The organism is Pseudomonas sp. NPDC087598 (assembly GCF_044743525.1).
Classification (GTDB): domain Bacteria; phylum Pseudomonadota; class Gammaproteobacteria; order Pseudomonadales; family Pseudomonadaceae; genus Aquipseudomonas.
Genome location: NZ_JBIUWQ010000034.1, coordinates 1 through 56,189 on the forward strand (window position 1 = coordinate 1; position 56,189 = coordinate 56,189).

Genomic DNA, 56,189 nt, shown 5'->3' on the forward strand with positions numbered 1-56,189 from the left:
TTCGACGGCAAGCGTATCGAGAAGCTCGACCGCAAAGGCATGGTTAAAAACAACTTCAACGCCTTCATCATGCAGAAACTCGAAGCGGCCGGCATTCCGACCCAATTCGACAAACTGCTGGCCGACAACGAAGTCCTGGTGAAGAAGCTCGACATGATCCCGGTCGAGTGCGTCGTGCGTAACTATGCCGCCGGCAGCCTGGTAAAACGTCTGGGCGTCGAAGAGGGCATGAAGCTCAACCCGTACACCTTCGAGCTGTTCCTGAAGGACGACGCCAAGGGCGACCCGTTCATCAACGAATCCCACGTTGTGGCATTCGGCTGGGGCACTGCCGAGCAACTGGTTCGCATGAAGGAGCTGTCGCTCAAGGTCAATGAAGTCCTGACCAAGCTGTTCGACGACGCCGGCCTGCTGTTGGTCGACTTCAAGCTTGAATTCGGCGTGTTCAGCGACGGCTCCATCGTCCTGGGCGACGAATTCAGCCCGGACGGCTGCCGTCTGTGGGACAAGGACACCAAGAAGAAGATGGACAAAGACCGCTTCCGCCAGGGCCTCGGTGACGTCATCGAAGCCTACGAAGAAGTCGCCAATCGTCTGGGCGTACCGCTTTAATCGACGCAAGCATCTGATAGCACGAAGAAATTTTCGAAAGAGGGTTTGCTTTCGGTAAAAGTGTTGTTATGATGCGCGCCGTTGGAGAGATGCCAGAGTGGCCGAATGGGACGGATTCGAAATCCGTTGTACCTTCACCGGTACCTAGGGTTCGAATCCCTATCTCTCCGCCATATATAGAGAAAGCCCCGTAGATGAAAATCTACGGGGTTTTTTCGTTTCTGTTGTCTCATCCTGATAAAAATTTGCATCGCTTGGGTTCTCGGTAGCGGAGGAAGTGATGGGTGCGAGTTTAAAGTTCTGTCAGCCCGATCTAGCGCTGACTTTTAGAATCCCTGTCAATGACATTTCGAAAGGTGCGAAGAGGCTTGCAGAGGTTCTGTCGCGCTATGGGCTCTGGCTTGGGTCGTTGTGCCTTCGACATTGGCAAGATGCAAGCCCTTGGCTTCAGGAGAGGCTGCGGAGCCCACGGGCGAATCACTCGCGAGAGAGCCTGGAGGCGGACGGGAGATAGCCGACATGATCAGAGGGCTGCGTTATTGAGGATGTGGCAGCGCATTCCCAGTGCCTGGAGTTGTGAAAGGAGTACAGCGCAATGTCTGTGGTTTAGAGGTGGCAGAGGGTAAAATTACCAGGCATTTCATTAAAAAAATCAGAATTAAAATCTTGTGGTGCGCTGTTCAGTGGTTGTCTGATTTAAATAGCAAATAAATAATAATTGGGCGTGATGTCAGAGAATATGAAAAATTATACGTTAGAATGGTTTAGGTATTTGACCGAGCACAGTAAATATCAAGGCCTGGATCTACTGCGAGCTATAGCAATTGTGATGGTTCTTGTCTGGCATAATATGCCTCAGGAGTTCAGGGTCGGCTGGGTTGGCGTTGATTTGTTTTTTATTCTTTCCGGATTTCTTATTGGCTCGATATTGTTTTCATCGATTCCCTCCGGACGATTCTCGTATTTTGAGTATATGAGAAGTCGCCTTCTCAGAATTTACCCACTCTACATAGTATCGGTCTTGCTGTATCTGATTGATATAAGGTTTAGGGGGTATGCAGGAACGTCTGCCGATATTCTGAAGATATTCACAGCGCACTCTGTGTTTTTTCAAACTGTTGTTTACGATATTTGGCACGTTGATCTGCCATTTTATCAAATAACATGGAGTCTGGTTGTAGAGATGATTTTCTATGCGACTATACCTTTTATTCTGTGGGCGCTCATAAATCTAAGAATGGTCTGGGTGGGTATAGCGGTAATTTTAGTATTCTTTTTAGGGCTGCGGTTCTATCTCTCATCTGCTTACCTGCCGGATGATAATAACTGGCAATTCTTTCTTTTCTTGAAGCCATATTATAGATATGACGAATTGATTTATGGGGTGGCTGTGGCTTATGCAGTCAGACAGCGTTTGGATATTTTAAAGAAATGTTCTCTGGCGCTTGCTCTGGTGATTCTGACGATTTCTTTCATCTACATATGGAAGTTGACGGGTGCGGACAAACACCCGAGTATGGCTTTGCTGACGAGAGATGGGATTTTGATTCCGAGCGTATTGGCACTCGGTTTTGCGTTAATGGTATACGCGTTGTACGACAAAAAAATATCCTCACCTGTTATCAATGTCGTAGCGCGATTGGCATATCCACTGTACTTGATGCATATGTTTGTGTTGCATTACTTTCATTGGTTTTCTGCTTTTCTTGTTCTTAGCTTTGTCGCTGCGTTAATTTGTTCGTATTTTATCGAATATCCATTTATTCGAATGTACAAGAAAAAAACTGAGACTCGATTAGTTGCGGAGCTTGCCGGGCGAAGCCAGGCCAATTGAGTCTTTAATCGTTTGTTACACTTGATGTGAGCTTTTTATGGGGTGCCGTCGTAGTGCAGCAAGCGGTCTCTTTGTGGTCTTCAGGTTGATGTCGAGCATGATAAGAAGGGGCAACGATATTCAGTCGCGTTGCATGCGCACGTAGTCAGAGGCTGCCCCAATGGTCCCGTTTGGCGAATTGGAGTGGCGAAGGGGGGTGAGGCGAGAGTTGCTGTGTGTGTCCCTTCTGTGTTGCGTCTGTTGGCTTGGAGGGCGTCATGAATGATGCTCAAAAGAAATCAGCGTAAACCTTTCTGACACCCAGGTTGATTTCTGTAGGGCGCCAGTCCGCAGGAAGGCTGCTGGCATCGAAGGTGATATCTTCGCTGTTAGTATCTGAAGTGCTGGTGCAGATATAAATTTTTCTGTTGATAACTTGTTCGACAATTATTTTCAATTGCAAAATTGACATCGGACGCCCAGATGCCAGTATTTCAATGCGGCCTTGGCAGGCGTTCGAAACTATCCTTTTGGCGATGTGCTGTCCTATATCACCGCAGAATACATAATCTCTGAGTGTATCCATGTTGCCAAGTATTTTGACTTCTTTGTTCTGTAGTCCATTTTTTATAAGTATCGCAATCAAGCCGAGTCGGCCGCCGTTCATCGGGCCATAAACGGAGCTTGGTCTATAAATAAAGCTGGCGTCTGCACCTATCGAGTTCAGCAGTAACTCTTCGAGATTAAGCTTATGGCTCCCATAAGGCCTGCACGGAGAGGGAGTTGAATTTTTATTAATGAATCGTTGCGATTCAAAAAGTCCGCCGGCCGAGCTCACAAAGTGGAAGTTCAATGTATTGCACAAGCCGGATTTCGAAATAGCTTGGTAAACCTCAAGTACTACGTTGAAAGATATTTTCTCTTCTTCCATTTCCGCGTTCGATGACGCAAAGCCGGCTTTGCCCGCTGCCCATACAAGTGCAACATTAATTTTTTTCGGGCGTGCGGACTCGCGTGTGCCGGCATGTGCAATATTTCGAAACTGCGTAATTAGGTTCTCAGCATCCGCTGCTTGCTGTTTTCGATCATTCCAATGGAAGTCATATGACTGAGATTTGTACTGTTCATGCGATAACAGGCTATGGACTATTTCCTTGCCTATCAAACCCACGCCGAAAATCAGGACGATACTCCTGATTTCCGGGCGGGTGTCTGAGTTCTTATACAATATGATCATATGTTACCTTTTAAAGTATTCCAGCAAGGTGACATCTTGGCTTCTGTCTACTGTATAAAAAGTCGGCTTTCCATTCAGGTGCAGAATGGCGACCATAAGGTATTCCGCTATGATAGTTGCAATAACGCTGATCAGTCCTCCAAAAAACAGTATTCCCGTAAATAGGGATGCCCAGCCATGAGCGTCGATACTCTCGGGAAAAAAGAAGTGTTTTACAATAGTTGAAAGCATCAAGACTAATGATGTCAAGAACGCTAGAATTCCGGCTAGGCCTGCGTAGCGAAGTAATTTCGTATTACTTGAAATCGCCATTCGTCGTGCATGGGAAAGTAATTGTTTGAAAGAGTAACCGCTCTTTTCGCCATTGATAACGCGCTGATCTTTGATGCTCAGCGGAACAGATATCATGCGCTTGGTGAACCAGGTCAGCGAAATATCAAAATAAGTATCATAAGAGCAGACGCTCGCGGCAGCACGGGCGAGGGTGCCTCTCATGACGCGAAAACTATTAAACGATGAGATTTTATCGTTACCGGTAAAGAACTCCATCCCTTTCTTAAATCCAACTGAACCCAAATCTCGAATCAGGCTTTCGTGAACCGCGGCAACGGGCTGGGCATAGGCTACGTCTTTGTTCTGCAGGATTGCTTCAGAAAGCAGCTTAATGATCTCGCTTGGCGGGTGCTGTAGATCCTCGTCGAGTGTGGCAATCCAGTCACTGGATGAGTGAAGAATGCCTGCCATTGTTGCAGGGTGTTGTCCAAAATTGCGAGAAAGATGGATGACTCGCACCCAGTCGTATTCGCGCGCTAACTCGGCCAGCACTGTTGCGGAGTCATCGATACCTTCGTCCAATACAAAAATGGATTCCTGTAATTGAATGGGAGCAGCATCATCCCGCAATTGTTCTTTCACTTTAGCGAGTTCAAGAACCAGCTCGCGAAGGTAAACCTGTCCCGAGTAAACCGGGGTTACTGTTGAAAGAGTTAGCATCACACGCCTTTCCGTCAGTTTTTCATGATTCTTGATATTCATAGGCTTCTTAACAGTCGGTTATTCGGTCTTGAATGCGTAATATTTGCAAAGCACGTAATTCGTAATGGTATACGCTGGCATTCCCAGTGCCTGAGCAAGATATGCATTACAGTTGAATATCGTGATTAGTGTCATGACAGTCAGGAGGTTTGCTATGTACGAAAGTATAAAGCAAATGCAAAATCTTTTGAATGCTGATAGTTGCTTGCCTTTGAATTCAAAGGTCCAGCGAGAATTGAACGTATAGGAAACGATCAGGCCGCAGCTATAGCCAAAGGCATTTGCATATACATCCCCAAATCCAAAAAAATACTTCGTCGCGTAAATGACCGCCAGTCCAACGAATGTATTCATTAGTCCTACTGCTAAAAATTTCAGTAGGGACTTGTCAAGTATTTTTGCGGCCCATATCGGAAAAGTACTCATGTTTTTGGGGCTCTTGTTTTTTTATATAGTTGGGTAAATGCTGCCAGTGCAACAAGCAGATAAAGCAGCTTGGTCATTACGTAGTATCTGTTTTCAGTATGCATGATTGATGCAGTCAGGAGTCCGGATGCCAGTGCCATTAATGAAATAATCAGCATCCATTTGTTTTTGAATAGATAGGTCGCAAGACTTGCGGCGATGCTCAGGACGATGCCAAGCTGAATAAAAAATATCTTTGTGTTGCTAATAATCAGTGCGGCAGGATGTTCATCAAAAGGTGCTGTTGCTAAATACATTGACCAGTAAAATTTTGATACTCCTTCGTAGAATCGAATGGCGACAAATTCCAGTGTGGAGAATTTTTGTTGCAGTGTGGTTATATAGGCGCCGGGCTCCGGTTTGGTAAAGGCGATGAGTTCCACATAGGGCTGTACGTTTCCAGAGGTGTAGGTCTCCATGTATTTAGGTTCGTAAAACCACAGGGTTCCTTCGGTAGAATTATGGAAAACCAATGCAACCTGAATCAGGCATACGGAAGTGCCCAATAAATACCAAAACAGTGTTTTGAATTTATTGTTGATGTGCTCGCGGAAGTCCGCGGCTAACCAAAAAACAACTAGAAAAAATATTGAGGCTACGTAATTTTGCTTCAGTAATACAGAGGTGCCGGCCAGCGCTCCTGCTAGTATAAGTATTGCGGGCCTGTGTCTATATTCTTTGTTTGAAACTATAGCAATGGAGCTGACGAAAAATACAAGACTTTGAATGTCTGAGGATCTGACGGGGATATAAGAGATGCAAAATAGTATCGTTAAAAATACGAGCCCGATCTCAACGGTTTGTTCAAGCCTGCTCCGCGAAGTAACGGGTGAATCATTCAGATTTCTGAAAATCATTAATACCGATGCAATGAGCCCGATAAGACAAATTATATTCAGCATCAGACTGATATAGCTGGACTTTATTGGGTCGCTAGTGAAGAGAAATGGCAGCGCATGATATATCATGATGCCTACAGGGCGAATGCCGTTGTAGCAATTGTAGGGAGAGGTGTCGGAGTTTTCTATATACGCTGCGCAAGTTTCTCCAAATATACGGTAAGCTTCTGCATCGCCAATTGCTGGAAAATCCATTTGCGTTCCCTAGTAAGCGTGTTTCCAAAAGCTTGGGATGTTATCATGCTTTGCTGGGTTTTTAAAGTGGGGTGTGATGCGGTTTTGGAGTTGTTGGTTTAAGTAAAACTAAGTATGGTGCTTTTTAATTGATTTTTAAAATGCTCGATGTTGTTATTGATTTTTTTGTGGGGTGCGTCGTGTGCAGTGTTAATCCCTATTTAGAGTTGGTCGATTTTTAGTGCTATATATAAAGGGAGAAATTTGTTTTTTTGTTTGTTCTGTTTTTCATGCATTAAATAACCTTTTCAAGACAATAAATTTGGCGATTCAATCAGGCATGGAAAAAAGCCTCACAGCATAAAGCTATGAGACTTCCTTTGGGAAAAGATTGAATGCACTTGAGCCTAGCCTGCGCGAAGACAGGCAGTGACTTGGCGTTGAGTACCTGGGCGTAGAGGTTTTTAGCTTCTTTCTTTCTGATTGTGATCCTAGTCTTGAAATTAGATTTCCCTGACCGGAGTCTCCCCTTGCACAGCCTTGATCAATCCGATCACATGCAAACAATCCGCCTTGTTCACGTAAGACTCGCCACTGGCAATCGTTTCGTGATTGCCCGCCCTCAGTCTCCAGCGCCATTGGCCTTTGCCGGTGCTTGGGGTGCCTCTGGATTGCCTGTAAATCTCGAAATACATTCAGTTCGCTCCATGCGATTTGTGCGTGCGACAGCCTGTGTGGCGCATCGACGCAAGCCTAGCGCAGGCGGGTATTTTGGCTATCGGACATTTGTTTCCAATCGTTCGGGGATGTTTCTGAAGAGTGCGGGCTAGAGGGCGCGGACAGGCCTCTGGTTTGGCCGATATGACGCCGTTTGACCCTTGCAACGCCGTCGACGCTACTGCTTAATACGGGTCGGCTCATGGCGTCGAGATTTGTTCGGCGACCGACAAACACTATAAAAAGAGCACTCCTTTGACTGAGCACGGAACGCAACAGGCCGTTCGGGTGACGTTATCGCTGGTTGTCCCCGTTTTTAACGAGGAGGACAGTCTCGACACGTTTCTCCTGCGCATTGATGAGGTCTTTCAGACGCAACCGGCCATTGACCTTGAACTGGTGTTCGTCAATGACGGCAGCACTGACAGCACGTTGCAGCGCTTGCTTGAGCACCAGCAGCGAGACTCGCGGCTGCGCATCGTCGATTTGAGTCGCAACTTCGGCAAAGAAGCGGCGTTGTCTGCCGGTCTGCAAATGGCCACCGGGCAGATCGTGGTGCCCATCGACGCCGATTTGCAGGATCCACCGGAAGTGATCCTGCAGATGATCGAGCGCTGGCGAGAAGGTTACGAAGTGGTGCTGGGTCACCGCATCAGTCGCCGCAGCGATACCTGGGCCAAGCAGACTTCGGCGCACTGGTTCTATCGCCTGCACAATAAAATCGCCGAGCAGCCATTACCCGAGAACGTCGGCGATTTCCGCCTTATGGATCGTTGTGTGGTCGATGCCTTGCTGACCTTGCCCGAGTCCCGGCGCTTCATGAAAGGCTTGTTCGCCTGGGTCGGATTCCGTACCACTCACGTCGATTACGAGCGCCCCGAGCGCGTGGCCGGGCACAGCAAATTCAACGGCTGGCGGCTGTGGAATTTTGCCCTCGAAGGCATCACCAGTTTCAGCACCGAACCGTTGCGGATCTGGACGTACATCGGGGCACTGGTGTCGCTGGTGTCGTTTGCCTTTGCCATTTTTATCGTGGTGCGGACGTTGGTCCACGGTGTCGACATGCCGGGTTACGCCTCGCTGATGGTCGCGGTCACGTTCCTTGGCGGCCTGCAATTGATTGGCATCGGTGTACTCGGCGAGTACCTGGGCCGCACTTATATTGAATCCAAACGCCGGCCGGTTTATCTGGTGCGTCGCGTCTACGACCCCAAGGACTGAATATGGATCTCAAGGAAACCGACATCCTCGGCGACAGCATCGGTGAGCATTGGTATTACTGCTCCAAAGCGGCTGCCACCCGTCGCTTGCTAGGCGATGCGCCGATCAAGCGGATTCTCGATGTGGGCGCCGGTTCCGGGTTTTTCTCCCATCATCTGTTGAGCCACACCGATGCGCGTGAGGCGTGGTGCGTGGATATCAGCTACCCCGCCGATTCCGATGCAACCACCACCGGCAAACCGGTGCATTACCGACGTGGCGTTGAAACCATCGAAGCCGATCTCGTGCTACTGATGGATGTCCTCGAACATGTCGATGACGACCTCGGTCTGCTCAAGGAATACGTCGACAAAGTGCCTTCCGGCGGCCGTTTTCTGATGACGGTGCCGGCATTCCAGTTTCTCTGGAGCGGCCATGACGACTTCCTTGAACACAAGCGCCGCTACACCCTGGCACAGTTCGAGACACTGGCTCGCGATGCTGGCCTGACGGTGCAGCGAGGTGCCTATTATTTCGGCGCGGTGTTCCCGATTGCGGCGGCAATGCGGTTGCTGCCACAGGGCCCGCAAGCGGCGACGCCACGTTCGCAGCTCAAGCGTCATCATCCGCTGGTGAACTCGGTGCTCAAGGCACTTTGCCGCTTGGAGCTGCCATTGATGGGCATGAATCGCCTCGCCGGATTGAGCGTTTTTGTGCTGGCGCAAAAACCGTGACCTCAGCGGAAAAAAACGCGTTGATCCAGCGCGGTCTACGCTTTGCCCTGACCGGGATTTTCGTCACTGGCTTGCATGCGCTGGTGGCGGTGTTGTTCATCAATTTCATCGCCCCTCAACCACCGCTCGCCAACGGCGTGGCTTTTGCCGTCGCGACGGTCGTTTCCTACGTAATCAACACCACCTGGAGTTTCTCGGCCCGACTGCATGGCAGAACCCTGATGCGTTTTCTGCTGGTGTCGCTGGGTGGATTTCTGTTGGCGATGTTGGTTGCATGGGCGGCGCAAGTGGCCGGGCTCCACTACCTGTTGGGCATCGGTGCGGTGGCGGTGACGATTCCGGCATTCACTTTTGTGCTGCATAACTTCTGGACGTACCGATGAAGGTTTCGAACCGCCATCCGGCGCTCGCATTGCTGCCGATTCTGCTGGGCGTGCTGGCGTTTTTCCTGGTAATCGGTCCACGGGCGCTGGATCCGCAGAACATCGCCTGGTTGAAGGACGGTGATCCGGCAACGCATTACCTCGGCTGGGTGAACTTCCGTCATTCGCCCTGGACGTTTCCGCTCGGGCTCAACCCGTCTTATGGGCTGGAGTTGGGCAGTGCGATCATCTTTTCCGACTCCAATCCATTGATGGCGCTGCTGTTCAAGCCGTTCAGCGGCTGGTTACCGGATACATTCCAGTATTTCGGTATTTGGCTGCTGGCCTGTTTCGTTTTGCAGGCCTGGTTTGCCTGGCAGTTGCTCGGGTTGATGACCGATAACCCCGTGCTGCGATTACTGGGCACGGGGTTATTGGTGTTTTCCCCGCCGATGTTTGTCCGCACGGGTGGGCATTTGTCCCTGGCCGGGCATTTCCTGATTCTTGCTGCCTTGTATCTGGCGCTGCATCCGGCGCTCCAGCGGCGTCGTGCAGCATGGGGCACATTGCTGGCCGTCACCGCGCTGGTGCACGCGTATTTGTTGGTGATGGTGGCGCTGATCTGGGTTGCCGATCTGTTTGCCAAATTCATAAACGGCAAACTCAGCCGTCTTCAGGGGGTGGTCGAGTTTGCAATTTTGTTTGCCTTGGTCAGTGTGTGCTGCTGGCAGGCCGGTTATTTCAGCATTGTCGACGGTGCGGGCGGCGGTGGTTTTGGCTGGTATCGCATGAATCTGGTATCGCTGTTCGACGCGGAGGGCTGGTCGTATGTATTGCCCGGCATCCCCAAGGGCGGTGGCGATTATGAGGGCTTCAACTATCTGGGCCTCGGGATTCTTTTGCTGGTGCCAGTGGCGGGGATTGCCTGGTTCAGAAGCGGTATTTCCTTGAAGGCGTTACTCGCTAGCCGGTGGTGGCTGCTGCTGGCGATGGTCGGGCTGACGCTGTTCGCACTGTCGAATCAGATCGGTTGGGGCACGCACACGTTCAGCTATCCGCTACCCAAAATCCTTGAGCGTCTGGCCAGTATTTTTCGTGCCTCGGGTCGCATGTTCTGGCCGGTGTTCTACGCAATCGTCGTGCTGCTGGTGTTCCTCGTCGTACGTGGTTATCGCGTGCGCACCGCCATGGGATTGCTTGCATTGGCGCTGGTGGTGCAAGTGATGGATACCCGAATTGCCTGGATGGGTTTGCGGGCGGGAAAAATGCTGCCGCCGACATCGGCATGGGCCAGTCCAATGCACGATCCTTTCTGGAACAGCGCCGCGGGTCATTACAAGAATATCCGCGCGTTGATTCCAAAAAATCAGCCCGATCAGTGGCAGGCCATCGCCGATTTCGCCGCTACTCATCGAATGCAGACTGATGCCGTGTACATGGGGCGCATGAGTCCTTCAGTGCTCGAACGCACCCAGCTCGATGCGCAGCGCAGGCTGGTGACGGGCGAGTACGAGGCCGACTCGCTGTACATCATCGATGATGAAGCGTTGGACGCTGCCATCCACAGTGTGCACAGCGATACTGACCTGCTGACCCGCGTAGACGATTTTGTTGTGTTGGCACCGGGCTGGAAACACTGCGATCAATGCCTGGCGATGGTTGATGAGGGGCGGGCAATGTCATCGATTCCGCTCAGCCAGTCAGGACTGGTGCAGACATTCAATCGTAAAAGCCGACAGTTGACCAAAGGTTGGTCGGTGCCTGAAACCTGGGGCACCTGGAGCGAAGGGCCGGATGCTGAAATCACGCTGCGGGTGATGCCTGATACCCACGCGATTGTGTTGGAAGCATCGGCATTCGCGATGCCGCCAGCTCTTACCCAGCGGGTTATCGTCAGCATCAATGGCGAACAGGTCTTGTCGACGCGTCTGACGCAGGTGCAAGACAACCGGCTGGAAATTCCGCTCAGTACAGCCATCCGCGAGACGTTGGGCAAGGGTGGTTTGCTGAAACTCCAGTTGCATCTACCTGATGCCGTCAGCCCGCAACAACTGGGCTTGAATGGTGATTCGCGGGTCATGGGGCTGGGATTGAGAACGCTGACCGTCCACTGAGCACTGAAACACTGTGTGCATGCTGATGGACGCCAGGCCCAAGGACTTTCTACACTGCCTCCAGTCTGGGGATCAGGGGGGCAATGGATGAATCGAAATGAACTGCGCAAGGCTGACATCAACCTGATGGTGGTGTTCGAGACCTTGATGCTCGAACGCAATGTGACCCGGGCGGCAGAAAAACTGTTTCTCGGCCAGCCGACCATCAGCTCGGCGCTCAACCGCTTGCGCTCGATGTTCAACGATCCATTGTTTATCCGCGTCGGCCATCGCATGGAACCGACGGCCCGAGCCGAAGAACTCTTTCGTCATCTCTCGCCGGCGCTCGATTCGCTGTCCGTTGCGCTGAGCCTGACGCACAATTTCGATCCTGCTGTCAGCAACATGACCTTCCGCATCGGCTTGTCCGATGACGTCGAGTTCGGCCTGTTGCCACCACTGTTGCGCGCCCTGCGCCAGGAGGCGCCGAAAGTCGTGTTCGTGGTGCAACACGTCGATTACTGGCGGATTCCCGATTTGCTCGCAGCTGGCGACATCACCGTGGGCATCAGCCAGACCCGTGGTCTGCCAGCCAATGCCAAACGCAAACTGCTGCGGCATATCCAGCCGAGTATCCTGCGTGCAGATGCGTCCGATTCACCGTTGACGCTCGATGAATATTGCTCACGGCCGCATGTGTTGGTTTCCCACACGGCGAACATCAGTGGTTTCGCCGACGAGTGGCTGGCCGAGCTTGGCCGCACCCGTCAGGTAGTGTTGTCAGTGCCGCAATACAGTGCGTTACCTGCGTTGTTGGCCGGCACGGATCTGATCGCCAGCCTGCCGGATTACACTGCCGAGGCCATGGCCGCGTCCGGGCTGCTGTTCAAGGAACCGTTTCCCTTCAAGACACCGATGCTGGATCTATCGATGGTCTGGCTCAGTCATGTCGACAGCGACCCAGCCGAACGCTGGCTGCGTTCGCGACTGGAAGCGTTCATGAGCGAGCGACCACTCACCGCCCCCTGAAATCACATCAACAATGCGCGGTATCCCTGTAGGGGCTGCGGCACGCTGCGATCTTTTGGTCTTTGTTTTAAAGATCAAAAGATCGCAGCCTCGTTTCACTCGACAGCGTCTACAAGGGCTTGGGACTCAGGCGGCTTCCAGTTCGCTGCACACCTTGATCACTTGCTCGCGGAGCCAGACGTTGGCGCTGTCATGGTCGGCCTGCTGGCTCCATTGCATATCGAGGGTGAACCCCGGCAGGCCATTTGGCGCTTCACAGTGATTGAAGATGGCTTCTTTGGTCAGTAAACGCTGGATGCGTCGGGGCAGGGTGAGGATGAAATCGGTGCCGGTGATCATTTTCAGCGCGGCGCTGTAGCTGTTGGAGCGCGCCACGATCTGACGTTTCTGCGCCTGCCGTGCGAGCCAGCCATCGACCATGTTGGTGGTGGACGTCCAGGGTGTCGGAAAGACATGCCGACGTTCGGTGAAGGCTTGCAGGCTCAGACGCGGCTCCAGTGGAGTGGCGCGCTTGTCGAAGACGCAGACCAGATCATCTTCGAGTAGCATCCGCGATTTCAAATCATTGTGGCTGCGGTGAAAGTTCGGGCCGAAACTGATCACCAGATCGAGACTGCCGTCGCGAAGTTCATCGGCCGGAACGTCGGTTTCGAACTTGTGCATATTGACCATCACCGGCAAGTCATCGTAGTCGAAACGCTTCAACAGGCGCGGCAGGATCAGTTGCTCGAAGTATTCCGGGGCGCAGATGTTGAACGTGACGGCCTGCCGGCTCGGATCGAATGCCGGGGCACCGGCGTGGCACAAGTTGATACTTTCGAGGATTTTCTGCACATGGCTGTACATGCTGCTGGCCTTGTAGGTCGGGCGCATGCCGGTACGGGTGTTGATGAACAGCTCGTCTTCGAAACTGTTACGCAGTTTTTTCAGGCAATAACTAACGGTAGATTGACTGACGAACAGCGTTTCCGACACATCGGTGACGCTGCTCTGCTCATACACGGCGATAAACACCATGAGGTCCTGCATGTCGAGCTTTCTAAGCAAGTTACTGTTCAGCATCCGTACTGTCTCGCTGTGCTCCTTGCGCTGAATCCGCGCAAACGTGTGCGTACGATCCTAACGGAACGATGGTGCTAGGAGAAACCCCTGTAGGACATTTCACGGACAGTTGTGGGACAGAAAGTTTTAGCAACACGACGTCGTTGAATAATCCTCGAAAAGGTGGCCAGAAGCCTCTAGCTCATGCGCTTCCGCGATCATTGAATATGCCGCGCGTAATGTCGCGGATCAAAGCGCATCACCATCAGCAGCATGACCGCCATCACCGCCGTCAGCGACCACCACGCCCATTCGAAGCTGCCGAGTTGATCACGAACCATCCCCGCCAGCAGTGGGGAGAGACCGGCAATCAGATAACCAATGCCTTGCACGAAAGCGGTGAGGCCGCCGGCACGCTGTGGGTTGTCGAGGTGATCGAGCGAGACGATCAGGCTCATCGGAAACAGTCCGCCAATGCCCAGCCCCAACAAACATGGCCACAGCAGGCTGAGATGCTGTGGGCTGAGGATCAGCCCGCAGAAGCCGGCGATGATCAATCCGAGCAGCGCCATCAACACCACGCGCCGGTCACGACTGCGATTGGCGATGGCCGGAACGATCAGGCCGGAAATCACCTCCATGGCCGTCAGAAAACCCAGCAACAGACCGGCGTTCTGTTCACTCCAGCCTTTTTCGACGTAGTACGGTGCCAGCCAGGCGAGAACACAGGTGTAGGACGCCGTCCCCAGACCGAAGAAAATCGCGAGTAACCAGGCGCGAGAATTGGCGAAAAACGATTCTTTCCTCGCCGCTGCGCTGATGGCGTTTGGCAGATGTGTGCGTTGTGACCACCAGAACAGCAATGCCAACAACGCCAACGCGGTCCAAATGGCCAACCCGAGGCGCCAGCTTCCGGTCTGCACCATCACCAGCGGAGCGAACGAGGCTGCAATGGCCGCGCCGCCCATGATCGAGGTCACGTACAAGCCCATGCACAGCGCCACGTTGTCCGGGAAACGCGTTTTGATCAGCGCTGGCATCAACGCCTGAATCAACGCGATACCGATCCCCGCCAGCACCGCGCTGACAATCAGCTCCACCGCCGAGTCGACAAACAGCCGTGCCAGCGTTGCCAGCCCAATAATAAGCAGCGACAGCAGTACCGTGCGCTGCTCACCCAGACGTTGGCTGATACCAATGCCGAAAAACATCGCCATGCCCATGGCCATCACCGGCAGCATGGTCAGTAACGACGCTAGGCTGAAGCTCAAAGGAATGTCGCCGCGAATCGCCGAGAGCAACGGCCCGATGGCGGCCATCGACGGACGCAGATTAAGCGCAACCAGAATGATGGCGAGCATCAGCCAGAGAGCGGGGCGGGAGGCGGCGCGGACGTTTTCCATCTTCAAACCTATAAGCGAGAGGCTGACAATTAGGCGCCCGGCTGCCGAACCGGACAAACCAGAAAATCCCGAGCAGTATTTAAAAAATCGATAACACCCGGATCCCCGTAGGAGCTGCCGAAGGCTGCGATCCTTTGACCTTGCTTTAAAAAATCAAAATCAAAGGATCGCAGCCTCCGGCAGCTACAGAAAACGCGCATTTTTCACTGAATGAGAACTGAACCATTCTCAAATACTTCACGAGTTTTGGCTCATTACCACCTGCCAACTAATCGTTGGCGTCTTTTTCACAAAAAATTGATGGTTGCCTGCCTAAAGTTTGTGCTGCCTTGTTTAATGAATTTTTCACAATTGAATTTTAATGATTGAGCAAGGCTCTTCTTTTCAGGAATAGCCCCACACCATGTTGAAGTTAAAAGCCGTGCGCCCGGAATGGGTGACGTTGATTGCCAGTGCCTTCCTTTTGCTCGGTTTCAATTTTGTGCTCTGGCAGCACCTGTTCGAGATTACCGCTGCGGATGGCAAGGGCATCGCCATGCGCCTGGCATTCGGGGTAATGATCCTTGCGGCGTTCAACATCGTGCTGACCTTGCTGGCTTTCCGTCCGCTGCTCAAACCGCTTCTGACTGTGATGTTTTTGATCAGCGCCGGCGTGGCTTATTTCATGAGTCAGTATGGCGTGATGATTGATGCGGGGATGTTTCGCAACTTCGCTGAAACCAATGTCACGGAAGTGCGTGATCTGCTCTCGTTGAAGTTGTTTGCTTATATTGTTTTTCTTGGCGTGTTGCCGTCGGTCATATTGTGGAAAGTTCCAGTAAGTTATCGCCGCTGGCATCACGAATTGCTCAGTAAAGTTATCGTCAGTGTGGCGTCGGTTGCGGTAATCGGCGGTGTGGCCTTGGCCAACTATCAGGGCCTGTCCTCATTGTTTCGCAATCACCATGAACTGCGCCTGATGCTGGTGCCGAGCAATTACATTGGCGCGTCGGCCGGTTACCTGCGTGAACAGGTCGTCTCGGCGCAGCAACCGTTCGTGAAAATTGGCGAAGACGCGCAACGCAACCCGGACCTGAAAATCCAGCCACGCAAATCCCTGACCGTACTGGTGGTGGGGGAGAGTGCCCGTGCAGAGAACTTCGGCATCCTCGGTTATGACCGTGACACTACGCCGAAACTGGACAAGGAAGCGGGGCTGATCGCTTTCACCGACGTGCATTCCTGCGGCACTGAAACCGCAGTCTCGGTGCCGTGCATGTTTTCCAACATGGGTCGCAAGGACTACGACGCCAGCAAGGCGAAGAACGAAGAAGGCCTGCTCGATGTGCTCAAGCGTGCCGGTATCGACGTGATCTGGCGCGATAACCAGTCCGGCTGCAAAGGCACTTGCGATCGTGTCACCGTGCAGGATGTCAGCAACCTGAAGGATCCGGCGCTGTGCGCCAACAGTGAGTGCCGCGACGAAATCCTGCTGCAAGGTCTGCAAGGCTTTATCGATCATCTGGACAAGGACACGGTGCTGGTCCTGCACCAGATGGGCAGTCACGGTCCGGAATACTTCAAGCGTTATCCGAAGGAATACGAGCACTTCACGCCGGTCTGTGAAAGTAACGCACTGAACAATTGCAGCCGCGAAAGTATCGTCAACGGTTACGACAACACCCTGGTCTATACCGATCATGTGCTGTCGAGCCTGATCGATGTGCTGCGCAGCAATCAGGACAAAGTCGATACGGCGATGTTGTATCTGTCCGATCACGGTGAGTCGCTGGGCGAGTACAACTTGTTCCTGCACGGCACGCCTTACATGCTGGCGCCCGAACAACAAAAACATGTGGCGATGCTGGCGTGGTTCTCCGACAACTATCAAAAGGCCTATTCGGTCGATACCCATTGCCTGCAAATGAGTCGTGACAAACCGCTGAGTCAGGACAATCTGTTCCACTCGATGCTTGGCCTGCTGGAGGTGCGCAGCAAGGTCTATCAGCCGGGTCTGGACATGTTTGCCGGATGCCGTGGCGCGGTGATTGACGGCGTACTGGCCAAGGACTGAGCCGTTTCGGGGCCGGCGTTCTGACGCGGCGACCCCGTCTGTTTCCTCTGTCAGACTATTCTTGCTCTTTGGCAGGACATTTCGTTACAGCTCTTGCCCTTCGCAGGCGCGTAAATCGCCAGTGGCGATATATACTGCGCGCCATTCTTCAAGGGAGAGCCGTGTGGCCATCGATATTCACTGGATTCGCGACAACGAAAGCCTCGCGCAATTTTGCGCCGAGTGGCAGCAGCTGCCTTTCGTGGCCCTCGACACCGAATTCATGCGGGTCGACACCTTTTACCCGATTGCCGGCCTGTTGCAGGTGGGTGACGGCAAACGCGCCTACCTGATTGATCCGCTGACCATCAATGCCTGGCAACCACTGGCTGCGTTGCTGGAAAACCCGGCGGTGCTCAAAGTCCTGCACGCGTGCAGCGAAGACCTCGAAGTCCTGTTGCGCCTGACCGGCAGCCTGCCGGCGCCGATGTTCGACACGCAACTGGCCGCTGCTTATCTGAACCTCGGGTTCTCGATGGGTTATTCGCGACTGGTGCAGGAAGTGCTCGGCATCGAACTGCCGAAAGGCGAGACTCGTTCCGACTGGTTGCAGCGCCCGTTGTCCGACACGCAAATCAGCTACGCCGCCGAAGACGCGGTGCATCTGGCGGAAGTTTTTGTACAACTGCGGCCGAAACTGTCTGACGACAAGTTCGCCTGGGTGCTGGAGGACGGCGCCGAACTGGTCGCCAACCTGCGCCGCGAAACCGATCCTTACGAGGTCTATCGCGAGGCCAAACTGGCGTGGAAGCTGTCTCGCGCCCAACTGGCTGTACTGCGTGAACTGTGTGCCTGGCGTGAAACAGAAGCCCGTGCCCGCGATCTGCCACGCAACCGCATCGTCCGTGAGCACTCGCTGTGGCCGCTGGCTCGTACACAACCGGACAACCTCGCTGCGTTGGGCAAGATCGAAGACATGCACCCGCGTACCGTGCGTCAGGACGGTCAATTTCTGCTTGATCTGATCAAGCGCTCTGGCAGTGTGGGGCCTGATCAATGGCCGCCAGCGGTGCCTGAGCCATTGCCGATCGAAGCTGCTGCATTGATCAAACAACTGCGCGCATTGGGCCAGGCCGAGGCTGAGCGTCTGGGCATCGCCCCGGAACTGATGCTGCGCAAGAAAACCCTCGAAGCGCTGGTCAAAAGCGGCTTCCCCGAGGGCCCTTACCAATTGCCTGAGTCGCTGCGTGGCTGGCGCCGCGAACTCATGGGTCAGAAGCTGCTCGACAGCCTGGCCACCGCCGGAGAACAGCCTTGAAACGTATTTGCTCTATTTACCAAAGCTCAAAGCGCAAAGGCATGTACCTCTATGTGCTCAAGAGCGATGAATTGGAACGCGTGCCCGAGGCATTGATGGCAGCTTTCGGTAAAGCCATATTTTCCTTCAGTCTGGTGCTGACGCCTGAGCGCAAACTGGCCAGCGAAGACATTGTCGTGGTCCTGGAAAACCTCGAAAAGCAGGGCTATCACCTGCAAATGCCACCGGCCGAGGACGAGTACATCGAGCACTTGCCCGAAGAGTTGCTGCGCCGCAACGACCCGGTCTGATCGGCGAGGCCCTGTTCTGGGCCTCTGTTAACCCTGGAACTGTTTTTACCGCGATGGCCGCCCCGAAAGCGGCGGCTGTCTGCACGGTTTGCGAAAGGTTTGAAGATGCGCGTTCTGATTGCTGAACACGACCACGCGATATACGCCCGGCTGCTGCGTCAGGCAGCGCCGGAGCTGGAAGTATTGACCAGCGGCGACTCCGCCGAACTGGCCCGTCAGGCCGCCGATTGCCCGGTGTGGCTGGGGCAACCGGATCTGCTTGCGACCCTGTTGCGTCAGGGCCATCAACCGCAATGGCTGCAATCGACCTGGGCCGGCATCACGCCGCTGCTCGCCGACGGCTTGCGTCGGGATTATCACTTGAGCCGCGCGGTGGGGATTTTCGGTCAGGTGATGGCCGAATACGTCCTGACTTACATGCTCGGCCACGAACGCGAAGTGCTGGCGCGGCTGGTCAGCCAGGTCGAGCGAAAATGGGACAACCGCACCGGCCAGAGCCTGGTCGGACGCAAGGTGTTGATCGTCGGCACCGGTGACATTGGCCAGAGCGTGGCGCAGTTTCTGTTGCCGTTCGGCGTCGAACTGTACGGTATCGCCAGCAGCGCCCGCGAGCAGGCACCGTTCGTCGAAGTCGGCTCGATGGCGGATCTGCCGCGTCTGGTAGGTGAAGTGGATTACGTGGTCAATCTGCTGCCGAACACGGCGCATACCCACGATATTTACGACGCGCCACTGTTCAAGCAATTCAAGCCGACCGGGTTGTTCATCAACGTTGGTCGCGGTGTGGCGGTGGTTGATGCGGATCTGGTGGAAGCCTTGAAGGAAGGGCATCTGGCGGGCGCGGTGATCGACGTCTGCCGTCAGGAACCGTTGCCGCAACGTCATCCGTTCTGGACAGCCTGGGGTTTGCTGCTGACCGGCCACAGTTCAGCACCGACTTCACCAGCGTTGATGGTGCAGTTGTTTGTCGAGAATCTGCGGGCGTATCAGGCGGGTGAAGCGTTGCGCGGGGAAGTGGATTTCAACCGCGGTTACTGAGTGTTCGTTGGATAAAATGTGGGAGCGAGCCTGCTCGCGAAGAGGGAGTGTCAGCCAACATCATTGCTGTCTGACGCACCTCTTTCGCGAGCAGGCTCGCTCCCACATTTGTTTTTGTGCTGGCTTAGAGGGTGAAGTCGCCTTCAGCCGCCAGTTCGCTCAGCGGGCGACGCGGGCTTGGCTCTTCGCGCGCTTGCAGGTAATCCGCCAGCGTCGATTTGTCGCCCAGTTTGCCGACGGCCACTGCCGCGTGCAGCGCATAACCTTCAGGAATATTCAGCTCCTTGCGCGTCAACTCCTGATCGAAGCCGGCCATGCCATGGGTGTGCCAGCCGCTGATGCTTGCTTGCAGCGCCAGATGGCCCCACGCCGAACCCGTGTCGAAGGTGCTCCACAGCGCCGGCGTTTCTTCAGTGGCGCCTGGCGCGGCGAAGGTGGTTTTCGAGATCACGATTACCAGCGCCGAAGCGTGCTGCGCCCAGCCACGGTTGAATTCGTTAAGCAAACCCAGAAAACGCTCCCAGTTCGGCGTATCGCGACGCGCGTACAGGAAGCGCCACGGCTGCGAGTTGTAGGCCGATGGCGCCCAGCGCGCCGCTTCGAAAAAGCTCAGCAGGGTTTCTTCCGGGATCGCTTCGCCAGTGAAGGCGCGCGGCGACCAACGGTCGGTGAACTGCGGGTGAATGGCGTATTCGGCAACGCGAGGGTTGGCACTCATCAAGAGATTCCTTGCTACGTTTGAGTAAAAGATTCGAACGAAAACCCGGCGGGATCAGTTGCGCTGAACGATGGGGTTTTCCGAGCCTGACAGTTAATCGCAATGCAACGCGGTCGAGCGTTAATGGCTTGCGGGCAAGGCTCCTGCGACTGGCAAAGCTACGCGTCGCCACAAAAACTCACAAGTGCCGCGCAACCGGCAGTCGCCAGCGCTTGGCCCGCAAGGCCTGGGGCACTAGACTGGCGGCCTTTTCACCACCTGATGTTGATGCTTGAGCCATGGCCGCCGAAGTCGAACCGTTCTGGATACGCAAAACCCTCGATCAACTGGATCACGAGGAATGGGAATCGCTGTGCGACGGATGTGGCCTGTGCTGCCTGCAGAAGCTCGAGGATGAAGAAGACAACAGCGTCTATTACACGCGCATCGCCTGCAAACTGCTGGACCTGAAAACCTGCCAGTGCAGCGACTACCCGAACCGCATCAAGTTTGTCCCGGATTGCATCCAGCTCACCCCGGGTCAGGCCGAAGAGTTCAAATGGCTGCCGCCGACCTGTGGTTATCGACTGGTCAGCGAAGGCAAGGACCTGCCGTTGTGGCACCACTTGGTCTGCGGCGATCGCGACGCGGTGCACCACGAACGGATTTCCCAGTCCGGGCGCATGCTCGCCGAAGGCAGCGTGTCGGAAGATGACTGGGAAGATCACCTGATTTTCCGGGCCGGTTAAGCGCCCGGCGATTCAAGCTTTACCAAGGAGTGTGTATGGCGGGGGGATTGCAACGGGCGTTGCTGGTCGGGTTGTTGGCGCTGAGCGCGCCGGTATGGGCGGCAAAAAAAGTCGATCTGGATTACCACGTGCGCCTGTTGCCACAGAGCGATCAGGCTGAGGTACGCCTGACCCTGGCCAAAGGAGAAGCCGTACGCAGTCTAGATTTCGACCTTGGCGACGGCAGTCATTACAGCGACTTCAAGGCTGACGGCCAATGGCTGCTGACGCCCGGCAAGAAGGCCCGCGGCGTCTGGCGCCCGACCAGCGACAAGGCCAGCCTGAGCTATCGCGTGCGCATCAGCCACGGTCGCAAGAGCGGCAGTTTCGACACCCGTATGACGCCGGGCTGGGCGCTTATGCGCGGAGATGAGCTGGTGCCGCCGGCCAGACTCGATCAACAGGACGGCATCGAACTGGTCTCGCGCCTGCAATTCGAACTGCCCGAGGGCTGGAAAAGCGTCGAGACCGCCTGGCCGCGAATTGGCAAAAACAAGTTCCGCATCGACAACCCTTCACGTCTGTTCGACCGCCCGACGGGCTGGATGCTCGCCGGTCATCTCGGCAGCCGGCGCACACGTCTGGGCGAAACCGAGATCACCGTGGCGTCGCCGCAGGGGCAGGGCATGCGGCGAATGGACGTGCTGACGTTGCTGACGTTTGTCTGGCCGCAAGTGCAAGCGCTGTATCCGCGTCATCCGACCAAGTTGCTGATTGTCGGCGCCAATGACCCGATGTGGCGCGGCAGCCTCGGCGCGCACGAGTCGATCTACCTCAACACGCGCTTGCCACTGGTCAGCGAAAGCGGCAGCAGCGCCTTGGTGCGTGAGCTGGCACAGGTGTTCGGGCGGATCAACGACGCGCAGCGCAGCGACTGGATCAGTGAGGGTTTTGCCGAGTATTACGCGATTGAACTGGTGCGCCGTGCCGGCGGCATGAGCGATGAGCGTTATCAGACGTTGCAGGCGAAATTGGCCAAGGAGGGTCAGAAGGTCACGACTTTGCGCGGCGAACAGATCAGTCCGGCGCAGATTTCCAGAGCGGTGATTGTGTTGCAGGAACTGGATGGCGAGATTCGCCTGAAGACGCGCAACAAGCGTTCGCTGGATGACGTGTTGCGTGGGGCGATGCATTTGGGGACAGTGAGTACCAAAGAGTTTGTGCAGCTCACCGAGAGTGTTCTGGGTGAGTCATCCAAAGTCCTCGATACCGGGTTACTGCAGTAATACCGCTATCGCTGGCAAGCCAGCTCCCACAGTGTTTTAGGTCGGACACAAAATATGTGATGACCACAAAACCTGTGGGAGCTGGCTTGCCAGCGATGGGGCCATCAGCCCCAAAGCAAATTCTGGATCAAACCCCGGCTTTCGGCGATTTCACCGAATCATTGCCGGTCACCGTGGCGGTTTTGGTCGCGGCTTCGGCATTGGCCTTCAGCTTGCTCAATTCTTCCCCGGCACGTTCAATTTTGGCCCGTACGTTGTTCATGTCCTGACGGCTTTTCTCCAGCAGGCTTTTTACCGAACTGTGCCCGGTAATCCCGCGGGCCATGGCCACGCCGCCAATCGCCACCTGAATCAAACCGAACACACCGCCACGGCGCAGGCCCTTGCCGACCATGATCACGCCGCCGGCCAGGGATCCGATGCGCTCCCAACCTTCGACGTTCTGCTCGGAACGGCTCTGGAACGGGGTGGATTCGATACGCTCGACGCGTTTGAGCTCGCTCATGATCTTTCTCCAGGCAATGAGTAATGGATAAACAAGCTGACTGCCATAGCGGTCCGCTTGTTCCATTGGATGTGCGACGCTTTAGCGGAATTTCGGCCCGGAACGGGTGTTCAGGCCCTTGGCCATGCGGTCGTAGAGCACAACGTTGACCGTGGCGGCGAGGTTCATGCAGCCAGTGGTCGGGATGTACACGACGTCTTCGCACCAGTCGCGAATCTCTTTGTCCAGCGAGCCGTCTTCCGGGCCGAAGATGTACAGCGCGCGATCCGGATGGGTGTATTCCGGCAACGGGCGGGCGCCCTCGACCAGTTCCACGGCGACCGGCACGCAGTTGAGCGGGAGGATCTTTTTCAGATCATCGATGCCGATCAACGGGATGTCGTAATGCACGCGTTTGGTGTCGGTGACGAAATCGGCGGCGCGTTCATAGCGCTTGCCGGTGTAGAACACCGACGCCACGCCGTAACAGCCTGCGGCGCGCATCACCGAACCGACGTTCTCCGGTGATTTGGGGTTGTACAAACCAATGCAGCTGTAACGTTTGTCTGCCACGAGCGGGGTGCCTTCGGGAAAAAGAGCGCGATTATACGGGGATTGGACGAGGGCGGGCAGATTCAGGACTTGCGGTGTCTGGTCTGGCCTCTTCGCTGGCAAGCCAGCTCCCACAGGTTTTCTGGATTTTCACAAAATTTGTAAGCAATCCAAATCACTGTGGGAGCTGGCTTGCCAGCGAAGGGGCCAGTTCGGCAATGAAGATCAGTCTTCTTTCTTCATCAACCCGGCCAGCGCGGCAAACGGGTTGTGCGTTGCCTTGGCGATTTTCGGCGTGCTCAGCGAGCCTTCGCTGAAATACTGCTGGTCGGTGTACCGCGAGTGTTCGTTGTCGTGGCAGTACAGGCACAACAGTTCCCAGTTCGAGCCGTCCTGCGGGTTGTTGTCGTGGTTGTGGTCACGATGGTGCACGGTCAGTTCGCTCAGACGCTTGCCGGAAAATTCGCGGGTGCAGCGGCCACAGACGTGCGGATACATCTTCAGGGCCTTGTCGCGGTAGCCCATTTCCTTGTCGCGCTGGTTGTCGGCGAGGATGCGATCCAGCTTCGACGTGTTGGTTGGGGTGGACGAACTCATGGGTTCACCTTTGTAAAAGACTAATGACGGTTATGTGCAGAGTTTAGCTCAGCCCTTGAGCTTCTCGGCAATCCAGATCGTGTGGCGAGTGCCCTTGTTGCCGTGGGCGAACACCTGCACTTCCTCAGCCTTGAAACCGGCCTTCTTCAACTTGTCGGAAAACTGCCGGTCGGCGCTCGCCGACCATACCGCGAGTACGCCTTTGGGACGCAGGGCCTTGGCGCAGGCATTCAGACCAGCGGCGGAATACAGCCAGCTGTTGGCCTTCTGGGTCAGACCTTCGGGGCCGTTGTCGACGTCGAGCATGATCGCGTCGAAGCCATTCGGCTCGCTTTGCAGTACGTTGGCCACGTCGTCCTGGCGAATCACCGTGCGCGGGTCAAGCAACGGCCGACCGGATTTCTCGCCGAGGGGGCCACGGTTCCACTCGACCACGCCCGGCACCAGTTCGGCGACCACCACCTCAGCGGTTTTACCCAGATGCTTGAGCGCCGAGGCGAGCGTGAAGCCCATGCCCAGCCCGCCGATCAGCACCCGAGAGTTCGGCCGGCCAGCGACCTTGCGGCAAGGAATCTCGGCCAGCGCATCTTCGGAGCCGTGCATGCGCGTGTTCATCAGTTGCCCGCCGTCGCCGCCCTGGATCTTGATGACGAAATCCTCGCCATACTCGAACAGGCACAGGGCACCGCCGCTTTCAGGGATCGGGGTGGTGTCGAGCAGAACGAAACGTTTCATGGAAATCTCTAAAAGGGGGAAGGCAAGCAGGCGCGTTGGGAGTAGCCTGAGCGCAGACTAAGGCCAACGGAGCCCTTGATGAAGCGCACCATTCTAACGGTCATTGCCCTGGCCGCGCTCTCGATTACTGCCGTGCAGGCACAGCAGGTTGTTCCGGTCAGCCCGGCGCCGCAACCTGGCTCGCCCGGTACTGCAACACCGACACCGTATCCGCAGATCACCCCGATCAACATCCCCAAGTCTGGCGCCGGCAGTGGCAGCCCGCCGCTGGTGCCCATCGAAATGCCCAGCCCACCGAGCAAGGATCAACCGGTGCCGGGCATTGAGCCGACCAGCACCAAGGCGAAATCCCCGGGCGGTTAAATCTGCTGCGCCGCTAGTTGACCGTCGGCCATGCGCAGGCGTTTGGAGAGGGAGACGGCGAGGGCGCGAATGATTTTTGCGGCAATCTTCGGCGCGTCGTTGAGCATTTTTTCCAGCGAGTCCTTGCCCAGATTCAACAGTTGGCAATTGCTCGCGGCCACGCACGTTGCTGAACGCCTTTCGCCGTCCAGCACGGCCATCTCACCGAACGCCCGACCGCTGCGCAGGGTGGCCATGGTGATCACCTGACCGTCGGGGCCGGTTTTCTGCACGGCCACCTGGCCGGTGTGGAGGATACACATGAAACTGCCGGCATCGCCCTCGCGGAAAATCGCCTCGCCTTCAGCCACGGTGCTGATGCTGAAATAGCCCGATGCCGCAGCGAAGTCGGCCAGTTGCAATTGATCGAACAGGCCGCAGTCCATCAGCCAGTCGCGGATTTCGTTGTTGAGTAAGGTCGGTTCTGACATGTCGTGGCAATCTTTTTGTTTTCACATTTTCGAGGCTGTACACGGGTCCCGTGGGAACACTTTTTGTGGTGAGGGGATTTATCCCCGACGGGCTGCGAAGCGGCCCCAAATCCTGCAAACGCGGTAATGCTGACACACCGCGTTGATCGGAATTACGACTGCTGCGCAGCCGATCGGGGATAAATCCCCTCGCCACAAGGGATCGGTTTCACGGGGAGCTGTGGGGTATCGGCCTCTCTGGTCTGCAATTAAGACCCAAGTGACCGACGGAGTTCCTCAGACGATGCCCAAAACCTTGAACACAAATGCGTATTCGAGCGCTACGTCACGTAATCCCTGATAACGCCCGCTCATCCCGCCATGCCCTGCACCGAGTTCGGTCTTGAGCAACAGCAGATTGTCGTCGGTTTTCGTCGCGCGCAACTTCGCCACCCACTTGGCCGCTTCCCAGTACTGCACGCGGCTGTCGTTGTAGCCGGCGATCACCAAGGTTGGCGGATACGCCTGTGCGGTGACGTTTTCGTACGGCGCATAAGCCTTGATCCGATCATAGACGTCCGGTTCTTGCGGGTTACCCCACTCGTCGTATTCAGTGACGGTCAGCGGTAGCTCCGGGTCGAGCATGGTGTTAAGTACGTCGACGAACGGCACTTCGGCAATCGCCACGCCAAACAGATCCGGGCGCTGATTGAGCACCGCGCCGATCAACAGGCCACCGGCGCTGCCACCGCTGATCGCCAGTTTTTCTGCAGTGGTGATGCCGTTGAGGATCAAAAACTCGGCGCAGGCGATGAAGTCGCTGAAGGTATTGTGTTTATGTTCCTGTTTGCCAGCGCGATACCACGCTTCGCCCAGTTCACCGCCACCGCGTACGTGGGCGATGGCGAAGGCCATGCCGCGATCGAGCAGACTCAGGCGTGCGTGAGAGAACCACGGATCGAGGCTCGAGCCGTAGGCGCCATAGCCATAGAGGTACAGCGGCACCGGTTTGCCAACCATTTCGCGTTTCATCACCAGGCTGATCGGCACCAGCGTGCCGTCCGGTGCGGTCGCCCACAGGCGTTGACTGACGTAAGCGTCGGCATCGAACGGGCCGAGTACCGGGGTTTCTTTCAGGACGGTCTGTTCGCCGTTCGCCAGAATCAATTGGCGCACCTGCGCCGGACGATTCAAGGCCTCATAGCGCAGACGGACGCGATCGCTGTCGAATTCCAGACTGTTTTGCACATAAAGGCTGTAGGCCGCGTCCGGCAATTGCACGCGATAAGGCGCCACGCCGTGTGGGTGAACTTCAATGATCGGCAAACCGCCTTCGCGCAGGCTCAAGGTCATGGCTTGCGCGTTGAGGCTTACGCCATCGAGCATCACCGTGTCGCTGTGCGCGATCAGGTTTTGCCAATCGGCCTCCGTGGGCACCACGCCAGTGTCCGGCGCCTGATACAGGGCGTAGTTGATGCCATCGCGGTTGGTACGGATAAACCACGTCCATACGCCATCGAGCAAGCCATGGTCGACGTCGTATTCGTGATCCTCGACCCGTGGCGCCAGGCAGGCGAATGGCAGGTGCGGCTGATTGGCATCCAGCGCCCAGACTTCGCTGGTGGTCTTGCTGCCCAGCGACAGCAGCAATTGCTGTTCGGAGCTGGATCGGTAGCAATGCAGGAAGAAACGCCCGTCCGGCTCGTGGAAAACTTCTTCGGCAGCGGTACCGTCGAGGCGGTAGCGGAACAGTTTGTGCGGGCGATGGGTGTCGTCGAGCACGGCAAAAAACAGCGTCAGGCTGTCGTTGGCCCATGTCATGCTGCCGTCGCAGTCTTCGAACTCCAGTTCGCTGACCTTGTCGTTGGCCAGTTCTTTGACGAACAGCGTGTAAATCTCATCGCCCGAGGCGTCGACGCTGTAGGCCAGGCGCTGGTGGTCCGGGCTGATGCTGAACGCGCCCAGCGAGAAAAAGCCGCCATTGGCCAGTACGTTCGGGTCGAGCAGCAGTTGTTCGCGGCTTTCGTCGAGGGTCAGGCTGTCGTCTGCCGGACGCGGGCAGCGGTAGTGGCGGGCGTACTCGTCACCGGCGGTGGTGCGGGTGTAATACAGATACGGTCCCCATGGCGATGGCAGGGACAGGTCGGTTTCGAGAATCCGGCCTTTGATCTCTTCGAACAGGCTTTCACGCAACTCGGCCTGATCGGCGGTTTGTGCTTCCTGGTAAGCGTTTTCGGCCTTGAGGTAGTCGAGCACCGCGTCGGTGTCACGTTCCTGCAGCCAGGCATACGGGTCGGCGCCGGGCGCCTTGTGGGCAATCGGAGCACTGATGACGTTGGCGGAATCGGGCATGGAAGGCTCTCGGACAAGTTACGGAATAGGGTTTTTCGCAGCTCTGGATATCACCGCAACCTCTGTAGGAGCGAGCCTGCTCGCGATGAGGCCGGCAGCTTCAACATCAATGTCGTCTGGCAGTCCGTCATCGCGAGCAGGCTCACTCCTACAGGTCGTGTGTCTATTGGGACAAGCCTGACGGGCGAAAAGTCGTTACTATAAGCGCCTCTTTGCCTGCCTTGCCATGGACACCATGACCGAGAACGACTATCTGATCGCCTGGGGCCTTTACGCCTTTGCCGCTGTAGGCTGCCTGTTGGTATGGATGCGCCTGACCACCTGGATGTGGCGCTGGCTGCGCGAACCGCTGCGTGTGTTGATGGCGGTGTTGCTGTTCAGCCCGACCATCATTGATCCGGTGAAGGAAAAGGTTGCTCCGGCCATCGCCATTACCGCGCTGGATCTGGCCTTCAAGGTCGGCAACAACGCCTGGCGCGCGATCTCCGATCTGTTCATGTACGGCATGATCGCTTTCGGCATCTACCTGATCTTCGTGTTGATCCGTTTCCCGATCGAGCGTGCTTCCAGAGCGCGTCGCGAGCAGGCTGAAGCCGCCAAGGCTGCGGCCCGCGCCGATGACCGCGCCGATGATCAGCCGTTCGGCGGCGCCGGTGATGACCGTTTCGGTCGCCCGCCAGTGCCGATCAATCCGCAGCGCATGCGGGTCGAGCCGCGTCTGTAATCCGAGAGTCCGCACATGTGTGAATTACTGGGCATGAGTGCCAACGTGCCGACCGATATCGTGTTCAGCTTCACCGGCCTGATGCAGCGCGGCGGCCGCACCGGCCCGCACCGCGACGGTTGGGGCATCGCTTTCTATGAAGGCCGTGGCCTGCGGCTGTTTCAGGATCCGGCGGCGAGTTGCGAATCGGAAGTCGCCAACCTGGTACAGCGTTATCCGATCAAGAGCGAAGTGGTCATCGGCCACATCCGCCAGGCCAACGTCGGCAAAGTCTGCCTGTCCAATACTCACCCGTTCGTCCGTGAACTGTGGGGGCGTAACTGGTGCTTCGCGCACAACGGCCAACTCGCCGATTTCACCCCGATCAAAAGTTTCTACCGTCCGGTCGGCGATACCGACAGCGAGGCGGCGTTTTGCGATTTGCTCAACCGTGTGCGTGCAGCATTCCCGGAACCGGTCGATATAGAAGTGCTGCTGCCGGATCTGGTCGCCGCGTGCGCCGAATACCGCAGCAAAGGCGTGTTCAATTGCCTGCTCAGCGATGGCGACTGGCTGTTCTGCTATTGCTCGACCAAACTGGCGCAGATCACCCGGCGCGCACCGTTCGGCCCGGCGCGGCTCAAGGATGTCGATGTGATCGTCGATTTCCAGGCGGAAACCACGCCCAACGACGTGGTCACGGTGATCGCCACCGAACCGCTGACCGAAAACGAAACCTGGACCCGCTACGAACCGGGCCAATGGAGCCTGTGGCGACGCGGCGAATGCGTCAGCCAGGGCAAGACCGAATAAGGATTGCACCCCATGTTGCTCAGTTATCTACGGCTGGTGTTGTTTGCGGCGGGCCTGTTGATCGGTGTCCAGGTGCCGGGGTTCATCAACGATTACGCGAAACGCGTCGAGGCGCATCTGATCGAGGCGCAGACTGGTCTGCGCGGCTTTCAGGGCACTGCCGAGCAGTTTTTCAAGGGCGACTTGCAGGCGCTGGTCGCGCATTACCGCGTCAGCGAAGATCCGGTGTTTCGCAGCGATGCCGACAGCCTGAGCACCTTGCTCAATCGTCAGCTGGCGCTGGACAAGCAATACCAGGCGATGCAGGGTCCGTGGTACATCCGCTTCCTGCAAGTGGTGCTGGCCGCTGATCCAGACATCCGCAAGGAAACCTGGAACGGCTACAGCTACCAGATTCTGCTGACGCCAGAGGCGATGATCTGGGGCATGAGCGGGGCGCTGCTGCTGTCGTTCGGGATTGAATGCCTGTTCCGTCTGATCGACTGGGTAGTGCTCGGCGGCAAGCGTTTGCGCCAGAGCCGGCCGATCGAAGACCGCGACGTGCGCGGCCTCTGATAAGGCTTGCACATTCCCCTGTGGCGAGGGAGCTTGCTCCCGCTGGGCTGCGAAGCAGACCTGAATCCAGTCACCCTGCTGATCCTGAATAAATGCGTTCAGTGGTTTTACGACTGCTGCGCAGCCGAGCGGGAGCAAGCTCCCTCGCCACGAGGTGTCAGTCAGTGAGAGTGATGTAGTCCTTGCCCACTTTGTGCGCATACCCGGCCAGCACCTGCTGACACAACGTCACAATCTCCTCGACCCACTCAACCCCCACTCGCCACGACACCACCACCTGCAGGTTCGGTGGTCGCTGGTCGACATCGAGCAACGTCAGTTCGCCCCTCGCCAGCTCTTCGGCCACCAGCACTGGCGGTAACACGCCAATGCCAAAACCATCGCGCAGCAACCGCGTAATCGCCGATACCGAATTCACACAATTCAATCGTGGCGCCAGCACGCCGTTAGCCTGCATCAACGCCAGAATATCCTGATGCGGTCGGGAGTTTTTCGAATAGGTAATGATCCGTTCCTGCGCCAGTTCGGCCAGATCGGCGTACTCACGGTTGTAGATCGAATTGCTGGCGACAATCCAGCCCAGCGGATGGCTGGCCAGCTCCAGGCTGCGCACGCTTTCATGACGGACCAGATCGGTTTGCAGGATCAGATCGAGAAAGCCTTTTTGCAGTTGATCGCAAAGATTCAGCGAAGTATCCGCCACCAGCTCGATCTCCACTCGCGGGTAGAGATCGGTCATCTGCGCCACCAACGGGCTCAGCCACGTGTGGATCACCGTGTCCATCACGCCGATGCGCACTCGGCCGACCTTGCTCGAACGGGTTTCGATCGACTGCTTCAGCGCACTCATGGTGTCGAGCATCTGCTCGGCATAGTCCAGCACTTTCAAGCCTTCGGGCGTCAGGCTGACCCCGCGAGAATCACGCAGAAACAGTTTCACGCCCAGCTCACCTTCAAGCACCGCGATGCGGCTGGAAATCGACGCCTGGGTGGTGAACAGCTTGTCGGCGGTCAGGCGAAAACTCTTCAGCCGGGCGACCCAGACAAAGGTCTCAAGAAACTTCAGGTTCATGGCAAAGGCTCGGGTGACAAATTTTTCTTATGCCTAAGGCGGGTTTTTATTCGTTGGACGCAGCAGGGCGGCGCGCCCAAAAATCGGCGCATCCGGTTCCCACGATAGGCGTCGCGGGATCTGCGAACAAGACCAATAAAAACCTGCGGAGATTTGCCATGAGTGCTCCCGACACCATTGATTTACCCAAGGCATCGGCGCGTCCGGGACCGTTCGACTGGTATCGTAATATCAATCAGCAGGAGCGCCGCACCTTCTGGAGCTGCAAGATCGGTTACGGTCTGGACGGCATGGACACGCAGATGCTCAGCTTCGTAGTGCCAACGCTGATTGCGATGTGGGGCATCACCACCGGTGAAGCCGGGCTGATTCACACCAGCACCTTGATCGCCTCGGCCATTGGCGGCTGGGTTGCCGGCATTCTCTCCGACCGCATCGGTCGCGTGCGCACCCTGCAACTGACCGTGTTGTGGTTTGCATTCTTCACCTTCCTCTGCGGCTTCGCCCAGAACTACGAACAACTGTTGATCGCCCGCACCCTGATGGGCTTCGGTTTCGGCGGCGAATGGACCGCCGGCGCGGTGCTGATCGGCGAAGTCATTCGCGCCAAGGATCGCGGCAAGGCGGTGGGCATGGTGCAATCCGGCTGGGCGCTGGGCTGGGGCCTCACGGCGATTCTGTATGCGCTGCTGTTCTCGCTGTTGCCACCGGAAGACGCCTGGCGCGCGCTGTTCATCCTTGGCATCGTTCCGGCGATTTTCGTGATTTTCGTGCGGCGGCTGGTGAAAGACCCGGAGATTTACCGCGAAGCCAAGGCTGCGCAAACACCTGAGAATCCGGCGAAGTTCTACGAGATTTTTGCTCCCGGTATGCTCTTCACCACATTCCGCGCCTCACTGCTGACCACTGGTGCACTTGGCGGTTACTACGCAATCACTTCATGGCTGCCGACCTTCCTGAAGAACGAACGCGGCCTGAGCGTGCTCGGCACCGGTGGCTATCTGGCAATGGTGATTGTCGGTTCTTACGTCGGGTATGTGATCAGCGCCTATCTGACCGATCTGCTGGGGCGCAAAAAGAATTTCATCCTGTTTGCAGTCGGCTCGTTCACCATCGTTCTGCTGTACACGCAAATGCCGGTCAGCAACGCTGTGATGTTGTGGCTGGGCTTTCCATTGGGTTTCTTTGCTTCAGGGATTTTCAGCGGCATGGGCGCGTTCCTCACCGAGCTGTTTCCAACACGGATTCGCGGTTCCGGACAAGGCTTCTGCTACAACATCGGCCGCGCGCTGGCGGCATTGTTCCCGCTGCTGATCGGTCTGCTCAGCCAGAAAGTGCCATTGAGCATGGGCATTGGTGCGTTCGCGGCGGTGTCTTACGGCGTAGTGATTCTCGCGGCCTTGAGCCTGCCGGAGACTCGCGGCAAGCAACTCGATGCACAGTAACTGCTAACCTGCGAGGCACTGCCCGGCGGGCAATGTCCTACGGATAGAAAGACAAAAAGCTACAGGAGTGTTTACCGTGAGCCGCCTGTTATTGAATTGCGACATTGGCGAGAGTTTCGGCAACTGGACCATGGGTCTGGATGCCGAGGTCATGCCCTTCATCGATTGCGCCAACGTTGCCTGCGGTTTCCATGCCGGCGACCCGAGCATCATGCGCAACACTGTCAGCCTGGCCCTGAGTCATGGCGTACAGATCGGTGCGCATCCGGCCTATCAGGATCTGGTTGGCTTCGGCCGCCGTTCGATGGCGTACTCCGCGCAGGAACTGCAAGACATCCTGCATTACCAGATCGGCGCCCTCGACGGCATTTGCCGCGCTCAGGGCGGGCGAGTCAGTTACGTCAAACCCCACGGCGCGATGTACAACGACATGATGGCCAACCCGGCGCAGTTGCGCGCAGTGATTCAGGCTGTGGCGGCTTACGACCGCAGTCTGCCGCTGATGCTGATGGCCACTCGCGACAATTGCGCTGCACAGCAGATCGGCGATGAATACGGCCTCACCCTGTGGTTCGAAGCCTTTGCTGACCGCGCCTATGACAGCGCCGGCAAACTGGTTTCACGGCAACTGCCGGGCGCGGTGCATCACGATCCCGAGATCATCATCGAACAAGCGCTGACGATTGCCCGTGGTGACAACCTCACCGCCAATGACGGCAGCGCCTTGCGTTTGCAAGCCAACACCCTTTGCGTACACGGCGACAACGCCAGTTCTGTCGCCGCCGTGCAACGCATTCGCGAGGCCCTGAATCAGCAGGATGCGCAATGAACCCAAGGATTGAAGTGGTGGCACTGGATTGCCTGATGCTGCGTCTGTTCGATGAAATCGCCGAGGCCAACATGCCGTGGATGCTCGCGGCCAGCGAGCGGTTGCGTAAGGCCTTCGGCACACAGTTGATTGATCTGGTGCCGTCCTATACGACGTTGATGGTGCATTACAACCTGACTTCGTTAAGTCCCAATCAGGCACGGGAATTGATCGCGCACGCGCTGGTCGACCTGTCGCCGAATGCGCGAACCGGCGGCCAGTGCCATGTGCTGCCGGTCTGGTATGACCTGAGTGTCGGGCCGGAATTGAGCTTGCTCGCCGAGCGTAGCGGGCTGGCGGTGGAGGAGGTGATTCGCCGTCACAGCGCCAGGGAATATCAGGTGTTCGCCCTTGGCTTTGCGCCGGGTTTCGCCTTCATGGGATTGGTCGAAGAGATTCTGGCTACGCCACGGCTGAGCACCCCGCGCAAAAAAGTCGCGGCCGGCAGCGTCGGTATCGCCGAACGCCAGACCGCCGCCTATCCCGTGGTCTCTCCCGGCGGCTGGAACCTGATTGGTCGCACTCCGGCAAAACTGTTTGACCGTAACCGCGATGGCTACAGCTTGATGCAACCCGGCGACACCGTGCGTTTCGAAGCGGTGAGCCATGCCGAATTTATCCGTTTGGGCGGCGATGACACGCCTCTGGAGGCGCAGGCATGAGCCGACTGAAGATTGAAGCGAGCACGCCGCTGTGCCTGTTGCAGGACGCCGGACGCTTTGGTGTGCGGCATCTGGGCGTGACCCAGGGCGGCGCAGCGGACTGGTGTTCGATGAGTTGGGCCAACTGGCTGTTGGGCAATGGGCTGGACGTGCCGGTGATCGAAATTACCCTTGGCGGGTTTGCCGTGGTGGCTGAGCAGGACTGCTTGCTGGCATTGGCCGGGGCCGATCTCGGCGCGCAGATCGACGGTCAGCCACTGGCGCCGTGGCGCAGTTTCAAACTGCGCCAAGGGCAGAAGTTGCAGTTCACCCAGCCGCTGCTTGGCGCCCGTGCTTATCTCGCGGCGCCCGGTGGATTCGAAGCGCCCAAGGTATTGGGCAGCAGTGCCACGGTGCTGCGCGAAGAACTCGGCGGTCTGGATGGCATGGGCCTGCCGTTGGCCAAAGGCGCGACGCTGAGTTATCAGGGGCACGCTTTGCTGGTTCGTGAGGTGCCGAGGGAACATCGTCCGGACCTGCGGCTGAGCACGCCGCTGGATTTGGTGCTCGGTGCACAGATCGGCCAGTTCAGCGGACAGAGCCTGTTTGATGTGTTCAACAGTGCCTGGACGCTGGACAGTCGCGCTGATCGCATGGGCATTCGCTTGCTCGGCAAGGCATTGCAGTATCACGGCCAGCCGATGATTTCCGAGGGTATTCCATTGGGCGCCGTGCAGGTGCCGCCGGATGGGCAGCCGATTGTGCTGCTCAATGATCGGCAGACCATTGGCGGTTATCCGCGATTGGGGGCGTTGACGCCGTTGGCTCTGGCGCGGCTCGCGCAGTGTCTGCCGGGGGCGAAGATCAGCTTGCGGCCGGTGGTGCAGGAGGTCGCGCACCGGGAGCATGTCGAGTATTTGCAGCGCTTTTCTGAGTAGCTAAAAGCTTCGCGAGCAGGCTCGCTCCCACAGGTGAAATGCATTCCAATGTGGGAGCGAGCCTGCTCGCGAAGAGGTCATCACTGACTACGGAGATTATTTGGAAAGAAACCGCATCCCTTCCTCAAGCCCACGAAGGGTCAGCGGATACATCTGATCCTCGATGAGATCCCGCACGATATTGGTCGACGAGGTATAGCCCCACGTATCTTTCGGATACGGATTGATCCAGATGAGCTTCTTGTACTTCTCCATGAAGCGCTGCATCCACAGGTAGCCCGGCTCTTCGTTCCAGTGCTCGACGCTGCCGCCGGCCTGGGTGATTTCATAAGGCGCCATGGCCGCGTCGCCAATGAAGATCACTTTGTAGTCGGCACCGTACTTGTGCAACAGATCCTGAGTGGAGAAACGCTCGGAAGTGCGGCGCATGTTGTTCTTCCACACCGATTCATAAATGAAGTTGTGGAAGTAGAAGTACTCCAGGTGCTTGAACTCGGTCTTGCAGGCCGAGAACAGCTCCTCGCAGATCTTCACATGCGCGTCCATCGAGCCGCCGATGTCGAACAGCAACAACAGCTTCACGGTGTTGCGGCGTTCCGGGCGCATCTGGATGTTCAGCAGACCGGCGTCGCGGGCGGTGTGGTCGATGGTGCCATCGATGTCCAACTCTTCTGCCGCGCCTTGGCGAGCGAATTTACGCAGACGGCGCAGCGCCACCTTGATGTTGCGCGTGCCCAGTTCCACCGAGTCGTCGAGGTTCTTGTACTCGCGCTGATCCCAGACTTTGACCGCTTTGCCCTGACGCTTGCCGGCATCGCCAACCCGAATGCCTTCCGGGTTGAATCCGCCGGAACCGAATGGGCTGGTGCCGCCGGTGCCGATCCACTTGTTGCCGCCGGCGTGACGTTCCTTCTGTTCTTCCAGGCGCTTCTTGAACTCTTCGATCAGCTTGTCCAGCCCGCCGAGGGACTGGATCTGTGCGCGCTCTTCGTCAGTCAGCGAACGCTCGAATTCCTTGCGCAACCAGTCTTCGGGAATCAGCGCCTGCAAGTGATCGTCGAGTTTTTCCAGACCATTGAAGTAGGCGCCGAACGCGCGGTCGAACTTGTCGAAATGCCGTTCGTCCTTCACCAGAATCGCCCGCGACAAGTAATAGAACTCGTCCATGTCGGCGAAGGTCACGCGCTGTTTCAGCGCGTTGATCAGGTCAAGCAGTTCGCGCACCGAAACCGGCACCTTGGCTGCACGCATTTCGTTGAACAGGTTGAGCAACATGGCATCAGCCTCTTAGCGGGTGCCGCGACGGCTCATGAACGCCAGGCGCTCAAGCAGTTGCACGTCCTGTTCGTTCTTCACCAGAGCCCCGGCCAGCGGGGGAATCGCTTTGGTCGGATCGCGTTCGCGCAGCACCGCTTCGCCGATGTTGTCGGCCATCAGCAGTTTCAGCCAGTCGACCAGCTCGGAAGTCGAAGGCTTCTTCTTCAGGCCCGGCACCTTGCGTACGTCGAAGAACACGTCCAGCGCTTCGCTGACCAGATCCTTCTTGATGTCCGGGTAATGCACGTCGACGATTTTCTGCAGGGTCGGACGATCCGGGAAAGCGATGTAGTGGAAGAAGCAGCGGCGCAGGAACGCGTCCGGCAGCTCTTTCTCGTTGTTGGAGGTAATAATGATGATCGGGCGCTTCTTGGCCTTGATGGTCTCGTCGATCTCGTAAACGTAGAACTCCATCTTGTCGAGTTCTTGCAGCAAGTCATTCGGGAACTCGATGTCGGCCTTGTCGATTTCGTCGATCAGCAGAATGACCCGCTCTTCGGACTCGAAAGCCTCCCAGAGCTTGCCCTTCTTCAGGTAATTGCGCACATCGTGGACTTTCTCATTGCCCAGTTGCGAGTCGCGCAGACGGCTGACCGCGTCGTACTCGTACAGGCCCTGATGCGCCTTGGTGGTGGACTTGATGTGCCAGGTGATCAACTTGGCACCGAACGATTCGGCCAGTTGCTCGGCGAGCATGGTCTTGCCGGTGCCCGGCTCGCCCTTGACCAGCAGCGGCCGCTCCAGGGTGATGGCGGCGTTGACCGCCAGCTTCAGGTCATCGGTGGCGACATAGGCCTGGGTGCCTTCGAACTTCATCTGCTAATCCTCGAACGGTAACGCCGACCTGAACGGGCAGGGCGGGGGCGAAATAATCGGATGCCCGACTATAACGCGCACGCTGGTCGACTGTGAACGCAGACGGCTTATTCAGTCTCTGAATGGGGCGTCACATGTTGACTCAGTCTCGGCGGTTGGCCAGTACTTTTACTTCGTCGATTCGGCGATAACGTCTGGGCGCACCGTATTATCCGCGACAAGAGGGCTTTCTGTGGCGAGGGAGCTTGCTCCCGCTGGGCTGCGAAGCAGACCCGTCGCGTCCACTCCAAGGTTCTAATATATGTCACCCATGAAACGCCCCCGCTTGTCAGCGGTCACTGCACATTCAGGTTTCCTGCTGGCACTGACCTTTATCAATGGCCAACAAGTGAAAGTCGATCTGAATCGGGATATCCATATTTATCCAGGGCTAAATCCATTACTCGATCCGAAAGTCTTTGCGACTGCTTGTCTGGCCGATGATGGCTGGTCAGTTGAATGGCTGGCCCCGGATATTCAAATCGGTGCAGACACTCTTTACCTGGATGCATTTTCACCTTCAAACCCTAACCCGCATCCGGTTTAGGCCGTTCATATCGCGCATTGAAGGCCTGAATAAAGCCATTACGCAAAATCTGCAAAAAAGCTTCGAACGCGCTGATATTTTGCTGATGCACATTCCCACTGAGTTCGACCTTGGTGGCGAACTGGTTTTTCGCCTGATTCTTCAGCACGGTTTCCGTGCCGCCCACCAGTGCTTCCCAGACTGAGCGGAAGATGCTCTTGTTCTTGTTTTCCACGTCCTGCTGCCAGTTGAACACTTCGACGTCGCGCAGCAGTGGTTTGATGTAACCGCTGACCTGGGCTTTTTTCGCCTGGGCCTCGATGACTACGTCGCCATGGCCGGCGTTGAAGTCGAACTTGCCGTAGGCCGAAGCGAAGTCGTTCATGCTTTTGAGTTCGATGTCACGAGCACGCAAGCGGAACTGGAAATCTTCGAAGTTGCTCAACGGATCGAAGGTGGCAGTGGTTTCCAGCGGTGCATGGCCCAGCAGCAGGGCCTTGCCTTCGAAGCGCGCGTCACGCTTCCCCTGTTTGTCGACCACATTGGTCAGGTTGTAAATGCTCGCCTCGACGTTGGTTGCATTCATGTTCACCGGTGGCTGGGAGTTGAAGTTGCGGAAGCTGATTTTGCCATCGCTGATCTGCACTTCGTCGAGTGTGATCGGCAGCAGTTTGCCCAGTTGCGCCCGCCAGTCGGTGCCTTTACCCGTCTGCGAGTTTTGCTTGTTGGCGCCGCCATCGACGAAGTTCACCTGAGGCTGGACGAACTTCACCTGCGCCACCACTGCGTGGTCGTACCACAGTGAATGCCAACTGACGGCGAGATCAATCAATGGTGCGTCGACGAACGGTACCGGAACCTTGCCGTCGGTTTTGACGATTTTCAAGCCATTGATCCTGTACGCGCCGCGCCACAGCGCCAGGTCGACGTCGGTGATCTGGCCACGGTAGTCGCCCATGTTCGCCAACTTGTCGTTGAGGTAATCGCGCACCACATAAGGCAGGGCGATGTGCAGGGCAATCAGCAACACGACGATGACGGCGACAATCCCTAATGGCCAGCTGTAGCGACGCTTCATGACGGCAATTCCCGAACGATGTAAACGATTGACTGCCCATGGCCGCAGACGTTCGACCCGACTGGACTGCAATGGTCAACAGGCATACCTTGGGCGCTGAATTCAACGCTGCATAAGGACCCAGCCATGAGCCGTATTTTTGCTGACAACGCCCATTCCATCGGTAATACGCCGCTGGTGCAGATCAACCGCATCGCGCCACGTGGCGTGACCATCCTGGCCAAGATCGAGGGGCGCAACCCCGGTTATTCGGTGAAATGCCGGATCGGCGCCAACATGATCTGGGACGCCGAAAGCAGCGGCAAACTCAAGCCGGGCATGACCATCGTCGAGCCAACGTCGGGCAACACCGGCATCGGTCTGGCTTTCGTCGCCGCCGCCCGTGGTTACAAACTGATGTTGACCATGCCGGCCTCGATGAGCATCGAGCGCCGCAAAGTCCTCAAGGCATTGGGTGCCGAACTGGTGCTGACCGAGCCGACCAAAGGCATGAAAGGCGCCATCGAGAAAGCTGCCGAAATTGTCGCCAGCGACGCGGACAAGTACTTCATGCCGGCGCAGTTCGACAATCCGGCCAACCCGGCCATCCACGAAAAAACCACCGGCCCGGAAATCTGGAACGACACCGATGGCGCAGTCGATGTGCTGGTGGCTGGCGTCGGCACTGGCGGAACGATTACCGGTGTTTCGCGGTATATAAAGAATACCCAGGGCAAACCGATTCTCTCGGTGGCGGTTGAGCCGGTGTTGTCGCCGGTGATCACACAGACGCTGGCGGGGGAAGAGGCGAAACCTCTGGCACCACACAAGATTCAAGGCATCGGCGCCGGTTTCGTACCGAAGAATCTGGACCTGACCATGGTCGACCGGGTCGAGCAGGTTACCGACGAAGAGTCGAAGGCGATGGCCCTGCGTCTGATGCAGGAAGAAGGGATCTTGTGCGGCATTTCCTGCGGTGCAGCGATGGCGGTTGCCGTGCGCCTGGCAGAAACCCCGGAAATGCAGGGCAAGACCATTGTCGTGATCCTGCCGGACTCCGGAGAGCGTTATCTGTCGAGCATGTTGTTCAGCGACCTGTTCACCGAACAGGAAAACCAGCAGTAATCGGGTAAATCAAAGGGTCGCAGTGTAGGAGCTGCCGTAGGCTGCGATCTTTTGATCTTTGACTCAGGTCAGCCCCCGTTCAGGACCCTTATGTTAATAAATGCTTTATTGCGCAATCCTTAACACTGAATATTAGGTTGAACGGGTTTTTCCCCGGGCCGGTAGTGTTTATCATGGCCGGCTGCCATGCCGGGTAAAGGGCATTGCGCAGTGTTGTCTTTATTCAAGGAGTCGTTGATGACCTTTTCGTTAGCCGCCAAGGTGTTGGTGTTGCTGCTGTTTGTGGGCAGCATCCTTTACGTGCATTTGCGCGGCAAGGCGCGCCTGCCGGTGCTGCGCCAGTTCGTCAACCATTCGGCGCTGTTCGCGCCGTACAATGCCCTGATGTACCTGTTCTCCGGCGTGCCGTCCAAACCCTATCTGGACCGCAGCAAGTTCCCTGAACTGGATGTGCTGCGCGATAACTGGGAAACCATTCGCGACGAAGCCATGCACCTGTTCGACGAGGGCTATATTCGCGCGGCGGAAAAGAACAACGACGCCGGTTTTGGCTCGTTCTTCAAGAAGGGTTGGAAGCGTTTCTACCTCAAGTGGTATGACAAACCGTTACCATCGGCAGAAGCCCTGTGCCCGAAAACCGTAGCGCTGGTCAGTGCGATTCCCAACGTCAAAGGAGCCATGTTTGCGCTGTTGCCGGGCGGTAGCCACCTCAACCCGCATCGCGATCCGTTTGCCGGTTCCCTGCGTTATCACCTCGGTCTGTCGACACCAAACTCCGACGATTGCCGCATCTTCGTCGATGGCCAGGTTTACGCCTGGCGCGATGGCGAGGATGTGATGTTCGACGAGACCTATGTGCATTGGGTCAAGAACGAAACCGACAAGACCCGCGTCATCCTGTTCTGCGACATCGAGCGACCGCTGAGCAACCGCGTCATGACCCGCATCAACCGCTTCATCAGTGGCTGGCTCGGCCGCGCAACCGCACCGCAGAACCTCGACGACGAACGTGTCGGCGGAATCAACCAGGCCTACGCCTGGAGCAAGAACTTCAGTGACAAGTTCAGCGGCGTGGTCAAACAGTGGAAGCGCCGTAACCCGAAGGCCTACCGTGTTCTGCGGCCGGTGCTGGCAGTGGTGGTGTTGACGTTGTTGGGGTATTGGCTGTTTGGTTGAGGCTGGATGTTGTAATAAAAAACCGCTCCTTGTGAGCGGTTTTTATTGACTGCGAATCAGCGCCGTCCAGCGAGAACGTTGGGTTCATCCACGTCAATACCATCGACAAGAACTTGCAGAAATCGTCGCTGGTTGGTGGATAACACGAAATCACCCAGCTTTTCATCGGCTTTGCGTGGTCCCTTCTTTGAGGGTGCTTTTTTAACATCTTTACGCATTTTTTTGCCCTCGCTGATCATTAATTGAACAGTTTTCACAATACTTTACCCTCCACTGCGAGCACAAGGCGGCCATCCAAATCAAATGTGAAGCCGAGCTGCCTATATTTCGGAATGGCTCCTTGCATGGGCTCCTGAACTTCAATCAATCTGCTGCCAATAATTTGGGCAAATTCGTCAATGGCCAACATCGCCAACGCCGCGATACGGTTTTTAAGTGGATGCGCTTCCCCTGGCCTTCCCTCAAGCCGCACGATTCGAATTCGCTGACGGCTATTGTTTGGAATGACAAAACACAGCCCGCAAAGCTCTTGTTCAAACCAGATCGCGACATCCAGAGACAAGGGTTCTCGGGTCTTCCAGGTGGCGACCTCTCCCCAGGAAAAATGCGGATTATCCCAAAGCTCAAAAGCACTTATTGCCTGAGTATCGATGGGTTCGAAGCGTATTTTCGAAAAGTCTGCTCCCTCATGAAAAAGCATTCTCTTGGTGGTGATACTAGCCGCCTTTCTCGCCTCTGACCGATACAACTGATACCGCAAATACGTCCGTTCTCTTGGCATATGATTTCGAGCATTCCATGTCTCCCCATCGATAGGTGTAGCCGTTGCTCACCAGCCTATTAAGCTCCGACTCAGCTGTCGCTACAGGCCCTTTGCCCAAATCATTGCAATCCATGTCCCACGCTGGTTATAGTCGGCGCTCGTGAGTCGCACGACTCACCTCCTAAGCCTTCAAGAAGATCTGCCCAAATGCCTGCATTCCTCATCAACGCGGTAGTCGATTCAGCGGTCAGCGCTGACGTCGTGCCGTGCGGGAATCAGCAGCCAAAGCAGATCAGTCACTACCCCCCACCTGTCAGTAGCACGCCGGTGTGCGCAGTCGTATCACCGCCGGGCGTTGGCGTTTCGGGCTGATCGGCAGTTTCTGCTGAACCCTGTGCCCGCCTGAAAAACCTACTGAATTTCAGCTTCGGCTGAGTTGGCTTTGTGCCTGACTACAGGTGGTATCCATGTTGGTCCTTTCGAAAAAAACCGCGCTCGCGGCGGCGTCCACGAGCCTGTTCGTTCTGCTGTGGAGCAGCGGGGCGATCTTCTCCAAATGGGGCCTGGCGCACGCGTCGCCCTTTGCCTTTCTGCTGATCCGTTTTGTCATTGCCCTGTGCGGGCTGCTGCTGCTGGCGCCGTTGCTCAAGTTGAAACTGCCAAAGGGCGGCAAACCGATGCTGTTTGCGATCGCCACGGGTGTGGTGTTGTTGGGCGCTTATCAGATTTTTTATCTGCTCGCGCTCAACACCAAAGTCACCCCAGGAGTGATGGCGACCATCATGGGCGTGCAGCCGATTCTCACGGTGGTATTGATGGAGCGGCAGCGCTCGGCGAGCCGGATATTTGGTCTGGCGCTGGGGTTGGCCGGGCTGATCATGGTGGTCTACCAAGGCATCGGTCTGGCCGGGATGTCCTGGGCGGGGATGCTGTTTGGCTTGCTGGCGCTGGCGAGCATGACGCTGGGCTCGATCATGCAGAAACGCATCACCGACAATCCCCTCGGAACGTTGCCGGTGCAGTATCTGGCGGGTCTGTTGCTCTGCGGGATCTTCGTGCCGTTCCAGCCGTTTCACTTCGAACACAGCGTCGGCTTCATCGTGCCGGTGTTGTGGATGGGGCTGGTGGTGTCGGTGCTGGCGACGCTGTTGCTGTATCGCCTGATCGCACGGGGAAATCTGGTGAATGTCACCAGTCTGTTCTATCTGGTGCCGGCGGTGACGGCGGTGATGGACTATCTGATTTTCGGCAATCGCCTGGCCGCGTTGAGCGTGCTCGGGATGCTGTTGATCATTGTCGGTCTGGCGTTCGTTTTCCGTAAAACCGGCTGACCTACAGACTGATGGCGGCTGTTCGGCCGCCATCGCGAGCAGGCTCGCTCCCACAGGGATCTATGCTGCGACCCAGATCCAATGTGGGAGCGAGCCTGCTCGCGAATATGGATTGATCAGCACCGCAAAATCATTGGGCTGTCGCTGCAGAAGGCTTCACCACCGCCGGTTTCAACACCAGCCACAACGCCAGCGCAATCAACACGCCGCCATACAGATGCGCCATCGACAGCGGCTCATCCAGCAACAACGCCCCCCACAACACGCCGAATGCCGGGATCATGAAGGTCACGGTCATCGACTTCACCGGGCCGATGGAGCTGAGCAGGCGGAAGTAAATGATGTAGGCAAACGCGGTGCAGCCCAACCCCAGGCCCAGCAGCGACAGCCAGACATTCCAGCCGCCCCAGCTTGCCGGTGGCGCAGTGATCACGCTGTAGATGAATAACGGCAGGAGAAACAGCGAAGCACCGAGCATGCTGCCGACCGCCGAGAGTCGACTGTCGAGCCCACCACTTTGATCCAGCCAGCGCCGGGTGAGGAAACCGGCGAAGCCATAGCATGTGGTGGCGAGCAGGCAGGCGAGGGCGCCCATCAACAACTCCAGATCGAAAGCCACCGGGCCTGCGCGCGTGAGTACGCCGACACCGAACAAGCCGAGGAACACGCCGGTCAATTTCGCGACGGTGAGTTTTTCACTGAAGAACAAGCCGCCAATCAACACGCCCATCAGCGGCGTAGTGGCATTGAAAATCGCCGAGTAACCCGCCGGCAGCACCTGGGCCGCCACCGAATACAGCGTCGCCGGGATCCCCGAGTTGATCACCCCGAGCAACATCACGGTTTTCAGTTTGCCTTTGAAATCCCAACTGATGCGCATCAGTCCGAGGATCACCAGCAGGCCGACGGCAGCGATCGACACGCGAAAAAACGCCGTCGGAATCGTGCCGATCACCGGCGCAATAATGCGCATGAACAGAAAACTCGCGCCCCAGATGGCCGCCAGCGACAACATACGGAAAATATCGACTGGGCTCACGACGAGTCTCCTTCCTAGATCGGGACGAGAGTGTTGCCGAGCGCCCTGACGATGGCAACCGCTAATCAGGCATTTAACTTTCCGCTTAAATCACAAACCGCGTGACCAACCCGTTCAGGTCGACTGCCAGACGCGATAGTTCCTGGCTCGCGGCAGACGTCTGCGTGGCGCCGGCGGCGGTTTGCGTCGAGAGATCGCGGATGTTCACCAGATTTTCATCGACCTCGCGCGCCACCAGCGCCTGTTGCTCGGCGGCGCTGGCGATGACCAGGTTGCGCTGGTTGATCTGCGAAATCGACGCGGTGATTTTCTCCAGCGCCTGCCCGGCGCTGTTGGCGCGACGCAATGTCTGCCCGGCCTGTTCGGCACTGCTTTGCAGCGCGCTGACCGTCGCGCCGGTGCCGTGCTGGATGCTGGTGATCATCAGCTCGATTTCTTCGGTGGAGTTTTGCGTGCGTTGCGCCAGCGAGCGCACTTCATCGGCGACCACCGCAAACCCGCGCCCGGCTTCACCGGCCCGCGCCGCTTCAATCGCTGCGTTGAGCGCCAGAAGGTTGGTCTGCCCGGCGATGCCGCGAATCACCTCGAGTACTTTGCTGATGTCCTGAGCCTGAGTGGCGAGGCCCTCGGCTTGCTCCGAGGCACCGAGCACTGCGCCGACCAGTTCCTGAATCGAGCTGATGGTTTCACTGACCTGGACATGCCCGTGCTTACTGTCTTCGTTCGAGGCTTGCGACGCTTCGGCGCTGGACACCGCATTGGCCGCGACTTCATCCACCGCCGTGCTCATCTCGGTAACGGCAGTGGCAGCCTGTTCGATCTGATCGTTTTGCTGTTGCAGGCCACGGGTGCTTTGCTCCATCACCGAACTCATTTCCTCGGCAGCGGAAGCCAGTTGCTGCGCCGACTCGCTGATACCGCGAATGGTCGAGCGCAAGTTCATCTGCATCTCGGCCAGGGCGTCGAGCAACTGCGCCGCTTCATCCTTGCCTTCGCTGACGATCTGGCCGCTGAGGTCGCCAGCGGCAATTTTGCGTGCCACGTTCAGGGCCTGATTGATCGGTGTGGTGATGCTGCGAGTCAGCTGCCAGGCCAGCAGCAGCGTCGCCAGCAGTGCGATGACAATGATGCTGCCGACAATCCACAGTGCGCGCTCGTACATGGCCGCCGCAGCGTCGGCGGCGGTGTCGGCACCTTGCTGATTGAGGGTGATCATCTGCTCCAGTGTGACATCGAGCACCGAGCCCTGCGGCGCCAGTTCAGTGTTCAGGAGGGCGAGCGCCTGCTCGGTCTGGCCGGCGTCGGTCTGCTTGATGATCTGATCGAGGATGCTCAGGTATTTGCCCGCGGCTGCACTCAAAGCCTTGAGCAGGGCGTCTTCCTGATCACTGGTAATCAGGGTTTTGTGATCACTGAAGCGCTTGAGCAATTCTTCGCGCTGCGCCTTGATAATACCTTTGCTTTTTTCACGACTCGCCGCTTCGGGGTTGGCGATCAACCGCAGGGATTCGAGGCGGATGCTGGCGATGTTGGCCGCCGCGTCATGAATGCTTTCGATGCTGGGCATCCACGATTCTTCAATCACTGTCGCACTTTCGCGCAGGGTTTTCATTTGACCGAGGCCGAACAGGCCGACCACGACCAGCAGGCCGGCTAACACGGCAAAACTCAAACTGGCGCGCAAACCTATGCGCAGATTCCGGATAGACATCAATGTGCTCCTTGATCTTTGAGGGAGAGGTCGTCCTCGTGGACCGAGGATCTTGTTGTCAGGCGGGTAATGGCGGGCTGTATATCAAAGTGCCATCATTTTGGTAAGACCAATCCGGACACACTCCAGACATGGCATCGCACCTGCTGCCAAGGCGCGAGCTAGAGAGTTCAATGCCGGATTGGATCCGAAAGCCAGAGAATCCGTGGGCTGGCGGCTGGCTGTAGAAAGCGTCTGAAAGGCTGTTTATTGACCGAACGGTCGATTAAAAAAAACTTTGATAAAAAAAGTGTCGCTGTACAGGTCTGCCGTGGATTTGGCAGAAATTGCACTTCACCTGCGCACGGTTCCGTGGCTAAGCTCAGGCACAGATTTCCACATGCACGCAGAGGTCTCATCTATGCCGCAACAATGGCCAGCCACCGATATCGCCCGCATGATCCTCGATGGCTTTGATGATTACCGCGAGCATTTCCGCCGGATCACCGACGGTGCCCGGGAGCGTTTCGAGCAGGCCCGCTGGCAGGAGACACAAACCGCGTCGGCGGCGCGGATCAACCTCTACGAAGAAAAGGTCAGCGAAACCATCGCCCGCCTGCGCGAGTATTTCGCTGACGAAGCGCTGATGAATGTCAGCTGCTGGCCGCTGGTGAAAAGCGCCTACATCAGCGTCATCGACCTGCGCTTCGACGATGAACTGTCTGAGACCTGGTACAACTCGATTTTCTGTGGGCTGTTCAGTCATGACCTGATCAGCGACGGCTGCATGTTCATCCACACCACGCGTCCGAGTCTGCGCCGTGCCCGCGCCGCGCAAACCCGCACCTACAAACCGCAAGGCCAGTTGTCGGGGATGCTCGCGAGCATTTTTGCCGATTACCGTTTCAGCGAGGATTACGCCGATTTGCCGGGCGACCTGCGCCGGCTCGAAGCGCAACTGCGCGAAAACCTGCCGGACTGGGTGTGCAAGGATCCGGAGCTGAGCGTCGAGCTGTTTTCTTCGGTGCTGTACCGCAACAAGGGCGCGTATCTGGTCGGGCGCATCTACACCCGCGACGAGCAATGGCCGCTGGTGATTCCGCTGTTGCACCGCGAGGGCCGCGGAATTCAGATCGATGCGTTGATCACCGACGAAGCCGACGTGTCGATCATCTTCTCGTTCACCCGTTCGTATTTCATGGTCGATGTGCCGGTGCCGGCGGAGTTCATTGGCTTTCTGCGGCGCATTCTGCCGGGCAAGCACATTGCCGAGTTGTACACCTCCATTGGCTTCTACAAGCACGGTAAATCCGAGTTTTATCGCGCGCTGATCAATCATCTGGCCAACACCGACGACCAGTTCATCATGGCTCCGGGCGTGCGCGGCATGGTCATGAGTGTTTTCACACTGCCGGGCTTCAACACGGTGTTCAAGATCATCAAGGACCGTTTTTCGCCGTCGAAAAACGTCGACCGTGCCACGGTGATCGAGAAGTACCGACTGGTGAAAAGTGTCGACCGGGTAGGGCGCATGGCCGATACCCAGGAGTTTGCCGATTTCCGCTTTCCGCTGAGCAAGTTCGATCCGGCGTGCCTTGAGGAATTGCTCGAAGTCGCACCGTCGACGGTCTCGGTGGAGGGCGATACCGTGCTGATCCGCCACTGCTGGACCGAGCGGCGGATGACGCCGCTCAACCTGTACCTGGAGAACGCCAACGAAGCGCAAGTGCGTGAGGCGCTGGAAGACTACGGTTTGGCGATCAAGCAACTGGCGGCGGCGAACATCTTTCCCGGCGACATGCTGCTGAAGAACTTCGGTGTCACTCGCCACGGGCGGGTGGTGTTTTACGACTACGACGAGATCTGTTTTCTGACCGAGGCGAACTTTCGCCATATCCCGGCACCGCGTACCCCGGAGGACGAAATGGCCTCCGAGCCGTGGTATTCGATCGGGCCGCTGGATGTATTTCCCGAGGAGTTTCCGCCGTTCCTGTTCGCCGATTCGGCGCAGCGCAAGTTGTTCGATCAGTTGCATGGCGAGTTGTACAACGCCGATTACTGGAAGGGTTTGCAGGAGGCGATCCGGGCGGGGAAAGTCATCGACGTCTTCCCATACCGCCGCAAGGGCCTCGATAACGAATAACTCCCCCTGAACACATTGTGGCGAGGGGATTTATCCCCGATGGGGTGCGAAGCCCCCCAAAACCATTCAACTCAGACGCCCCAGATCGACTTTGATAGCCAGTCGGCGACTGCTGCGCAGCCGATCGGGGATAAATCCCCTCGCCACAAGAGCACCTCGCAGTCGTGTTCAGTGCCGCAAATCTGCGACAATCCGCCCCCTGCACAAATAGACGACCGAATTGCGTACCCGATGACCGACGAATCGCCCTCCATCGACAAACTGCTGAAAAACCTCGATCACGCCATGCTTGCCGACCGCCACCGGCTGCGGCGGCAGTTGCTTGAGCTGCGCAAGAAACCCGACGAAGCCAAGCTGGCCCAGTGGGTGACGCGCATGCAGGCGTCCTGCGATCAAGTGTTGGCGCGCCGCGCCAGTCTGCCGGTGATTCGTTACGACGACAGCCTGCCGATCGCCGCCAAGCGTGACGAAATCAAGGCTGCGCTGGAAAAGCACCAGGTGCTGATCATTGCCGGTGAGACCGGTTCGGGTAAAACCACGCAGTTGCCGAAGATCTGTCTGGAAATCGGTCGCGGCCAGCATGGCCTGATCGGTCACACCCAGCCACGGCGGATCGCAGCGCGCAGTGTCGCCAGCCGCGTCGCCGAAGAACTTGCCACGCCACTCGGGGCGCTGGTCGGCTATCAAGTACGTTTCGAAGATCAGAGCGATTCCAATACGCTGATCAAATTGATGACCGACGGCATTTTGCTCGCGGAAACCCAGAATGACCGGTATCTGGAACGCTACGACACAATCATCGTCGACGAAGCACACGAACGCAGCCTCAACATCGATTTCCTGCTCGGTTACCTGAAAACCCTGCTGCCGCGCCGTCCGGACCTGAAGGTCATCATCACCTCGGCGACCATCGATCTGGAGCGCTTCTCCAAACATTTCGATGACGCGCCGATTGTCGAGGTGTCCGGCCGCACTTTCCCGGTGGACACCTGGTATCGCCCGCTGACGCTTGAGCAGGACGAAGAGGGCAACCGCGTCGAAGACGACCTGACCGTGGATCAGGCGATCCTCGCCACCCTCGATGAAATCGCCGCTTATGAGCGCAGCGAACGCCGCAGTCCCGGCGATGTGCTGGTGTTCCTGCCCGGCGAGCGCGAGATCCGCGATGCGGCGGACATGCTGCGTAAAGCCCAGCTCAAACACACTGAAATTCTGCCGCTGTATGCACGCCTGTCGCCGGCCGAACAACAGCGGATTTTCCAGTCGCACCCGGGCCGTCGAGTGGTGTTGGCGACCAACGTTGCCGAGACCTCGCTGACCGTGCCGGGCATCCGCTACGTGATCGACAGCGGCACCGCGCGCATCAGCCGTTACAGCTACCGTGCGAAAGTCCAGCGCTTGCCGATCGAGGCGATTTCCCAGGCCAGCGCCAACCAGCGTAAGGGCCGTTGTGGTCGGGTCGAGCCGGGCATCTGCATTCGCTTGTATAGCGAAGAAGATTTCCTCGGCCGTCCGGAATTTACCGATCCGGAGATTCTGCGCACCAACCTCGCCGCGGTCATTTTGCAGATGCTCCATCTGCGTCTCGGCGAAATCACCGCGTTCCCGTTTATCGAGCCGCCGGATGGAAAGGCGATCAGTGACGGTTTCAACCTGCTGCAAGAACTCTCGGCGGTGGATCGCAACAGTCAACTGACGCCACTGGGCCGGCAACTGGCGCGCCTGCCGGTGGATCCGCGCATGGGCCGCATGTTGCTCGAAGCGGCGAAGCTCGGCAGTCTGCAAGAAGTGCTGATTGTCGCCAGCGCCATGTCGATTCAGGATCCGCGTGAACGTCCGCCGGAGCGCCAGCAAGCCGCCGACCAGGCTCACGCGCAATGGAAGGACACTGATTCCGACTTCGCCGGACTGGTCAATCTGTGGCGCGGTTTTGAAGAGCAACGCCAGGCCCTGACCGCGAGCCCGCTGCGTAACTGGTGCCGCAAGAATTTCCTCAATTACCTGCGTCTGCGCGAGTGGCGTGATTCCCATCGCCAGTTGAGCCTGATCTGCCGCGACATGCAGTTGAGCCTGAATAAAGAACCGGCGGATTACCCGAAATTGCACAAAGCGGTGCTGGTCGGCCTACTCAGCCAGATCGGCCAGAAAACCGAGGACGGCGATTACCTTGGCGCGCGTCAGCGGCGTTTCTGGATTCATCCGTCGTCGGGCATCGGCAAGAAACGCCCGCAATGGCTGATGACCGCCGAACTGGTGGAAACCACCAAGCTGTACGCGCGCATGGTCGCCAAGATCGACGCCGACTGGATCGAGCCGCTGGCCGGTCACCTGATCAAGAAAAACCACTTCGAACCGCACTGGGAGAAGAAGCGCGGCCAGGTCGTGGCGTTTGAGCAGATCACTCTGTTCGGACTGATCGTGGTCGGCCGTCGGCCGGTGCATTACGGCCCGGTCGATCCGGTAGTTTCCCGCGAGTTGTTCATCCGCGAAGGCCTGGTGCGTGGCGAGATCCAGTCGAAAGCCAAGTGCCTGAGCGCCAACCAGCGACTGCTGGAACAGCTCGACGAACTTGAGGCCAAGGCCCGTCGCCGCGACATTCTCGCCGACGAAGAAACCCTCTACGCCTTCTACGATGCGCGGCTGCCGGCAGAGATTCACCAGACGGCGACGTTCGACAGCTGGTATCGCATCAACAGCCAGAAAGATCCGCAATTGCTGATCATGCGCGAAGAAGACGTGCTGGCCCGCGAGGCCAGTGAAGTCACTGCGCGGGATTACCCGGACACCCTGCACATCGGCGATCTGGAACTGGCGCTGACCTATCATTTCGAACCCAATCACCCGCGTGACGGCGTGACCCTGCGCGTGCCGGCGCCGCTGCTGCCGATGCTGCCGCCGGAGCGTCTGGAGTGGCTGGTGCCGGGGCTGATCGAGGCCAAGTGCATCGCGCTGGTGCGTAACTTGCCGAAGGCACTGCGCAAAAACTTCGTGCCGGTGCCGGACTTCATCAAAGCCGCGTTGCAACGCATGACGTTTGCCGACGGTTCATTGCCGCAGGCGTTGGGCCGTGAACTGCTGCGCATGACCGGTGCGCGGGTCAGCGATGAGGCGTGGGCGGAAGCCGAGCAAGGCGTCGAAGGGCATCTGCGGATGAACCTGGAAATCGTCGATGGCCAGGGCAAATTCCTCGGCGAAGGACGTGATCTAGCCGAGTTGACCGCACGTTTTGCCGAAGCCAGTCAGGCGGCGTTGGCGGTGCCGCAGAGCGCGAAAAGTCAGCAGCCGGTGGAAGCCAAGGTCTTTGCGCCAGTGGCGGAAAAGACTCAACAGAAGATCGCCGGGCTGTCGATGACGGTCTATCCGGCGCTGGTGGAAGAGGGCGGCACGGTCAAGGAAGGGCGCTTCTCGACCCCGGCCGAAGCCGAGTTCCAGCATCGTCGTGCGTTGCAGCGTCTGTTGATGCAACAACTGGCCGAGCCGGCCAAGTTCCTGCGTGGCAAGTTGCCGGGGCAGACCGAACTGGGCTTGCTGTACCGCGAGTTGGGCCGGGTCGATGCGCTGGTCGAAGATATTCTGCTGGCCAGCCTCGACAGTTGCATTCTTGAAGGTGAAGACCCGTTGCCGCGAGATGGCGCCGGTTTGGCGGCTCTGGCTGAACGCAAACGCGGCAACTGGACCGAGCATGCCGAGCGCGTGGCACGCCTGACACTGGAAATCCTCAAGCTCTGGCATGGTCTGCAAAAGCGCTTCAAGGGCAAGATCGATCTGGCGCAAGCCGTGGCGTTGAACGACATCAAGCAACAGATCAACAATCTGGTTTATCCGGGGTTTGTCCGGGAAACGCCGATGCAGTGGCTTAAAGAGCTGCCGCGTTATCTGAAAGCAGTCGAGCAGCGTTTCGAAAAGCTCGGTGCGCAGGTGCAGAAGGATCGTGTCTGGAGCGGCGAACTCGCCGGGCTCTGGGCGCAATACCAGGCTCGCGCGGCCAAGCATGCGCAGGAAGGCAAGCGCGATCCGCAGCTTGAGTTGTACCGCTGGTGGATGGAGGAATACCGGGTGTCGCTGTTCGCCCAGCAATTGGGGACGAAAGTGCCGATCTCCGACAAACGCCTGAATAAGCAATGGACCCAGGTCGAACCGTGATCTTGAGGATACGCAACTCCTCTTGTGGGGGCGGCTTTTGTGGCGAGGGGATTTATCCCCGATGGGTGGCGAAGCCGCCCCAAAATCGATCATCTCAGTCCTTCAGTTGAAATGAGTGTGATTGTTTGGCGACTGCTTCGCAGCCGATCGGGGATAAATCCCCTCGCCACACAGGCTCGCTCCCATGTGGAGCGGGTGTTGAAGTTGAGAAAGGGGCCAAAACCTCGGCTTTATGGCAAACTTCGCGACCATAAATGCCGGTTTCGCGACCCAGAGCCTTTGGCGCGGTCACGAAGCGGAATAAAGCGATGCCAGGTTTGCGTCCCCCTGATGGGAATAGACCCTTTGTGTGTTGGTACGACGGTTCCAGCACTTTCTGCCTGAACAGATTAGAGAAACGACCATGCATAACGTCGTCATCAGCGGCACCGGCCTGTACACCCCGGCCAACAGCATCTCCAACGAAGAGCTGGTGCAGTCTTTCAATACCTACGTCGCGCAGTTCAACGCGGACAACGCCGACGCCATCGCCAGCGGCGAAATCCAGGCCCTGACTGAATCCAGCGCCGCTTTCATCGAAAAAGCCTCAGGCATCAAGAGCCGCTTTGTCATGGACAAGGACGGCATTCTTGATCCGCAGCGTATGGCCCCGCGTCTGCCGGAGCGCTCCAACGACGAATGGTCGGTACTCTGCCAGATGGCCATCGGCGCTGCCGAACAAGCCTTGCAGCGCGCCGGCAAAACCGCCGCTGACATCGACGGCGTGATCGTCGCCTGCTCCAACCTGCAACGTGCCTACCCGGCCATTGCCATCGAAGTCCAGGAAGCGTTGGGCATTCAAGGCTTCGGTTTCGACATGAACGTGGCCTGCTCGTCGGCCACTTTCGGTATCCAGCAAGCCGCCAACACGGTGCAATTGGGCCAGGCCCGGGCGATCCTGATGGTCAACCCGGAAGTCTGCACCGGTCACCTGAACTTCCGTGACCGCGACAGCCACTTCATCTTCGGCGACGCCGCGACTGCGGTGATCATCGAGCGCGCTGATACCGCGACTTCCAAGCACCAATTTGACATTGTCAGCACCAAACTGCTGACCAAGTTCTCCAACAACATCCGCAACAACTTCGGTTTCCTCAATCGCGCGGCGGAAGAGGGCGTTGGTGCCCGCGACAAACTGTTCGTGCAGGAAGGCCGCAAGGTGTTCAAGGATGTCTGCCCGATGGTGGCCGAACTGATCGGTGCGCATCTGGAGGAGAACAAGCTCAACGTCGGCGACGTCAAGCGCTTCTGGCTGCACCAGGCCAACCTGAGCATGAACCACCTGATCGTGCGCAAACTGCTGGGCCGCGAGGCTACCGAAGAAGAAGCACCGGTGATCCTCGACACCTACGCCAACACCAGCTCCGCAGGCTCGGTAATTGCTTTCCACAAGTATCAGGATGATCTGGCCAGTGGTTCGCTGGCAGTGTTGAGTTCGTTCGGTGCAGGTTACTCGATCGGTAGCGTGATTCTGCGCAAGCGTTGAAATTGGTTTAATTTCCGCTTAACTGCGTTGACTTTTCCTACATCCGAATCGGCTCAAACGTTGTAATTTTTCGGAATTGGCGGCAGGTGAAAACCTGCCGCTATTATTTTCGGAATCGGGAAAAGGGGATTTTGGATGGCGGCTGACGATAACCAACTGCTTGCACGCCTGCTGGCCGGTGAGCAAAAGGCTTTCAAGGAACTGGTCACGACGTATCAGAGCGCCATGCGCGCCGTCGCCTACGCGATTGTCGGCCAGCGTCATGTCGAGGAAGTGGTACAGGACGCCTGGCTGTCGGTGGTGCGCCACATCGCCAGCTTCGAAGGTCGCTCGAGTCTCAAGACCTGGCTGCTGACCATCACCGCCAACTCCGCTAAAAGTCGTTACAAACAGAATCGCCGCGAAGTGTTGATGGATGATTTGCCATCGCCCCATGGCACGATCGACGACGACCGCTTTTCTCCCGGCGATGGCCACTGGCTGGTGGCGCCTTTCGCCTGGCATCAGGACACCCCGGAAGCACTGCTGACCGAAAGCGAGTTGCGCGAGTGCCTGGAGCACACGTTGCTAAGCCTGTCGGAACTGCAAAGCAGCGTTTTGTTGCTGCGCGAACGTCAGGGCCTTGAACTGGAAGAGATCTGTAATCTTCTGGAGATCTCGCTCTCCAATGTCCGAGTGCTGCTGCATCGTGCGCGGCTGAAAGTCTTCGCGACCGTGGAGCATTTTGAGGAGACCGGGGAATGTTGACCTGTAAGGAACAAGTAGCGCGCTCCAGCGATTATCTCGATGACCAATTGAGCTTTCGCGAGAAGCTGATGGTGCGTCATCACCTGATGTTTTGCCCAAACTGTCGGCGTTTCATCCGTCAGATGCGTTTGATGCAAGCCACCTTGAAGGCAATGCCGGAAGAGCCTGTAGAAAACGTTGATGCGCTGGCCGAACATCTGGCCGAACAGCGCCGTAAAGACAAGCCCCTGTAGGAGCTGCCGAAGGCTGCGATCTTTTGATCTTGCTCTTGTTCATAGAACTCAAGATCAAAGGATCGCAGCCTTCGGCAGCTCCTACAGGGGTTTTTTGCATCCTGCAGAAAATAGCCCGGCGCGAGCGAAACGAACGGATGATGGGATCGCCCCGCCCGCCCCAGACTAAAGAAGATCAGCTTCAAGCGCCAAGCCTCAAGCAGCAAGTCATGCGCTGACTTGCAGCTTTAGGCTCGAAGCTTGCAGCTGCTTGATCAGAACTTGGCTTCCGCATCCAGCTGCAGGGTGTTGGCGTCTGCATCGCGCTGGGTACGGCTGGCGAAGTCTGCCTTGGTCAGGAAGTAGGTCGCGCCGATGGCGAAGTTCTTGTCGATGTCATAACCGACCTTGAACTTGTGACCGCGCGAACCGGTGGTGCCGTTGGCGAAGTCGGAGTCGGTGAAGGCGCCGACCACAGCATTGCGCTGCACGTCACGATAGTTGTAATCGAGGTTCAGGCCGAAGACTTTCGACTTGGCGCCGACCAGCCATGCGGTGTCCTGATCGGTTACGGCATCGTTGTTCTTCACGTACTGACCGTAGAACGACAGTGGCATCGGCAGACCACCGATGTCGACCTGGCTGAACCCTTCATACAGACGGAATTCGTTGTTCGCCGAGTTGCCGTTGACCGCCAGGGCGCACGGCGTGGAAGTGCCGGTGCAGCGGCTGTCATCATCGTTCTGGTAAGCGTAGATGCTGCCGCCCAGGGTCACTTTCAGATTGTCGGTGATGTTGAAGCGGCTACCCAACTGGCCGGACGTCAGACGCAGGTCGTGACGGAATTGCACGCCATCGCCGTCGACGTTGTCCTTGAGGTTGTAGTTACCCAGGCTACCGAACAGTTCGGCGCTGCTGCCCAGTGGGTATTTGTAGGTAACGGCCAGACCTTCCGGGTTGATGTCGCTATCCCAGATCACGTCGCCCATGCTCACCCACGGTTGCAGCATCTTGCCGCCGATGATGTGCAGGTTCTTGATCTGATCAGGGTGGTAATCGATGTAGCCGAGGTCGAGCCAGATCTGCTTCTTGTCGAAGTAGTTGTCCTGGTCCTGGTTGGTCGAGCGGGCATCGTCGCCGCCGCCGGTGGCGATACGGATGCCGGTGTCGACTTGCGGGTTGATCTCGGTGTAGGCACCGAGGCGGGCACGGATACGCTGACGGTCCTTGTCGCGGCCGCCGTTGTTCGGTTCGCCATCGATCTTGATGGTTTCCTGACGGAAACGCACGTCGCCCTTGAACTGGGTCTTGGCGGCCCAGGCCAGTTTCTGGTCGAAGGCGCTTTGTTCGGTGGTCTTCTTCGCGACAGCCGCGACTTGTTCGTTGGTCTCTTGCTGCGCCTGCTGCGCGATTTGCTGAGCCTTCTGATCCTTGGCCAGTTCAGTTTGCAGTTCAATGTACTGCGCCTGTGAAATCGAACCGTTAGCCTTGAGCATGTCGAGCAGTTTGGCGTCGACTGCAGCACTGGCCGGAACACTCATGGCCAGCAACAGGCCACCGCACAGGGCCGCCGCAGTTTTCGTGGAAGCAAGACGCATAGCAATCTCCGAAGATGAGAGGGGATGGCTGAACCATCCTGGGCACAACCGACAGTTGAAGGTCGGAAAACAGTGTCCGGGTAGAACCCGGCGCTCTAAAAACAGGCGCCAGTATCGCGATGGTTTATGACAGAGCAGTGGCACAGTGATGGCAGGTTGATGACGGTTCACG

At 57.2% G+C, this 56,189-nt stretch carries 52 protein-coding genes, 1 tRNA gene and 1 pseudogene; 31 read left to right on the forward strand and 23 right to left on the reverse strand.

Annotated features, from left to right (window positions below):
* The 3 genes from purC to ACIOWE_RS18370 form a co-directional block, all read left to right on the forward strand.
* Positions 1-612 (forward strand): phosphoribosylaminoimidazolesuccinocarboxamide synthase (purC, locus tag ACIOWE_RS18360; RefSeq protein ID WP_401394164.1); only part of this gene is annotated, 612 nt, incomplete at its 5' end.
* Positions 613-695: 83 nt separating this feature from the next.
* Positions 696-785, forward strand: a tRNA-Ser gene (locus tag ACIOWE_RS18365).
* Between the two features lie 599 nt (positions 786-1,384).
* Positions 1,385-2,446, forward strand: coding sequence for an acyltransferase (locus tag ACIOWE_RS18370; protein ID WP_201238708.1), 1,062 nt, complete (start codon positions 1,385-1,387; stop codon positions 2,444-2,446).
* A 268-nt stretch (positions 2,447-2,714) separates the two neighbouring features.
* Here ACIOWE_RS18370 and ACIOWE_RS18375 read toward each other — a convergent pair whose 3' ends face one another.
* The 5 genes from ACIOWE_RS18375 to ACIOWE_RS18395 all read right to left on the reverse strand — a co-directional run bounded on the left by ACIOWE_RS18375 (position 2,715) and on the right by ACIOWE_RS18395 (position 6,930).
* Entirely contained in the window at positions 2,715-3,662 is a 948-nt protein-coding gene (locus ACIOWE_RS18375) for an NAD-dependent epimerase/dehydratase family protein (RefSeq protein ID WP_401394168.1), read from the reverse strand.
* Between the two features lie 3 nt (positions 3,663-3,665).
* Positions 3,666-4,697 carry a glycosyltransferase gene (locus tag ACIOWE_RS18380; RefSeq protein ID WP_201234541.1) on the reverse strand — a complete coding sequence of 344 codons (1,032 nt, stop codon included), beginning with the start codon at positions 4,695-4,697 and terminating at the stop codon, positions 3,666-3,668.
* Between the two features lie 18 nt (positions 4,698-4,715).
* Complete coding sequence (locus ACIOWE_RS18385) at positions 4,716-5,123, reverse strand: GtrA family protein (protein WP_401394171.1); 408 nt, start codon at positions 5,121-5,123, stop codon at positions 4,716-4,718.
* Entirely contained in the window at positions 5,120-6,256 is a 1,137-nt protein-coding gene (locus tag ACIOWE_RS18390) for a hypothetical protein (protein WP_401394174.1), read from the reverse strand. Before ACIOWE_RS18390 ends, ACIOWE_RS18385 begins: the two co-directional genes overlap by 4 nt.
* A 482-nt stretch (positions 6,257-6,738) precedes the next feature.
* A complete protein-coding gene (locus ACIOWE_RS18395; protein ID WP_201238705.1) occupies positions 6,739-6,930 on the reverse strand; it encodes a DUF1508 domain-containing protein in 192 nt (63 codons plus the stop codon).
* Between the two features lie 277 nt (positions 6,931-7,207).
* On the opposite strand from ACIOWE_RS18395, the gene ACIOWE_RS18400 reads away from it, so the two are divergent.
* The 5 genes from ACIOWE_RS18400 to ACIOWE_RS18420 all read left to right on the forward strand — a co-directional run bounded on the left by ACIOWE_RS18400 (position 7,208) and on the right by ACIOWE_RS18420 (position 12,370).
* A complete protein-coding gene (locus tag ACIOWE_RS18400) occupies positions 7,208-8,173 on the forward strand; it encodes a glycosyltransferase family 2 protein (protein ID WP_401394179.1) in 966 nt (321 codons plus the stop codon).
* A 2-nt stretch (positions 8,174-8,175) separates the two neighbouring features.
* Entirely contained in the window at positions 8,176-8,886 is a 711-nt protein-coding gene (locus tag ACIOWE_RS18405; RefSeq protein WP_401394182.1) for a class I SAM-dependent methyltransferase, read from the forward strand.
* Complete coding sequence (locus tag ACIOWE_RS18410) at positions 8,883-9,269, forward strand: GtrA family protein (protein ID WP_401394185.1); 387 nt, start codon at positions 8,883-8,885, stop codon at positions 9,267-9,269. The genes ACIOWE_RS18405 and ACIOWE_RS18410 overlap by 4 nt, the downstream gene beginning before the upstream one ends.
* Complete coding sequence (locus tag ACIOWE_RS18415) at positions 9,266-11,362, forward strand: DUF6311 domain-containing protein (protein WP_401394188.1); 2,097 nt, start codon at positions 9,266-9,268, stop codon at positions 11,360-11,362. The genes ACIOWE_RS18410 and ACIOWE_RS18415 overlap by 4 nt, the downstream gene beginning before the upstream one ends.
* A gap of 87 nt (positions 11,363-11,449) precedes the next feature.
* Positions 11,450-12,370 carry a LysR substrate-binding domain-containing protein gene (locus ACIOWE_RS18420; protein WP_201238701.1) on the forward strand — a complete coding sequence of 307 codons (921 nt, stop codon included), beginning with the start codon at positions 11,450-11,452 and terminating at the stop codon, positions 12,368-12,370.
* Between the two features lie 126 nt (positions 12,371-12,496).
* On the opposite strand, the gene ACIOWE_RS18425 is transcribed toward ACIOWE_RS18420, so the two are convergent.
* Positions 12,497-13,432, reverse strand: coding sequence for a LysR substrate-binding domain-containing protein (locus ACIOWE_RS18425; RefSeq protein WP_401394191.1), 936 nt, complete (start codon positions 13,430-13,432; stop codon positions 12,497-12,499).
* A gap of 197 nt (positions 13,433-13,629) precedes the next feature.
* A complete protein-coding gene (locus ACIOWE_RS18430; protein WP_401394194.1) occupies positions 13,630-14,814 on the reverse strand; it encodes a cyanate transporter in 1,185 nt (394 codons plus the stop codon).
* 403 nt (positions 14,815-15,217) lie between these two features.
* Between ACIOWE_RS18430 and ACIOWE_RS18435 the strand changes: the two genes are divergently transcribed.
* The 4 genes from ACIOWE_RS18435 (at position 15,218) to ACIOWE_RS18450 (ending at position 19,492) form a co-directional block, all read left to right on the forward strand.
* Positions 15,218-16,867 (forward strand): phosphoethanolamine transferase, encoded by a 1,650-nt coding sequence (locus ACIOWE_RS18435; RefSeq protein WP_401394197.1) that lies wholly within the window; start codon positions 15,218-15,220, stop codon positions 16,865-16,867.
* A gap of 163 nt (positions 16,868-17,030) precedes the next feature.
* On the forward strand, positions 17,031-18,164 hold the full coding sequence (gene rnd / locus ACIOWE_RS18440) for a ribonuclease D (protein WP_401394200.1): 1,134 nt from the start codon (positions 17,031-17,033) through the stop codon (positions 18,162-18,164).
* The gene (locus ACIOWE_RS18445; RefSeq protein ID WP_201238696.1) at positions 18,161-18,454 is read left to right on the forward strand and encodes a YcgL domain-containing protein; all 294 of its coding nucleotides are present in this window, start codon (positions 18,161-18,163) and stop codon (positions 18,452-18,454) included. Before rnd ends, ACIOWE_RS18445 begins: the two co-directional genes overlap by 4 nt.
* A 105-nt stretch (positions 18,455-18,559) precedes the next feature.
* Complete coding sequence (locus ACIOWE_RS18450) at positions 18,560-19,492, forward strand: D-2-hydroxyacid dehydrogenase (protein WP_401394203.1); 933 nt, start codon at positions 18,560-18,562, stop codon at positions 19,490-19,492.
* Positions 19,493-19,616: 124 nt separating this feature from the next.
* Here ACIOWE_RS18450 and ACIOWE_RS18455 read toward each other — a convergent pair whose 3' ends face one another.
* On the reverse strand, positions 19,617-20,210 hold the full coding sequence (locus ACIOWE_RS18455; protein ID WP_401394206.1) for a nitroreductase family protein: 594 nt from the start codon (positions 20,208-20,210) through the stop codon (positions 19,617-19,619).
* A gap of 278 nt (positions 20,211-20,488) precedes the next feature.
* Between ACIOWE_RS18455 and ACIOWE_RS18460 the strand changes: the two genes are divergently transcribed.
* A complete protein-coding gene (locus ACIOWE_RS18460) occupies positions 20,489-20,938 on the forward strand; it encodes a YcgN family cysteine cluster protein (RefSeq protein ID WP_401394209.1) in 450 nt (149 codons plus the stop codon).
* A 35-nt stretch (positions 20,939-20,973) separates the two neighbouring features.
* Positions 20,974-22,203: a hypothetical protein gene (locus ACIOWE_RS18465; protein WP_401394212.1), complete on the forward strand. Its 1,230-nt coding sequence runs from the start codon at positions 20,974-20,976 to the stop codon at positions 22,201-22,203.
* A 127-nt stretch (positions 22,204-22,330) separates the two neighbouring features.
* Here ACIOWE_RS18465 and ACIOWE_RS18470 read toward each other — a convergent pair whose 3' ends face one another.
* The 4 genes from ACIOWE_RS18470 to ACIOWE_RS18485 form a co-directional block, all read right to left on the reverse strand.
* Positions 22,331-22,708 carry a DUF2892 domain-containing protein gene (locus ACIOWE_RS18470; protein ID WP_201238691.1) on the reverse strand — a complete coding sequence of 126 codons (378 nt, stop codon included), beginning with the start codon at positions 22,706-22,708 and terminating at the stop codon, positions 22,331-22,333.
* A gap of 81 nt (positions 22,709-22,789) precedes the next feature.
* Positions 22,790-23,260 (reverse strand): RNA methyltransferase, encoded by a 471-nt coding sequence (locus ACIOWE_RS18475; RefSeq protein ID WP_007911337.1) that lies wholly within the window; start codon positions 23,258-23,260, stop codon positions 22,790-22,792.
* Between the two features lie 204 nt (positions 23,261-23,464).
* Positions 23,465-23,836, reverse strand: coding sequence for a YajD family HNH nuclease (locus tag ACIOWE_RS18480; RefSeq protein WP_007911336.1), 372 nt, complete (start codon positions 23,834-23,836; stop codon positions 23,465-23,467).
* Positions 23,837-23,884: 48 nt separating this feature from the next.
* Positions 23,885-24,571, reverse strand: a complete 687-nt coding sequence (locus ACIOWE_RS18485; RefSeq protein ID WP_201238690.1) for a spermidine synthase — start codon at positions 24,569-24,571, stop codon at positions 23,885-23,887.
* A 78-nt stretch (positions 24,572-24,649) separates the two neighbouring features.
* Here ACIOWE_RS18485 and ACIOWE_RS18490 point away from each other — a divergent pair, with 78 nt between their 5' ends.
* Positions 24,650-24,934, forward strand: a complete 285-nt coding sequence (locus tag ACIOWE_RS18490) for a hypothetical protein (RefSeq protein WP_201238689.1) — start codon at positions 24,650-24,652, stop codon at positions 24,932-24,934.
* Here ACIOWE_RS18490 and ACIOWE_RS18495 read toward each other — a convergent pair.
* Positions 24,931-25,404, reverse strand: coding sequence for a cyclic nucleotide-binding domain-containing protein (locus ACIOWE_RS18495; RefSeq protein ID WP_103484422.1), 474 nt, complete (start codon positions 25,402-25,404; stop codon positions 24,931-24,933). The two genes, ACIOWE_RS18490 and ACIOWE_RS18495, sit on opposite strands and share 4 nt — an antisense overlap.
* Positions 25,405-25,680: 276 nt before the next feature.
* Positions 25,681-27,735, reverse strand: coding sequence for a S9 family peptidase (locus ACIOWE_RS18500; RefSeq protein WP_401394216.1), 2,055 nt, complete (start codon positions 27,733-27,735; stop codon positions 25,681-25,683).
* A 226-nt stretch (positions 27,736-27,961) separates the two neighbouring features.
* On the opposite strand from ACIOWE_RS18500, the gene ACIOWE_RS18505 reads away from it, so the two are divergent.
* Genes ACIOWE_RS18505 through ACIOWE_RS18515 form a run of 3 tightly spaced genes read left to right on the forward strand, consistent with a single transcriptional unit; the run spans position 27,962 to position 29,806 of the window.
* Positions 27,962-28,459: an MFS transporter gene (locus tag ACIOWE_RS18505; protein WP_401394219.1), complete on the forward strand. Its 498-nt coding sequence runs from the start codon at positions 27,962-27,964 to the stop codon at positions 28,457-28,459.
* Between the two features lie 15 nt (positions 28,460-28,474).
* The gene (locus tag ACIOWE_RS18510; protein WP_100847538.1) at positions 28,475-29,251 is read left to right on the forward strand and encodes a class II glutamine amidotransferase; all 777 of its coding nucleotides are present in this window, start codon (positions 28,475-28,477) and stop codon (positions 29,249-29,251) included.
* A 12-nt stretch (positions 29,252-29,263) separates the two neighbouring features.
* Positions 29,264-29,806, forward strand: a complete 543-nt coding sequence (locus ACIOWE_RS18515; protein WP_401394221.1) for a DUF2937 family protein — start codon at positions 29,264-29,266, stop codon at positions 29,804-29,806.
* Positions 29,807-29,963: 157 nt separating this feature from the next.
* On the opposite strand, the gene ACIOWE_RS18520 is transcribed toward ACIOWE_RS18515, so the two are convergent.
* Complete coding sequence (locus ACIOWE_RS18520; RefSeq protein ID WP_401394224.1) at positions 29,964-30,878, reverse strand: LysR family transcriptional regulator; 915 nt, start codon at positions 30,876-30,878, stop codon at positions 29,964-29,966.
* Between the two features lie 158 nt (positions 30,879-31,036).
* Between ACIOWE_RS18520 and ACIOWE_RS18525 the strand changes: the two genes are divergently transcribed.
* The 4 genes from ACIOWE_RS18525 (at position 31,037) to ACIOWE_RS18540 (ending at position 34,770) form a co-directional block, all read left to right on the forward strand.
* Positions 31,037-32,323, forward strand: a complete 1,287-nt coding sequence (locus tag ACIOWE_RS18525; RefSeq protein WP_401394227.1) for an MFS transporter — start codon at positions 31,037-31,039, stop codon at positions 32,321-32,323.
* Between the two features lie 76 nt (positions 32,324-32,399).
* Entirely contained in the window at positions 32,400-33,152 is a 753-nt protein-coding gene (locus ACIOWE_RS18530) for a 5-oxoprolinase subunit PxpA (RefSeq protein WP_401394229.1), read from the forward strand.
* Complete coding sequence (gene pxpB / locus ACIOWE_RS18535) at positions 33,149-33,853, forward strand: 5-oxoprolinase subunit PxpB (protein WP_401394232.1); 705 nt, start codon at positions 33,149-33,151, stop codon at positions 33,851-33,853. Before ACIOWE_RS18530 ends, pxpB begins: the two co-directional genes overlap by 4 nt.
* Complete coding sequence (locus ACIOWE_RS18540; RefSeq protein ID WP_401394235.1) at positions 33,850-34,770, forward strand: biotin-dependent carboxyltransferase family protein; 921 nt, start codon at positions 33,850-33,852, stop codon at positions 34,768-34,770. The genes pxpB and ACIOWE_RS18540 overlap by 4 nt, the downstream gene beginning before the upstream one ends.
* A 96-nt stretch (positions 34,771-34,866) precedes the next feature.
* Here ACIOWE_RS18540 and ACIOWE_RS18545 read toward each other — a convergent pair whose 3' ends face one another.
* Together ACIOWE_RS18545 and ACIOWE_RS18550 are read right to left on the reverse strand one after the other, a co-directional pair.
* A complete protein-coding gene (locus tag ACIOWE_RS18545) occupies positions 34,867-36,045 on the reverse strand; it encodes a VWA domain-containing protein (RefSeq protein ID WP_401394237.1) in 1,179 nt (392 codons plus the stop codon).
* 12 nt (positions 36,046-36,057) lie between these two features.
* Positions 36,058-36,903, reverse strand: a complete 846-nt coding sequence (locus ACIOWE_RS18550; RefSeq protein WP_180699195.1) for a MoxR family ATPase — start codon at positions 36,901-36,903, stop codon at positions 36,058-36,060.
* Between the two features lie 301 nt (positions 36,904-37,204).
* Here ACIOWE_RS18550 and ACIOWE_RS18555 point away from each other — a divergent pair.
* A pseudogene (locus tag ACIOWE_RS18555) lies at positions 37,205-37,459 on the forward strand (hypothetical protein); the annotation flags it as partial.
* Positions 37,460-37,469: 10 nt separating this feature from the next.
* Here ACIOWE_RS18555 and ACIOWE_RS18560 read toward each other — a convergent pair.
* Positions 37,470-38,546, reverse strand: a complete 1,077-nt coding sequence (locus ACIOWE_RS18560) for a DUF748 domain-containing protein (protein ID WP_401394240.1) — start codon at positions 38,544-38,546, stop codon at positions 37,470-37,472.
* 126 nt (positions 38,547-38,672) lie between these two features.
* On the opposite strand from ACIOWE_RS18560, the gene cysK reads away from it, so the two are divergent.
* Positions 38,673-39,650 (forward strand): cysteine synthase A, encoded by a 978-nt coding sequence (cysK, locus tag ACIOWE_RS18565; RefSeq protein ID WP_401394243.1) that lies wholly within the window; start codon positions 38,673-38,675, stop codon positions 39,648-39,650.
* A 237-nt stretch (positions 39,651-39,887) separates the two neighbouring features.
* Positions 39,888-40,826 carry an aspartyl/asparaginyl beta-hydroxylase domain-containing protein gene (locus ACIOWE_RS18570; RefSeq protein WP_401394246.1) on the forward strand — a complete coding sequence of 313 codons (939 nt, stop codon included), beginning with the start codon at positions 39,888-39,890 and terminating at the stop codon, positions 40,824-40,826.
* Positions 40,827-40,882: 56 nt separating this feature from the next.
* On the opposite strand, the gene ACIOWE_RS18575 is transcribed toward ACIOWE_RS18570, so the two are convergent.
* Both ACIOWE_RS18575 and ACIOWE_RS18580 read right to left on the reverse strand, forming a co-directional pair.
* On the reverse strand, positions 40,883-41,083 hold the full coding sequence (locus tag ACIOWE_RS18575) for a hypothetical protein (RefSeq protein WP_201234746.1): 201 nt from the start codon (positions 41,081-41,083) through the stop codon (positions 40,883-40,885).
* A complete protein-coding gene (locus tag ACIOWE_RS18580; RefSeq protein ID WP_401394249.1) occupies positions 41,080-41,607 on the reverse strand; it encodes a hypothetical protein in 528 nt (175 codons plus the stop codon). The genes ACIOWE_RS18575 and ACIOWE_RS18580 overlap by 4 nt, the downstream gene beginning before the upstream one ends.
* A gap of 449 nt (positions 41,608-42,056) precedes the next feature.
* Here ACIOWE_RS18580 and ACIOWE_RS18585 point away from each other — a divergent pair, with 449 nt between their 5' ends.
* Positions 42,057-42,920 (forward strand): DMT family transporter, encoded by an 864-nt coding sequence (locus tag ACIOWE_RS18585; protein ID WP_401394252.1) that lies wholly within the window; start codon positions 42,057-42,059, stop codon positions 42,918-42,920.
* Positions 42,921-43,050: 130 nt separating this feature from the next.
* Here ACIOWE_RS18585 and ACIOWE_RS18590 read toward each other — a convergent pair whose 3' ends face one another.
* On the reverse strand, positions 43,051-43,959 hold the full coding sequence (locus ACIOWE_RS18590; RefSeq protein WP_401394255.1) for a DMT family transporter: 909 nt from the start codon (positions 43,957-43,959) through the stop codon (positions 43,051-43,053).
* Between the two features lie 85 nt (positions 43,960-44,044).
* A complete protein-coding gene (locus ACIOWE_RS18595) occupies positions 44,045-45,670 on the reverse strand; it encodes a methyl-accepting chemotaxis protein (protein ID WP_401394257.1) in 1,626 nt (541 codons plus the stop codon).
* A gap of 400 nt (positions 45,671-46,070) precedes the next feature.
* Between ACIOWE_RS18595 and aceK the strand changes: the two genes are divergently transcribed.
* The 5 genes from aceK (at position 46,071) to ACIOWE_RS18620 (ending at position 54,440) form a co-directional block, all read left to right on the forward strand.
* Positions 46,071-47,792, forward strand: a complete 1,722-nt coding sequence (aceK, locus tag ACIOWE_RS18600) for a bifunctional isocitrate dehydrogenase kinase/phosphatase (RefSeq protein ID WP_401394260.1) — start codon at positions 46,071-46,073, stop codon at positions 47,790-47,792.
* A 231-nt stretch (positions 47,793-48,023) separates the two neighbouring features.
* Positions 48,024-51,935: an ATP-dependent RNA helicase HrpA gene (hrpA, locus tag ACIOWE_RS18605; protein ID WP_401394263.1), complete on the forward strand. Its 3,912-nt coding sequence runs from the start codon at positions 48,024-48,026 to the stop codon at positions 51,933-51,935.
* Between the two features lie 403 nt (positions 51,936-52,338).
* Positions 52,339-53,460 carry a beta-ketoacyl-ACP synthase III gene (locus tag ACIOWE_RS18610; protein ID WP_401394266.1) on the forward strand — a complete coding sequence of 374 codons (1,122 nt, stop codon included), beginning with the start codon at positions 52,339-52,341 and terminating at the stop codon, positions 53,458-53,460.
* Between the two features lie 135 nt (positions 53,461-53,595).
* The gene (locus ACIOWE_RS18615) at positions 53,596-54,207 is read left to right on the forward strand and encodes an RNA polymerase sigma factor (RefSeq protein WP_401394269.1); all 612 of its coding nucleotides are present in this window, start codon (positions 53,596-53,598) and stop codon (positions 54,205-54,207) included.
* On the forward strand, positions 54,201-54,440 hold the full coding sequence (locus tag ACIOWE_RS18620) for an anti-sigma factor family protein (protein WP_401394272.1): 240 nt from the start codon (positions 54,201-54,203) through the stop codon (positions 54,438-54,440). The genes ACIOWE_RS18615 and ACIOWE_RS18620 overlap by 7 nt, the downstream gene beginning before the upstream one ends.
* A 254-nt stretch (positions 54,441-54,694) precedes the next feature.
* On the opposite strand, the gene ACIOWE_RS18625 is transcribed toward ACIOWE_RS18620, so the two are convergent.
* Positions 54,695-56,017, reverse strand: coding sequence for a putative porin (locus ACIOWE_RS18625; protein WP_201238665.1), 1,323 nt, complete (start codon positions 56,015-56,017; stop codon positions 54,695-54,697).
* Positions 56,018-56,189 lie beyond the last annotated feature (172 nt).

Excerpts from the sequence above, each read along its gene's own strand:
- ACIOWE_RS18375 (WP_401394168.1), bottom strand. The coding sequence starts at position 3,662 with ATGATCATATTGTATAAGAACTCAGACACCCGCCCGGAAATCAGGAGT.
- ACIOWE_RS18380 (WP_201234541.1), bottom strand. The coding sequence starts at position 4,697 with ATGAATATCAAGAATCATGAAAAACTGACGGAAAGGCGTGTGATGCTA.
- ACIOWE_RS18385 (WP_401394171.1), bottom strand. The coding sequence starts at position 5,123 with ATGAGTACTTTTCCGATATGGGCCGCAAAAATACTTGACAAGTCCCTA.
- ACIOWE_RS18390 (WP_401394174.1), bottom strand. The coding sequence starts at position 6,256 with ATGGATTTTCCAGCAATTGGCGATGCAGAAGCTTACCGTATATTTGGA.
- ACIOWE_RS18395 (WP_201238705.1), bottom strand. The coding sequence starts at position 6,930 with ATGTATTTCGAGATTTACAGGCAATCCAGAGGCACCCCAAGCACCGGC.
- ACIOWE_RS18405 (WP_401394182.1), top strand. The coding sequence starts at position 8,176 with ATGGATCTCAAGGAAACCGACATCCTCGGCGACAGCATCGGTGAGCAT.
- ACIOWE_RS18415 (WP_401394188.1), top strand. The coding sequence starts at position 9,266 with ATGAAGGTTTCGAACCGCCATCCGGCGCTCGCATTGCTGCCGATTCTG.
- ACIOWE_RS18420 (WP_201238701.1), top strand. The coding sequence starts at position 11,450 with ATGAATCGAAATGAACTGCGCAAGGCTGACATCAACCTGATGGTGGTG.
- ACIOWE_RS18425 (WP_401394191.1), bottom strand. The coding sequence starts at position 13,432 with ATGCTGAACAGTAACTTGCTTAGAAAGCTCGACATGCAGGACCTCATG.
- ACIOWE_RS18430 (WP_401394194.1), bottom strand. The coding sequence starts at position 14,814 with ATGGAAAACGTCCGCGCCGCCTCCCGCCCCGCTCTCTGGCTGATGCTC.
- ACIOWE_RS18435 (WP_401394197.1), top strand. The coding sequence starts at position 15,218 with ATGTTGAAGTTAAAAGCCGTGCGCCCGGAATGGGTGACGTTGATTGCC.
- ACIOWE_RS18450 (WP_401394203.1), top strand. The coding sequence starts at position 18,560 with ATGCGCGTTCTGATTGCTGAACACGACCACGCGATATACGCCCGGCTG.
- ACIOWE_RS18455 (WP_401394206.1), bottom strand. The coding sequence starts at position 20,210 with ATGAGTGCCAACCCTCGCGTTGCCGAATACGCCATTCACCCGCAGTTC.
- ACIOWE_RS18460 (WP_401394209.1), top strand. The coding sequence starts at position 20,489 with ATGGCCGCCGAAGTCGAACCGTTCTGGATACGCAAAACCCTCGATCAA.
- ACIOWE_RS18465 (WP_401394212.1), top strand. The coding sequence starts at position 20,974 with ATGGCGGGGGGATTGCAACGGGCGTTGCTGGTCGGGTTGTTGGCGCTG.
- ACIOWE_RS18470 (WP_201238691.1), bottom strand. The coding sequence starts at position 22,708 with ATGAGCGAGCTCAAACGCGTCGAGCGTATCGAATCCACCCCGTTCCAG.
- ACIOWE_RS18480 (WP_007911336.1), bottom strand. The coding sequence starts at position 23,836 with ATGAGTTCGTCCACCCCAACCAACACGTCGAAGCTGGATCGCATCCTC.
- ACIOWE_RS18485 (WP_201238690.1), bottom strand. The coding sequence starts at position 24,571 with ATGAAACGTTTCGTTCTGCTCGACACCACCCCGATCCCTGAAAGCGGC.
- ACIOWE_RS18490 (WP_201238689.1), top strand. The coding sequence starts at position 24,650 with ATGAAGCGCACCATTCTAACGGTCATTGCCCTGGCCGCGCTCTCGATT.
- ACIOWE_RS18495 (WP_103484422.1), bottom strand. The coding sequence starts at position 25,404 with ATGTCAGAACCGACCTTACTCAACAACGAAATCCGCGACTGGCTGATG.
- ACIOWE_RS18500 (WP_401394216.1), bottom strand. The coding sequence starts at position 27,735 with ATGCCCGATTCCGCCAACGTCATCAGTGCTCCGATTGCCCACAAGGCG.
- ACIOWE_RS18505 (WP_401394219.1), top strand. The coding sequence starts at position 27,962 with ATGGACACCATGACCGAGAACGACTATCTGATCGCCTGGGGCCTTTAC.
- ACIOWE_RS18510 (WP_100847538.1), top strand. The coding sequence starts at position 28,475 with ATGTGTGAATTACTGGGCATGAGTGCCAACGTGCCGACCGATATCGTG.
- ACIOWE_RS18515 (WP_401394221.1), top strand. The coding sequence starts at position 29,264 with ATGTTGCTCAGTTATCTACGGCTGGTGTTGTTTGCGGCGGGCCTGTTG.
- ACIOWE_RS18520 (WP_401394224.1), bottom strand. The coding sequence starts at position 30,878 with ATGAACCTGAAGTTTCTTGAGACCTTTGTCTGGGTCGCCCGGCTGAAG.
- ACIOWE_RS18525 (WP_401394227.1), top strand. The coding sequence starts at position 31,037 with ATGAGTGCTCCCGACACCATTGATTTACCCAAGGCATCGGCGCGTCCG.
- pxpB (WP_401394232.1), top strand. The coding sequence starts at position 33,149 with ATGAACCCAAGGATTGAAGTGGTGGCACTGGATTGCCTGATGCTGCGT.
- ACIOWE_RS18540 (WP_401394235.1), top strand. The coding sequence starts at position 33,850 with ATGAGCCGACTGAAGATTGAAGCGAGCACGCCGCTGTGCCTGTTGCAG.
- ACIOWE_RS18545 (WP_401394237.1), bottom strand. The coding sequence starts at position 36,045 with ATGTTGCTCAACCTGTTCAACGAAATGCGTGCAGCCAAGGTGCCGGTT.
- ACIOWE_RS18550 (WP_180699195.1), bottom strand. The coding sequence starts at position 36,903 with ATGAAGTTCGAAGGCACCCAGGCCTATGTCGCCACCGATGACCTGAAG.
- ACIOWE_RS18560 (WP_401394240.1), bottom strand. The coding sequence starts at position 38,546 with ATGAAGCGTCGCTACAGCTGGCCATTAGGGATTGTCGCCGTCATCGTC.
- cysK (WP_401394243.1), top strand. The coding sequence starts at position 38,673 with ATGAGCCGTATTTTTGCTGACAACGCCCATTCCATCGGTAATACGCCG.
- ACIOWE_RS18570 (WP_401394246.1), top strand. The coding sequence starts at position 39,888 with ATGACCTTTTCGTTAGCCGCCAAGGTGTTGGTGTTGCTGCTGTTTGTG.
- ACIOWE_RS18580 (WP_401394249.1), bottom strand. The coding sequence starts at position 41,607 with ATGCCAAGAGAACGGACGTATTTGCGGTATCAGTTGTATCGGTCAGAG.
- ACIOWE_RS18585 (WP_401394252.1), top strand. The coding sequence starts at position 42,057 with ATGTTGGTCCTTTCGAAAAAAACCGCGCTCGCGGCGGCGTCCACGAGC.
- ACIOWE_RS18595 (WP_401394257.1), bottom strand. The coding sequence starts at position 45,670 with ATGTCTATCCGGAATCTGCGCATAGGTTTGCGCGCCAGTTTGAGTTTT.
- aceK (WP_401394260.1), top strand. The coding sequence starts at position 46,071 with ATGCCGCAACAATGGCCAGCCACCGATATCGCCCGCATGATCCTCGAT.
- hrpA (WP_401394263.1), top strand. The coding sequence starts at position 48,024 with ATGACCGACGAATCGCCCTCCATCGACAAACTGCTGAAAAACCTCGAT.
- ACIOWE_RS18610 (WP_401394266.1), top strand. The coding sequence starts at position 52,339 with ATGCATAACGTCGTCATCAGCGGCACCGGCCTGTACACCCCGGCCAAC.
- ACIOWE_RS18615 (WP_401394269.1), top strand. The coding sequence starts at position 53,596 with ATGGCGGCTGACGATAACCAACTGCTTGCACGCCTGCTGGCCGGTGAG.
- ACIOWE_RS18620 (WP_401394272.1), top strand. The coding sequence starts at position 54,201 with ATGTTGACCTGTAAGGAACAAGTAGCGCGCTCCAGCGATTATCTCGAT.
- ACIOWE_RS18625 (WP_201238665.1), bottom strand. The coding sequence starts at position 56,017 with ATGCGTCTTGCTTCCACGAAAACTGCGGCGGCCCTGTGCGGTGGCCTG.